Here is a 57,671-nt window from a genome sequence, read left to right as displayed (position 1 = left end):
GTCTGAAACGCCGCGTGGCCGGGTTCTTTTCGAGATAGCCCAGGGCCTGCAGCGTGAAGGCGAAACGCTGCGCGGCGCTCTTGTCCAGCCCTGTCTTCGCCGCGATCTCCGTCACCCCGACATCGCGCCGCTCATTGCCGACCGCTTCAAGCACGGCAAAGCCGCGCTCGAGCGAGGTCACGAAAAGCGAATTCGCCTGCGCCGGGGTCTCGCTCCCAATGGAGACAGAAGGATCCTTGCTGACCGCCAATTTGCCCCTCGTCGCGCTCAATCCGGGGAAAGGCTATGACGCAGCGCTATGGATTGCAATACAATTAAAAGTATCGCCTGGCGACACAAAACTTTGGCGGCGTCACTGTACAGGACCGATGCGGACCTCGCCTGCGTTCGATTGGAGGCGTCAATTCAGCGCCGGGCCGACAGGGGGCGCGCATCGATACGAGCTTTGAAGATCGGGCGCAGTGCATTGTTCCGGCCGCTCAACGATGCATGACCAAAAACCGGACGCTGCCGCTGTCGGCTGTGGGTCGCAAAACCGGCCGCTGGCTGAGCCGGAAAGCGCACGGGAGGCGCGCTCTCGATCCGACTGGACAAATAAACCGGCATTTCAGATAGGCAGTTGTTGCAGTTTTGTCTGAGTGGCGCGCCATTCACAGGCAAAGATTCGAACTGTCTTCGCTCAGCCCGCGTGACCGCTCAGCATGTGGTCAGCCAGGCTGTAGCAGTGGCTCGCCTGATAGGCGTTCCGGCCCCGGTTCATATGCGTCAGGTTGAACGCCCGGATGGCCTGCAACGAACGGCGTGTCGCGAGGAATCTACCGATCGAGGCGAGGCCGCGGATCTTGACGCCAAAAATGTCCTCGCCGCGGGGGAAGATAGAGCTGACGTCTTCCGGTCTCATCACGCAGCGCTCGAGGAGAGCGTCATCCACCTCGCCCTGGTCGAGCGAATGGTCCCTGGTGAAATCGGAAAGATGCACCAGGAATAGCGCGCGGATGCCCTCGCCATCCGCATAGAGCGAGAAAAGCTCCATCCAGCTCGCATTGACGCGAATGAGCGCCTTGCCCGGTGTCGATGGCAGACAGGAAACCGACCAGTAATGCCGCTCGGTCCGGCTCGGGATCGGGATGCAGTTGCGGCCGTATTGCCGGAGAATGTCCAGGACCTCTTGCGCCTGGGGCCGGCGCAGCAGTTTCTCGAACCGCGCGACGTATTTGAGGCGCAGCTCGAGCGACTGCGAGCGCTCATCGGCGTCGCGCAGGATCGTCTTGCCCTGCATCCAATCGCGCTGCTGCTGGAGATCCAGGAATCGGCGCAGACCGGTGGTGCTTGGGCGGCTGGTCGCGCTCACATCAGATACCATGTCGGCCAAGCCGGTTCGGATGGGTTATCGGCAATGCGATCATTAGACGGCTCGAATATCACGATGCTCTGAACCATAGGCCGTTCTCGGTTTCATCTGCATTGCGACGCCACCTTTTCATGGCAGGAGCAGCCGGCTGAAAACCAACGAAAATCAGAAAGCGCCCCAAGCGCCTATTCAGCTGGGCAGAGCACCAGATGACCGGGTGCGACTTCGGTGTATCGCGAGGGCTCGGCCACGTAACCGGCGGGATGGATGGGCGAGCTTAGCATCGGGGGGCCGGTCAGGCTGCGCGTCGCCCGTCGCGCCGGATCGGCGATCGGAACCGCCGACAGAAGGGCCTGGGTATAGGGGTGCTGCGGCCTCTCGAAGATGGCGGCGCGCGGGCCGATCTCGACGATCCGGCCCAGATACATCACCGCGACGCGATGGCTGATCCGTTCGACCACGGACATGTCGTGGCTGATGAACAGGCACGAAATTCCCAGATCCGCCTGCAGCTCCATCAGCAGGTTCAGCACCTGCGCCTGCACCGAGACATCCAGCGCCGATACCGCCTCATCGGCGATGATCAGCTTCGGATTGAGGGCAAGCGCACGGGCGATGGCGATGCGCTGGCGCTGGCCGCCCGAAAGCTCGTGCGGGTAAAGCTCGATGAAGCCGGCAGGCAGGCGCACGCGCTCGAACAGCTCTGCCACGCGCCGGTGCAGGGCCTGTCCCGATAGCCGCTCGTAGTTGAGCAGGGGCTCCGCCACCTGGTCGAACAGGCGCATCCGTGGGTCGAGGCTCGCATAGGGATCCTGGAAGATCATCTGCATCTTGCGGCGCAGCGCATGCATCCCCTGCGTCGACTGGGCCAGAACGTCCTGCCCGTCCAGCACCACCTCGCCCGACAAGGGCTGGATGAGACGCAGGATCGAGCGGCCGCAGGTCGACTTGCCGCAGCCGGACTCGCCGACGAGGCTGAGCGTCTGGCCGCGATCGATGGTGAAGCTGACATCCTCGACCGCGTGGACATTGGCGATGGTCCGGCGCAGAAGCCCCTTCTGGACGGGGAAGCGGGTGCACAGGTGGCGCACCGCGAGAAGCGGCGCAGCTTCCATCCCCTCAGTTGGCGCGATGGAGGAGGGGGCCGCGGCGCGAGTGGCGTCGCCGGTGGCGATGCCGCGCATCGGTGCCGGGCAGGTCGTGCCGCGCATCTCGCCCAGCCTGGGCACGGCGGCCAGCAGCGCGCGCGTATAAGGGTGTTGCGGGTTTGAGAAGATCGCCTCGACCGGACCGTCTTCGACCTTGTCGCCGCGATACATCACCACGACCCGGTCGGCCATCTGCGCGACCACGGCCATGTCGTGGGTGATGAACAGCACCGCCGTTCCGGTCTCGCGCTTCAACTTGTCGATCAAGGCGAGGATCTCGGCCTGGATCGTCACGTCGAGCGCGGTCGTCGGCTCATCGCAGATCAGCAGGCGTGGCTCGCAGGCCATCGCCATGGCGATCACGACGCGCTGGCGCATGCCGCCCGATAATTCGTGCGGATATTGCTTCAGGCGGCGCTCGGGCTCGCTGATCTGCATCTGCGTCAGCAGGTCGAGCGCGCGGGCGCGCGCCGCAGCCGTCGGGATGCGTCGATGCGTCAGGATCACCTCGACCAGCTGGCGCCCGATCGTGAAGACGGGATTGAGCGCCGTCATCGGCTCCTGGAAGACCATGCCGATCTGGTCGCCCCGGATCGCACGCATGGTTGCCTGATCGGTCCGGGCGAGGTCGATGACGCGCCCGTCGGCCTGCCGAAAGCGCAACTCCCCGCCGGCGATACAGCCGCCGCCGAATTCGACAAGCCGCATCAGCGACAGCGCCGAGACCGACTTGCCCGAACCGGATTCGCCGACCACGCAGACGCATTCCCCAGGCGCGATGTCGAAGCTGATGTCGCGCACGCCGAGGACAGGGCCGGCATCGGTCTCGAACGCGACGCGCAGGCCCGCGATCGAAACGAGGGGCGTCGGGCCGGATGCTTGCGGGGCATGGGACGTATCGAACATCAAACCTCCCCGGGACTGGCCCGGCCATCCTGTTGGCAGGCGACGCCGCAGCTGGAGCAGAGCATCCGGCGGGTGCGGACCTGTCTCGAAAAAAAGTACTATTTGTTACATATTGACTGCGGTGTGACGTGCTTGCAATATATTTTACATATTCCGGCGATCGCGACAGGTGCCTTCAAGATGGATCAGAACCTCATATGCGGCGCTGCCGGCGACTGCGCCCGCCGCATGCGCGGCTGAGGCCTTCCGGATGTTCCAATACACGCTGCGCCGGCTGCTGGTGGCGATCCCGACGCTCCTGCTGATCAGCCTGGTCATCTTCCTGCTTCTCGGCCTCGCGCCCGGCGATCCGATGGCGCAATTGCCGCTGACGATTCCGCCCGAGGTAAAGGAGAAGATGCGCCAGTCGCTCGGCCTCGGCGATCCCTTGATGCTGCGCTACCTGCTCTGGCTCAAGCAGTTCTTCTGGATCGAGCCGCTGCATGTCCTCGACACGGTCTTCGGCCTCAACCTGGCAGGCGACAGCCAGCGCGTGATGTCCTGGCAGTCGCGCGCGCCCGTTGCCGATATCATCGCGCTGCGCCTGCCGCAGACGCTGTGGGTCGTGGGCCTGGCTTATCTGGTGGGGATCGCGATTGCGCTGCCGATCGGCATCCTCTCGGCCTATCGGCAGCACAGTTGGTTCGACCAGCTTGGCACCTTCCTGTCGATGATCGGCTTCTCCGTGCCGACCTTCTTCACCGGGGTCGTGCTGATCGTGATCTTCTCGGTCGAGCTGCACTGGTTTCCCTCGCTCTACGACACGACGCTGAAGGTCACCGACTGGAACAGCTTCCTGATGCAATTGCGCCAGATGGTTCTGCCGGTGATGGTGCTGGCGCTCTACAATGCGAGCCAGATCAGCCGGTTCATGCGGGCCTCGATGCTCGACAATTTGCGGCAGGACTACGTCCGCACCGCCCGCGCCAACGGCCTGAGCGAAAGGGTCGTGGTGCTGGTCCATGTGCTCAGAAACTCGATGATCCCCGTGGTGACCGTCATCGCGATAGGCGTGCCGCAGATCTTCGGCGGCGCCATCATCACCGAGCAGGTCTTCAAGGTGAACGGGATCGGCGAGCTGCTGATCTCATCGATCCAGGCGAATGACGTGCCGATGGTGCAGACCCTGACCTTCATCTTCGCGGTGCTGATCGTGCTGTTCAACCTGGTCGCCGATATCCTGTACGGCGTTCTGGATCCGAGGATCCGCTATGACTGAGCGGGGATCCACTATGACCGAGGGTGTCGCGCCCGCTGCCCGCCGGCGTTCGAGCCAGGCGCGCGATGTCTGGCGCCGGTTCCGCCGCCATCGCGGTGCGGTGATCGGCGTGGTGATCCTGGGGGCGATTCTGCTGGCGGTCATCGCCGGCCCCTGGCTGTGGCAGCTCGACCCGACCGCCGTCGCGATGCGGATGCGCAGCAAGGGCCCGTCGCTGGAGCATCCGCTTGGCACCGACCAGCTCGGGCGCGACATGCTGGCGCGATTGATCGCTGGCGGGCGCGTCTCGCTGACGGTCGGGCTGACGGCGATGGGGCTGGCGCTGCTGCTGGGCACGCTGGTGGGCGTCTGTGCGGGGTTTTTGCGCGGGCTCGACGGGGTCCTGATGCGCCTGACCGATCTGTTCCTGGCGCTGCCGCTGTTGCCATTGCTCCTCGTCATGTCGATGCTGTTCCGCGAGCCGCTGTCGCAATGGCTCGGCGCCGAGACGGGGATATTCCTGCTGATCGTCACCTCCATCGGCGGAACCAGCTGGATGCACACGGCGCGCCTCGTGCGGGGCGAGGTTCTGAGCCTGAAGGAGCGCGAATTCATCCTTGCCGCCCGCTCGATCGGCACGCAGCGCGGCAAGATGATCCTGCGCCACATCCTGCCCAATGTGCTGTCGCCGATCCTGGTCTCGGCCACGCTCGGGATCGCGAGCGCGATCATGACCGAAAGCTCGCTGTCCTTCCTCGGGCTCGGCTTCCCGCCGGATTTCCCGACCTGGGGGCGGTTGCTTTACGACGCGGTCGATCAGATCCAGCTCTATCCGATGCGGGCGATCCTGCCCGGCATCGCGATCTCGCTGACGGTACTGTCGGTCAATTACATCGGCGACGGCTTGCGCGACGCGATGGATCCGCGGATTCGTGGGCGCTGAAAGAGCTTTTTGAAACTCCAGCCCTCATCCTGAGGAGCCGCGCAGCGGCGTCTCGAAGGATGCTCCAGATGGTTCCGGAGCCTCCTGGAGCATCCTTCGAGACGCGGGCTGCGCCCGCTCCTCAGGATGAGGGCTCGCGGAGTGGCCAACCGTCGCTGAGCCGGGCGGCGTCGAGGGGAGGGGCCTTCAGCCCTCCATTCGGTCGCGCAATTGGTTGAACGGGCCACGGCACAGCTGCACCATCCGCCCCAGCAGCGCGCGAGCGACGACCCGCGGCGGTTGCCGCTGGGGCCACCAGGCGAGCCCCGACGCGGGATCTTCAAGGGTACGCGCGAAGGCGCAGGCCAGGGCGGCCGAGGTCGGTACGCCCCGGCCGGACCAGCCGGAAAGCGCCCAGAGCCCGTCATCGAGGCGCTGGATCGAGGGCGTCTGGTCGAGGGCCATGCTGACGGTGCCGGTCCACATGAACTCCCAGCCCAGCCCCGCGAGCACAGGCCAGATGCGCGACAGGCGGCGGGTCATGAAGGCAGCCGTATAGGCGAAGCGGCTGCCGCGCCCGGGTTCCTGCAGGCCGCCGGTGATGATCCGCCCGGAGGCGTCGATGCGGAAGAACATCGGGTCGTGATGGGTGTCGCCGAAATTCATGCCCGACGGCATGACGCTGGCGCGTTCCTCGGCCGTCAGCGGGCGGCTTGCGACCGCGTAGCTCGTGAGCGGGAAGAAGCCCTGCGTCACCGCGCCGGGGATCGCGGCCGTGGAATAGGCGTCGGTCGTCAGGCCGACGGTCCTTGCGCGGACTTCGCCCTCGGGGGTGCGGACGCACCAGCGGCCGTCGCGGTGCGAGAAACCCGTCATCGGGCTGTCGGTGAAGACCTCGACCCCGAGCGAAAGCGCAAGCCGCGCCAGTTCGCGCGCATAACCGAGCGGATTGAGATGGCCGCCCTCGCGATGGACCCACCCGCCCAGGAAGGCGCGCGTGCCGGTCAGCGCGGCGACCTCCTCGGCGTCGAGATAGTGCTCGGTCTTGCCGTAGCCTGCGTATTTCGCCTGCGCCGCCCGGGTCGCAGCCAGCGTCCGGTCGTTATAGGCCGCGCTGAGCGTGCCCTTCTGCACCGCCTCGCAGCGCAGGCCGTGGCGCGCGATCCGATCGAAGACCCGGGCTCCGGCCTCGGCGAGGAGCCCGACGCCCTTTTCGGGCAGCGTCGCGGGATCGAGATAGCCAAACACCGGGATGCACTGGCCGTGATTTCGCCCGGATCCGCCAGCGCCGATCTCGCGCGCCTCGATCACCGCGACGCGGGCCCCGGCCTCGGCCAGTTCGATCGCGGTCAGCAGGCCGCCATAGCCGCCGCCGACCAGGACCATGTCGACCTCGCGCGTGCCGGCGAGGCGCCCGGTCACTGGCGCGGCGACGGCGGTCAACGCATAGGGCGGCTCGGTGGAAAACCGGGTCACGCGGCGACTCCATCGTCGATGGCGGCTGTCAGCGCCCCGGCCAGGCGGCTGGCCCAGCGCGCGCGGCCCGGCCCGGTCTCGAGAAGGTCGTTCGTCACCTCGAAACCGCAGGCCGGCAGGCCCGAGCCATAGCTGTGCCAGTCGACCGTGAAGACACCGTTTTGGCCGGAATAGGGCTGGTTGTCCCCCAGGACGAGGCCGTCTTCCTTGCCGAGATGATCAAGCAGGTGGCGCGACAGGGCGTCGTCGTCATGCCAGATCGTGCCGCCATCCCAGGGACGGTGCTGGCCCTGGAAAACGCGGGTGCAGCTGTGCAGCGCGAAGAGGAAGGGGCGCGGATGGCGCGCGGTCTGGCGCTCCCAGATCGCACCCAGCAGCTTGTGATAGGGCCAGAACACGGCCTCTTGCCGGACCTCTCTTTCGGCCGGGGACAAGGCGGCATTCGCTGGGATCGGCGCGCCTTCGAGCGCCGTGGCGATCGAGCGGGGATCATCGACCCAGCGGTTCACGTCGATCACGAGGCGGCTGACGTCGCAGAGCACGATCGGCACGTCGATCCGTGCAGCGAGCTCATGGGCGAGTTCCGCCACGCCCAGATCGCAGAAATAATGGCTGTCGCGCCAGGCCGGGGCGAGTCCGAGCTCGCCGAGCCCGGGCGGGACCGACCGGCCGGCATGATCGACCGCGATCACCCCGGGCAAGCGACCTTGCGGGTTCAGCACGATCGGCGGATTGGCATTCATGTGAAGTCCGAAATCACGGGAGGTCAGCTCTCCTTGGACGGCTCGGTCGCTCCGAGGTTGCGCAGCTCCTCGATCCGGGCGAGCCGGTCGCGGCTGGAATCGCGACAGCGCAGGCTGATGGCGGCGACGATCGCCTCGATCTGGGCGGTGACGACGACGCGCGAGCCGAAGGGCGAGGTCGAGGCGTCGGGCGAGGTCAGCACCGCATCGGCATGTTCCGCTATGGGCGAACGCCAGGTGTCGGTGAACAGGCAAAGGCGCGCGCCGCTTTGCCTTACGCCGCGCGCGAAGGTCAGAAGCTCGCTCTGGTAGCGGCGATAGTCGAAGATCACGAAGACGTCCTGCGGCCCCGCATCGACCAGCGTGTCATAGGCGAAACCCAGGGTGAGGGGGGTGAAGACGACGCCGGGCCGCAACTGGCCAAGCTGCGTCGCCAGCCGCTGCGCGAGGTTCTGGCTGTAGCGCCCGCCCAGCAGCTTGATCGTCGCCCGGGGGGACACCAGCAGGTCGACGATCGCATCGAATTCCGCCGGCATCGCCTGGGCGGCTGCGAGGTGCAGCGCCTCGGCCTGCATCAGCAGGGTGCGCTGGTAGATATGATGGGGTGCCTCAGCCGGTGCTTCCGAGCGGATATTGTTCAGCGGCGAGCCGAGCTGGCGCTCGACATCGGCGATCGCCGCGGCCTGGAAATCGGCGAAGCGCGAGAAGCCGATCTTGGTGAGGAAGCGCAGCACCGTCGGCGCGCTGACCGAGGCCTGCTTCGCCAGCACCTCGACCGTCGCAAGTGCGCGCGTCGGGTAGCCTTCGAGCAGAACCGAGGCGACCTTCCGCTCGGCCGTCGACCGGGCTTCGCTGCGAATCCTGTCGAAAAGGGGCGGTGCGGCCATTCCTGTATTCTTTATTACATATTGACTCAAATCAAGCCTCTTGCACAGTATGTTACAACAAGCAATGCGCGTCGGACTGTCCCTCGCTTGGGAGCCCAGCAGGCGAACGGGGCCGGCAACAGGAGAGAACGGAATGAGCATGGCCAAGTTGTTGACCAAGGCGAAGTTCTTGACCACGGCCGCGCTTGTGCTGTTGCCGTTCGCCGCGCAGGCGGAGCGGGGTTCGGACGGGGATCTGAAGATCTTCTACTGGCAGGCCGCGTCCACGCTGAACCCCTATCTGTCGGGGATCGGCAAGGAGGTCGATGCCGCGGCGCTGGTGGTCGAGCCTCTCGCGCGGTTCGATCCGCAGGGCACGCTGGTGCCGCTGCTGGCGGCAGAGATCCCGACGAAGGAGAATGGCGGCATCCTGGCCGACATGACGATGATCACCTGGAAGCTGCGTCCCGGCGTCAAATGGTCGGATGGCAGCGCCTTTTCCGCGAAGGACGTGGTCTTCACCTGGAAATACTGCACCGCCACGGGGGCAGGCTGCGCGGCCTCGAACGCCTTCGACGGGATCAAGGATGTGGTGGCCAAGGACGAGCTGACGATCGAGATCCGGTTCGCGCAGCCGACGCCCTATCCCTATGTGCCGTTCGTCAGCTCGACCACGCCGATCCTGCAGGAAGCGCAGTTCAAGGACTGCATGGGCGCCAAGATCGCCTCCTGCACCGCGCAGAATTTCGCGCCGATCGGCACCGGCCCCTACAGGGTCAAGGACTTCAAGCCGAACGACGTCGTCGTCTACGCGATGAACCCGGCCTATCGCGAAGCCGACAAGCCGCATTTCTCGGGCGTGACGATCAAGGGCGGGGGCGACGCGATGTCGGCCGCGCGGGCCGTCTTCGAGACGGGCGAAACCGATTACGCCTGGAACCTGCAGCTGGCGCCCGACGTCCTGGCGAAACTGACCTCGGCGGGCAAGGCGCGGCCGGTTACGGCCTTCGGCTCGATGGTCGAATACCTCTTCCTGAATCTGACCGATCCCGGAGCGGATCTGGGTGACAAGCGCTCGACCGTGGCGGGCGGCCCGAACAAGATCCTGAGCGACATCCGCGTGCGCAAGGCGCTGTCCCTTGCCATCGACCGGGCCGAAATCGCGGAGGTTCTCTATGGCGATCAGGGCAAAGCGACCTGCAATGTCGTGCCGGCGCCGGCGCAATATGTCTCGACGGCCAATGACGGCTGCCTGGCGCCCAATGCCGCAGCCGCCAAGGCCTTGCTGGACGAGGCGGGATGGAAGCCCGGCGCCGACGGCATCCGCGAGAAGGGCGGACAGAAGCTGAAGCTGTCCTTCCTGACCTCGACCAGCGGGGTGCGGCAGGACACCCAGGCCATGCTGAAGGAATATTGGAAGGGGCTCGGCGTCAGCGTCGATCTTCGCAATGTCAGCGGCTCGGTCTTTTTCGGCGGCGATGCCGGCAACCCGGATACGCGGCAGAAGTTCTACGCCGATGTCGAGATGTACACCGACAACTCGAAGGGCCTCGACCAGGAATCCTACCTGAACAAATGGACCTGCGCGGCGATCCCGTCCCCGGTCACGCAATGGCAGGGCAGCAACATGCCGCGCTATTGCTCGCAGGATTACGATGCCTTGTCGCAGGTGTTGCGGAAGACCGATGGGATCACCGCCCGGGCCGAGCTCGCGCGCAAGATGAACGATATGCTGGTGCAGTCCTACACGGTGATCCCGCTCGTGCATCGCGGCAATATCTCGGGCGCTGCCAAGTCGCTCAACGGGGTTTCGATGAACCCCTGGGACAGCGAATTGTGGGACGTGGCCGGCTGGTCGCGAGCCCGGTGAGGGGGCTGCCACCGCCATCCTGGGGACATCCGGGGGGATGTCCAATTGGATGTTTGGATATTGCGAGACGAACTCCGCAACGGCTGGCGCGCTTTCGAGCGAAGTGGGTGCCAGTTAGCGCGAAGAAGGCGCTTTATGACAGAGAGATAGAGCTGTTTGATGATCCAATTGGATCGGAAACGGCTCTAGCGTTGCGTCTTCAGGGCGTAAGAACGCCTTGGCCATCTCCAGAGTGAATGCTTCGACAACTGGAAGTTGTGCCTGGTCTGCAGCAAATTGACCGGTGTCTGTTGTTGTCGGAATTTGCCAAGGAACCTGCGTAAGCTTAATGTGAACTAGGTAGCTCTCATTCGACGTGATGGGAGCGTGCTTGATATCTTCCGATTGGGGAGGATGACATGGGACGCAAGTTCATCGACTGCCGCGAATTCCCGAGCGAGATGAAGTGCTCGGTCGCGATTACCGCCGATACCGAGAGCGAACTCCTGGAGGTGGCTGTGCAGCATGCTGTGGCCGTGCACGGGCATCAGGACACGCCCGAACTGCGGGACCAGATCAGAGGCGCCATCAAGGACGGCACGCCACCTGAAGTGGCGCCCCGTCGCGCCGCCTGATCGGCAAACCTGATCGGTCAGGATCGTCACCCTCGTCTTATCTGGCCTGCCGCCGGTTTCGTGGACAGGCAGCAGGCCATTTGAGATCATCCGGTTCTAGCGGGCATCCCCGCCTGCCTGCTGCTCCGAGGTGGTCGGGGGCAGGGCGGCGGTGATGATGATCTCGATCAGGTCGCCTTCGGGCATCACCGACTGCACGAAGGAGCGCACGGGTCCGTACCCGGCCGGCATCCAGCTCGACCAGGCTTCGTCGAAAGCCGGCTTGTTGTCGTGATCGGTCACCACGATCTCCGCCTTGACGATGCGCGTGCGGTCGAGGCCGGCATCCCTGAGATAGACCTCGATGACGCCCAGCGCGCCCAGCGTTTGCGCCTTGATATCGTGCCTGCGGTCAGGCGAGGTCGCAACCGCCCAGAGGAAGCCGCCGCCGCCCGGCAAATGGTAGACCGCCACGGCCGACTTGGTGGGAAGCGTCTTGTTGGGGATGCGGGTGATGTCCGTCGCGGTCATGTTTTGCTCTTGAGGCCGTCGATTATGGGCGCGTCTGAACATCGGCGCAGACGGAGCGGGACGCTAGCAATTTTCAGGGAGTCGTCCGAGCCGATTGCTGGCCTCAAGATCGGTCGCCGCGAGCGGTCAGCCCGCCCGTGATCGCCCTCACGCCGCGCTGCCGCCATGGCTGGTGGAGGCGAGAAAGGCCTGGAGGCGGGAATGCGCCGATGTGCCGGTGAGCTCGGCCGGCTTGCCGCGCTCAATCACCGCGCCGCCTTCCATGAACCAGATCTCGTCGGCGACCTCGCGCGCAAAACCCATCTCATGGGTGACGCAGATCATGGTCATGCCGCTGGTGGCGAGCTGCTTCATGGCGGCAAGGACTTCGCCGACCATTTCCGGATCGAGCGCCGAGGTCGGCTCGTCGAACAGCATGACCTGCGGATCCATGGCGAGCGAGCGGGCGATGGCGACGCGTTGGCGCTGGCCGCCCGAGAGCCGGCCCGGCATTTCGTCGGCCTTCTCGGCCAGCCCGACGCGGGCGAGTTCGGCCAGGCCCCGCTCGCGCGCTTCCGCCTTGCCCATCCCGCGCAGTTTGGTCAGGCCCAGCGTGATGTTGCCGATCGCGGAGAGATGCGGGAACAGGTTGTAGGCCTGGAAGACGAAGCCGACGCGCTGGCGTAAGCGATTGATGTCGACGCCGCGGGAGCCGACATCGGTGCCGTCGACCAGCACGCGCCCGCCCTGGATCGTCTCCAGCCGCGTCACCGTGCGGATCAGGGTCGATTTGCCGGAGCCGGAGGGGCCGACCAGCACCTTGACCTCGCCGCGGCCGACCTCGCCGGAGACGCCGGCGAGCGCCTGCATCGGCCCGAACCATTTATCGACATTCTCGAACCGGATCATGGTTTGCCTCATGCCGCGACGATGACGCCAGGCGCCCCGCCGCGCCCCGACGAGGTGCGCCGCTCGATGAAGCGGGCGAGCGAGGTCAAGGCGAAGCACAGCACGAAATAGGTCAGCGCCAGGATGCCATAGACCTCGAAGGGCTGGGTCAGCAGCACATTGTTCACCTGGCTCGCCGCGAAGGTCACCTCATGGGCGCTGATGACGTAGCCGAGCGAGGTTTCCTTGATGGTCGAGACGAACTGGCTGACCATGCTCGGCAGCATGTTGTGCAGCGCCTGCGGCAGCACGACCTTGAAGGTGGTCGGCCAGTAGCGCAGCCCGAGCGACTTGGCGGCCTCGACCTGGCCCGCCGGCAGGCCCTCGATGCCGGCGCGGATGATCTCGGAGAGATAGGCCGCCTCATAGACCACGAGCGCGATGACGAGCGTCTCGACCCCGCCGACCGCGCGCCCGATCACCAGCGGCGAGACGAAATAGGTCCAGAAGATGAACATGATCAGCGGCAGGCCGCGCACCGTATGCACGATCGCGGTGGCCGGCAGGCGCAGCCAGCGATAGGGGCTGAGCCGGGCGAGCGCCAGCGCGATGGCGAAGGGAAAGCACAGGGCAAGCGCGGTTGCCGCCATGAACAGCGTCATGGTCAGGCCGCCGAGCGGCCCGTGCGGGTACTGGCCGACGAGGAAGAGCAGCCAGTTGTTCTCGAGGATCTCCAGCATCAGCGCGTCTCGAGCTTGAGGCGGCGATCCGAATAGGAACCCAGCGCCATGATGCCGAAGGAGATCAGGAGATAGATCACGGTGGCGACCGCGAAGGCCTCGAAGGTCTTGAAGGTGTAGCTCTCGACCTCGCGCGTGCGGTAGGTCAGTTCACCGACGCCGATCGCCATGGCGAGGCTGGTGTTCTTGAACAGCAGCAGGGTCTGGTTGATCAAAGGCGGGATCGCGATCCGCATCGCCTGCGGCAGCACGACATAGCCCATGGCGCCGAGATAGCCGAAGCCGATCGAGCGCGCCGCCTCATATTGCGCCTTGGGGATCGAGCGGATGCCGCTGCGAATATCCTCGGCGATATAGGCTGCCGAGGCGAGCCCGAGCGCGATCGCCGCCAGCAGGAACTCGCCGTGATGGGCGTTGATCCATTGCCTGGCCGGGCGCGGCAGCAGCGAAGGGACGCCGAAATACCAGATGAGGATCTGCACCAGGAGCGGCACGTTGCGGTGATACTCGACATAGAGCGCAACGAACCAGCCGAGCGGCGGCAGCGGGATCATCCTTATCAGGGTCAGGATGATCCCCATCGCCATGGCAAGGCACCAGGCGACGCAGGTCAAGGCGAGCGTGGTGGCGACGCCGATCACGAACCAGTCGAGATACTGGCCGCTGAGCACGCCACGCAGGTCGAAGACATATCCCATCGCGCACCGCCCCCTGGCAGCTAGGCCTTGGAACCCATTTGGAAATTCGAGCCCTCATCCTGAGGAGCCGCGGCACGCGGCGTCTCGAAGGATGTTCCAGATGGTTCCGGAGACTCCTGGAGCATCCTTCGAGACGCGGGCTTACGCCCGCTCCTCAGGATGAGGGCTCAGGGAGCTTCCGAACGGTCTCTCAGGCCTTCAGCCCTTGATCTCTTCGATCGGGAAATCGCGCTTGATGTCGAAGGCGGTGCCGGCGCCCAGCCATTTCGAGAAGACCTTGTCGATCTCGCCGGAGCTGGCGAGCTTCGCCAGGACGCCGTTGACATGGTCCTTGAAGGCGGTTTCGCCGCGACGCAGGCCAAGCCCCCAGGGCTCGACGAAGAGCGACTTCTCGATCACCACCATCGGCGTCTTGGCCTGGCTCTGCTGGCGCAGCTTCACCAGGATCAGTTCGGAGGCGCAGAAGGCGTCGACCTTGTCCTGGACCAAGGCGAGATAGGCCGAGGAGGTGTCCTGGAAGGTCACCGTCTCCGCCGTCGGGATCAGCCGGCGCACGCCCTGCTCGGAGGAGGAGCCTTTCAGCGCCGTGACCTTCTTGCCGGCGAGCTTGTCCAGCGTGGTGATGCCCGATTCCTTGGTGACCATCAGCTTCTGCTGGCTGACGAAATAGGAATAGGAGAAGTCGATCTGCTGGGCGCGCTCGGGCGTATAGCCGAGATTGGCGGCGAGAATGTCGACGCGGCCTTGCGTCAGCTCGGGAATGCGGGCCTCCACCGCGATCGGCTTCAGTTCGAGCGTCACGCCGAGCGAATCCGCGACCTTCTGGCAGATGTCGACGTCGTAGCCGACGATCTGGCGAGTCTGCGGGTGCTGGAAGGAGAACGGCTCGGCCGTGCCGAGCGTGCCGCAGATCAGCTTTCCGCGCGCCTTGATCTCGGCGAGCTGGTCGGCCTTGGCCGCGGTCGTGGCGGTGCCGGCGAGAAGGACGGCAAGGCCCAGGATCGAAATCAGCTTCATAGTCTAGTCCCCTGTTCTTTTATGATCGTTGCAATGCGTCGCTGGCGCGCTTCATCCGCGCGCAGGCCTCCTCGATCGCGTCGAGAGATGTCGCGATCGACAGGCGCAGGTAGGGCGATAGCCCATAGGCCGAACCGTCGAGCATGGCGACGCCGGCCTCCTCCAGGAAATAAAGCGCGACATCGAGATCGCTCTTCAGTTCATGGCCCTCAGCCGTCCTCCTGCCGATCAGCCCGGCGCAGGACGGGTAGACATAGAAGGCGCCGTCGGGCGTGAGGCAGGTGATGCCGTCGATCGCATTGAGCAATTCGACCGCCCGGTCGCGGCGGGCCCGATAGGCGAGGCGGGCTTCACCGACGAAGCTCTGGTCGCCTTCGAGTGCGGCCGCAGCCGCTGCCATGCTCGGGGCCGCCGCCGCCGAGGTGGTCTGCGACTGGATGACGTTCATCGCCGTCACCAGCGGTTTCGGGCCGGCGCCATAGCCGATGCGGAAGCCGGTCATGGCGTAGGTCTTGGAGACGCCGTTGACCAGGAGCGTGCGCTCGCGCAGCCCGGGCGCAATCGCCACGGGGCAGACCGGGTCGCCGCCATCGAAGCGGATATGCTCGTAGATGTCGTCGGTCATCAGCGCCACCTGCGGATGGCGCAGCAGCACCTCGGTCAGCGCCGTCATCTCGGTGGCCGAGTAGAAGGCGCCTGTCGGGTTCGAGGGCGTGTTCAGCAGGAGCCAGCGCGTCTTTGGCGTGATCGCGGCCTCAAGCGCCTCCGGCGTCAGCTTGAAGCCGGAGTTTTCCCCGCAGGCCACGATCACCGGCGTGCCGTCGCAGGCGAGCACCATGTCGGGATAGGACACCCAATAGGGCGCGGGCACGATGACCTCGTCGCCTTCGCCCAATGTCGCCGCGAGCGCGTTGAAGATGATCTGCTTGGCGCCGCTGCCGACGACGATCTGGTCGAGCGGGTAGCTGACGCCGTTCTCGCGCTCGAACTTCGCGGCGATCGCCTTGCGCAGTCGCAGCGTGCCGTTGACCGGGGAATAGCGGGTCTCCCCGGCCGCCATCGCGGCGGTCGCCGCCTGCTGGATGTGGAGGGGCGTGTCGAAATCGGGCTCGCCGGTGGTGAGGTCGATGATGTCGCGGCCCTGCGCCCGCAACTCCTGGGCGCGCATCCGCGCGACCATGCTGGGCGAAGGCTTGATGCGCTGGACGCGCGCCGAGAGCGGGATGGCGGAGACGGTCATGACGCGGCCTTTTCGACGATCCCGGTATAGGGCTTGTCGAGGCGCCCCTCGGCGATGTCGGTGAGCGCGCCGGCTTCGCGCGCCTCCTGCGCGCGCACCAGCGCCAGCAATTCCGCGGCATCAGTGCGGTCGAAGGTCACGATGCCGTCGGCATCGCCGACCACGACATCGCCCGGCATCACCACCATGCCGTCGATCGCGACCGGCACGTTGATCTCGCCCGGCCCGGTCTTGTAGGGGCCACGATGGGTGACGCTGCGCGCATAGCAGGGGAAACCGGCCTCGACGAAGGCCGCGACATCGCGGATCGCACCGTCGATGACGAAGCCGGCGACGCCCATCGCCTTGGCGCGGCTCATCATGATCTCGCCGACCAGGGCCTGGATCTCGTCGCCGCCGCCATCGACGACCAGAACGTCGCCGGGGCGCAGGAATTCATAGGCCCTGTGCAGGGTCTGGTTGTCGCCGGGCCGCGTCTTCACCGTCACCGCGGTGCCGACCAGATGGCCCGCGCGATGATAGGGCTTGAGGCTCTTCGTGCCGTGCAGCCGGTTCATATTGTCGGAAATGACCGCGACGGCAGCGCCGCGAAAGGCATCGAGAATGGCGGCCGGAACGGCGGGGGCGCTCGGGTTGGTGCGGTGGCCGATCAGCGGCATGGTTTTGAGCCTGCGTCAGACAAATGGTTTCGACGACAACCAATATGTGATGTCGCATTAATGACAGAAAGCGAATATTATTCGCGAGAGCGATCGCTTTTCTTCATGAGGTAAGAGGCGGCGGTCACACGCGATTGCGAGGTCCCCATGCCGGCCAGCCTGAAGCAGCTCGAGGCATTCTATTGGACTGCGACGCTGGGCGGCTTCACCGAAGCGGCGCAGCGCCTCAACCTAGCTCAGTCCACGATCTCGAAACGGATCCTGGAGCTTGAAGCCGTCACCAACGGGCCGCTGTTCGACCGTGCGAGCCATGCCTTGCGGCTGACCCGGGCCGGCGAGGCGAGCCTGCCGATCGCGGCGCAGATGCTGGCGCTGGAGCTGCGCTTCCGTGAAGAGGCCAGCGGCCCGGCGAGCTTTTCGGGGCCCTTCCGCTTCGGCGCCACCGAGCTCGTCGCGCTGACCTGGCTGCCCAAGCTCGTCGTCGCGATGAAGCGCGCCTATCCGAACCTCGTACCGGTGCCGGAGGTGGCGGCGAGCATCGACCTGTTCGGCAAGCTGGCCGCGAATGAACTCGATCTCGTGATCGGGCTCGATCCGCCGCAGGCGCCCGATCTGACGGCGGTGCCGCTGCAGGCGGTCCAGCTCGAATGGGTCTCGGCGCCCGGCTTCGGCCCGGCCGAGGACTGCATCCCGCTGGGCGAGATGGCGAAATATCCGATCCTGAGCCAGACCCAGGGTTCCGGCCTGCAGCGGCTGGTGCTCGACTGGGCGGTGGCGAACGGCCTGCAGATCAACCGCGTCGTCCAGTGCAACAGCCTGAACGTGCTCGCCGGGCTCGCGGCCTCGGGGCTGGGCGTCACCTTCCTGACCGCAAGCTATTTCGCGCCCGAGATCAGGAGCGGTCTTCTGCGCGTGATCAGGACGGAGCCCGCGATTCCGCCGATCCGCTATTTCGCCGTGCATCGCGCCCGGGACCTGTCGCCGCTCGCAGCTCGCGTCGCCGCCATCGCGCAGGACTGCTGCGATTTCTCGGCGCGCAGCCTGCCGGAGCGGGAAAGTGCCTCGGCGGCCTGAGCCTGGCCGGGGCGGGCGGCTCTGAACCGGCTCGCCCCGATAAACCCGTCAGGCCATTGCACGCGCATCCTCGGGAGCCACGCGCGGCAGGTCGGTGAAGCGCGCCACGACATCCTCATAGGCGCGGTAGATATCGGCTGCGCCTTGCCCAGCCTCCACGGGCGGGCTCTTGATGACGTGGAAGATCTGGTGCTTGACGAAATAGCGCCAGGTCACCGGCACCTGCGCGAGGATGCGCGTGAGCGCCGCATAGCGCCCGCGCGTCCAGACCGTCTCGAAGGCGATGCGGCCCGGCCCGTAGCCAAACTCCGCGCTGTCGGCATCTCCCGCCATCTGCGCGCGGCGCCTGACGGTGGCGGCGTCATCGAGCGCAAGTTCCGGGCCGATGACGACGCCGTAGTCGAGGCGCGCCCGCTCCACCGAGACCAGCCCGCGCCTCACATCGGTCAGGACGTCGGCCACCGGGCGCTCCAGCGGCGAGCCGTAGCCGCCCGCGCCCGGCCCCTGGATCAGGATGATGTCGCCGGGGTCGCAAGGGACGATGTCCTGCGAGCCGAGATCGACGGCCTTGGATGTGCCGGGGTTCTTGATGAAGCGCGAGACGGCGCCCGAACGGCCGCCGACCAGCCCCCAGGCGGAGAAGACCGAGCGGTCGCGATTGCGCGCGGTCACCAGGGATTGCGGCGCGTCGAGCTGGAACTCCATCTCCAGCCCGGTGCCGCCGCGGCGACGGCCGGGGCCGCCGGAATCCGGCACCAGCCCGTAGCGGCGGATCTTGATCGGGATCTCCGCCTCGCTGATCTCGACGGGCGTGTTCTTCAGGAAGGAGAGGTTGGCGCCGCTGCCCTCGGCCCCGTCTCCGAAGGCGCTGCCGCCGGCGCCGCCGCCGACCGGGCCGATCGAGGCCATGATCGGCTGGCCGGATTTGGTGCTGGTCTTGACGTTCATGATGCTGACGGCGCTGCCCGGGGAGGCGGGCAGCCGCTCCGGCACGGCGCGGCAGAAGGCGCCGATGGTGACTGTCTGCGCCAGGTTGCAGAGCAGGCTGCGCATGCCCACGGCCGCCGGCTTGACCGCATTCACGACGGTGCCTTCGGGCAGGACGGCCCGCGTCGGGCGCATCAGCCCGGCATTCAGCATCATCGTCGGGTCCAGGCAGTAGAGCGCATAAACCGTGCCGACCGTCACCAGCGAATGGCGCTCCTTGCCGCCTGTGGGCATGTTGAGCGAGGAGGCGAGCTGGGGATCGCTGCCGGTGAAATCGACCGTCAGCGTATCGCCATGGACCTTGAGCGTGACTGCGACGCGCACGGGGTAGCCGCCCGTCTGGTCCTCGTCGGCATAGTCGGCGAAGAAATACTCGCCATCGGGAATCTGCGCGATCACGGCGCGCGCCTGGCTCTCGGCATAGTCAAGCAACTGGTCGAGCCCGGCGATGAAGTCCTCCTTGCCGAAGCGGTCGAGGATCTCGTGGATCTTGCGCTCGCCGACATTGATGCAGGCGATCTGGGCGTTGAGATCGCCCCAGTTCTGCTCGGGCAGGCGCACATTATGGGCGATGATGGCGAGCAGATCCTGGTTCAGCACGCCGCCGCGCATCAGGCGCATCGGCGGAATCCGCAGGCCCTCCTGCTGGATCTCGGTCAGGGTGCGCGAGAGCGTCGCCGGCACGGCGCCGCCGACATCGGTGTTGTGGATGTGGTTGCCGACGAAGGCGACGATCTCGCCGTCGCGGAAGACCGGCTTCCACATGTGCAGGTCGGGCGTATGGGTCGCGACATTGCCGGTATAGGGATCGCTGGTGACGTAGATATCGCCCTCCTCATAGTCGAAGAGCGAGATCACGCCGCCATAGTCCAGGCCGGTGTACCAGGTCGCCCCGAAGGTCTTGGGCGAGGCGACGGTCAAACCGTCCCGGGTCAGGACCTGGCAGGAAAAATCCTCGGTCTCCTTCACGAAGGTCGAATAGGCGGTACGCATCAGCGTCCAGCCCATGCTCTCGGCGGCGGCGGCGCAGTAATTGGCGAGAACCTGCAGCGTGGTGTTGTCGAGCTTCACGGTGCGATCTCCGAAACGATGCGAAGGTTGGCGTATTCGTCGACGCGCACGGTCAGGCCGGGCGGCACGATCGTGGTGCAGTCATCCTGGGTTATGACGGCGGGACCGGCGAAGCGCTGGCCGGGCTTGAGGTCGTTGCGGTTGAACACCGCGATCGAGCGATAGGCGCCGTCGAGCCAGGCCTCGGCATGGCTGAGCGGCGTCGCCGGTTCGGATACGGCCTCAACGCGGCGGAACTCCGGCTTGGTGGTCTTGCCCGAGATCACCAGGCGCAGCGAGATGACCTGGACGGCGGCGGTCGGATCGGCATGGCCATAGACGCGCTCATGCTCGGCATGGAAGGCGGCGGCAAGCGCTTTCGTGTCTCCAGCCGCGACGGCGGTGGAATCGAGCGGCGTGTCGATCTCGAAGGACTGGCCGCGATAGCGCATCTCGGCCGAATAGGTCAGCCGGTGCTCGCCGGCATAGCCCTGGTCGACATGCAGCCAGGCGAGCGCTTTTCCTTTCAAGGTCTCGAACTCGTCGCGGATGATCGCGCCGGTGGCCGGGGCGAGATCGGCATAGAGCGTCTTGATGAAGTCGCTCTTGATGTCGGCGATCAGGCCGCCGAGCGCCGAGAGCACGCCAGGGGTCGGCGGCACCACCGTCTCGCGCATGTTGAGTTCGCGAGCGAGGAAACAGCCCATCATCGGGCCGGCTCCGCCGAAGGCGAGGCAGGAGAAATCGCGCGGGTCGATCCCGAAACGCGAGACCAGCGCGCTGACATCCGAATACATCCCGGAGACGGCGATGCGGATGATCGCCTCCGCCGTCTCCTCGATGCTGCGGCCGAGCTTTTCGGCGAGCGCGCCGACAACCGCGCGGGCCTTGTCGCGGTCGATCGTCACGGCGGAATAGCCGATCTCCGAAAGCCCGACGAGGCCGAGCGCGGCAAAGGCGTCGGTGATCGTGGCGCGCGTGCCGCCGCGGCCATAGCAGGCCGGTCCAGGCCGTGAGCCGGCACTTTCGGGGCCGACCTTGAGCACGCCTTGCGCATCGACCCAGGCGATCGAGCCGCCGCCTTCGCCGATCGAGCTTACCGAGACGGACGGGATATGGATCTGGAACTCGCCGATCTGCTCGCCGACGCCATATTGCGGCTGGCCGTCGATGATGATCGCGACATCCGCCGAGGTGCCGCCGATGTCGAGGCTCATGCAGTGCTTGATGCCGCAGACCTCCGCGACATAGGCCGCGCCGATCACGCCCGAGGCCGTGCCGGACAGGATCATCTGCACGCACTCGCTCTTGCCCTGCTCGGCGGTCATCACGCCGCCATTCGACTTGGTCAGGCGCGGATCGACCGTGACGCCGGCATTCTTCAACGCTGCCTGCAGCGAGCCGAGATAATGCGCGACACGCGGCTGCACATAGGCGCCGATCGCCGCCGTGATGGTGCGCTCATATTCGCGGATGATCGGCCAGGTCTCGCTGGAGAGAAACACCGGGATCTCGGGCGCCAGGCGCTCGACGATTGCCTTGACGGCGCGCTCATGGCCGGCATTGCGGTAGGAGTGCAGCAGCGAGACGACGATGCCCTCCGCGCCAGCCGCCTGGGCGCCGGCCACGGCGCGGGCGATGCTCGCCTCGTCGAGCGCCGTTTCCTCGCTCCCGTCCGCCTTCATGCGGCCCACGACGCCGAAGACGCGGTCGCGCGGGATCAATGGCTCCGGCCGCTTCGAGAGCAGGTTGTACATGTTCGGGATCTTGAGGCGGGCGACCTCCAGCACATCCCGGAAATGCTCGGTGGTGAATAAGGCGAGCTTCAACCCCTTGCGCTGGATCACCGTGTTGATGCCCACGGTCGTGCCATGGGTGAAATAGGAGATGTCGCCGGGCTTGATGCCGTAGCGCTCGCCGACGAGCCTGACGCCTTCGAGCACCTCCGCGCCCGGCTCGTCTGGCCGCGAGAACACCTTCAGCGTCTTGAGGCTCTGCGTATTCTCGTCGAACAGCGCGAAATCCGTGAATGATCCGCCGATATCGACGCCGACCCGATAACCCATTGAAACCTCCAGAGCCTATCCCCCAGCTTCCACTGGCGGCGCGCAGGCGAATAGGATTTTTCGCGTGCGGCGATGGGATAGGGGGCGCGCGCCAGCCGCATGCCAGCGCGAAGGGGCAGCGCGGTCGGGGCTGGCCGGGAGCGGGCGCGGCGGAAACCGCACCGCACGCTCACCTTCAGAGGTCGACGAGAACCCAGAGCACCACGGCGTTGGTGGGGCCCTTCGAGGTCCAGGTGTGCTCGGTCGTGGCGTCGTAATAGACCGAGTCGCCCTTGTTCAGTTCCAGCGGCTCGTAGAGGCGGCTGTGCACGACCAGCGTGCCTTCCTGCACCATCACGAAGATCTCCGCCTCCGACTTGGCCCAGGCCGGGTACTCGTCGGGGGAGCGCGCCGTCACCGTGGTCAGGATCGGGGTGGCGCGCTTGTTCTTCAGGTCGGCGCAGAGCAGCACATTGTTGCAGGTGCCGGTCGTATGCCGGCTGCCCGCGCCGGCGCGGCTGATGCTGCGCCGGCCGCCGAAGGCGCCGACGCTGTTGTCCTGGTCGGTCAGCAGGGTGACGAGTTCGACGCCGAGCCCCTGCGCGATCCTCTGCATGGTCGAGATCGTCGGCGACAATTCGTTGCGTTCGATCTTCGAGAACGCCGATGCCGAGACACCGGTCAGCGCGCTGACCTCCTGGAGCGTCAGCCCCCGGCTCTTGCGCAGCTTCAGCAGGTGGGCGCCGATATCGACCGCGGATTTGATGTCGTCCCCGGCCCGGGCGGAATCGCGCTCGCCATACTCGGTCGCTTCGCGAACGGCATCGCCCCGTTCAGCCAGCGAGATTTCCGGCATGCTGCTTCTCCCTCAGCGATCCAGTGCAACCAGTGAGAGCACCTCTTAATCCGCAGCTTAGTCCAAGGGAAGCGCGCTGTCTGCCCGTTCTCGACATAAAATGTCGTATAAGACATTTTTCTATTTTCATGTTGACAGCCTCTGGATCGTCGATGAGGCTGCGTTTCCGACAGCGCGCCGGCAAAACTTCTTCGGGGCCGGCATGGCGCCGGTTCCGGATGCGAAGGCGGCAGAGCTAGGCGCAAGGATCAAGTCGGATGACACTCACGCAAGATCATTTGAGCGGCCTCTACACCGCGATCGTCACCCCGCTGACGCAGGACGGGGCCGTCGATATCAAGGGGTTGCAGGCGCTCGTTCGCTTCCAGCTCGCCGCCGGAGCCCAGGGCATCGTGCCGATCGGCGGCACCGGCGAGTATCCGGCCTTTTCCCGCAGCGAGCGCCGCGACATCGTCGCGGCCTGCGTCGAGGCGGCCGACGGCAAGCCGGTCATCCCCGGCGTGCTCTCGACCGGTTTCGAGGATGCGCTGGAAGCCGGCCGCGACTTCGCTGCCGCCGGTGCCGCCGCGGTGATGACAGTGACGCCCTATTACGCTCCGGGCACGCAAGAAGGCATGCGCGCCTATTTCCGCCGCTACCGGGATGCGCTCGATCTGCCTGTGATGCTCTATCAGATCCCGCGCCGCACCACGGTCGCGGCCTTCGCCGACACGGTCCAGGCCATGGCCGAGGACCGCTCGATCATCGGCATGAAATACTCCTCCTATGACATGCCGGACTTCATCCGCACGGTGAAATATGCCGGCGACAAGATCGCGATCCTGAGCGGCGAGGAGCCGCTCTTCGCCACCCATATCGCGCTAGGCGCCAAGGGCGGCGTCCTCGCATCCGCGACGATCTATCCGAAGATCTGGATCGAGATTTTCGAGCTCGCCCGGCAGGGCAAGCTCAAGGAGGCCCTCAAGCTTCAGGACAAGATCGATCCGGTCACCGACGCGATCTATATCGAGACCAATCCTGGCCCGCTGAAGACTTATATGGAGCTCGCCGGCATGCCTGTCGGCGGTGTGCGCCTGCCGCTGCTGGGCCCGAGCCCGGAGACGCTGGCGAAGCTGAAGGTCGCCGCGCAAGGCGCCAAAGCCATCAACCTCGCCTGATCCCGGAAGGACCCTGTCGTGCTCGAGCAGTTGCGCGCCATCGTCGGAGACAAGGGCCTGATCACCGATCCCGGTGAGATGGAGCCCTGGCTCACGGATTGGCGCCAGCGCCGGCGCGGGCAGGCGCTTTGCGTGGTGTCTCCGGCGACCACGGCCGAGGTTTCGGCCGTGGTTGCGCTCTGCGCTGCTGAGGGGCAACCGGTCTTCCCGGTCGGCGGCAATACCGGGCTGTGTTTCGGCGCGGTGCCGGAGAGCGACCGGCCGGGCAAGATCGGGGTCGTGCTCTCGCTGCGCCGATTGAACCGCATCCGCGCGCTCGACCAGGCGACCGGGATCGCCACCGTCGATGCCGGCGTCGTCCTCGGGGATCTCCATGAGGCGGCCGTGAGGGCAGGGCGCCAGTTCCCGCTGCATCTCGGCAGCGAAGGCAGCGCCCAGATCGGCGGCCTGATCTCGACCAATGCCGGCGGGACCGGCGTCGTGCGCTACGGGCCGATGCGAGATCTCGTCGCCGGGCTCGAGATCGTGCTGGCCGACGGGCGCGTGCTCACCGACCTCGCCGGGCTGCGCAAGGACAATACCGGCTACATGCTGCGCCATCTCTTCATCGGCGCGGAAGGCACGCTCGGCATCATCACCGGGGCGGCGCTCAGGCTCCACCCCCAGACGCCGAACACGGCCCATGCCTGGGTTTCGGTTGCCGATCCGGCGGCGGCGGTTTCGCTGCTGACGGCGCTGCAGGGCCGCGCCGGCTCCTATATCCAGGCTTTTGAGCTGGTCTCGGCCTCGCAGTTCGAGCTGGTGCGCCGGCATGAGGAGCGGGTGCGCATTCCCTTCGCCGAGATCCCGGCCTGGTCGCTGCTCATCGAGCTCGGCAGCGAGGACGCCACGACCGCGCTGAATGCGATCCTGGAAGAGGTGCTGGGCGCCGCCCTGGAGAGCGGCGGCATCATCGATGCGATCGTGGCGACGTCCGAACAGCAGGCCGCCGATTTCTGGCATGTCCGCCATTCCGTCTCGGAGGCGAACAAGAAGGAAGGCATCGGCATCGTCCATGACGTGGCGGTGCGTACCTCGGATGCGGCCGCCTTCATCGCGGCCGCCGACAAGGTCGCCGCCGAGCGCTTTCCGCAGGCGGTGACGCAGGTGGTCTGCCATCTCGGCGACGGCAATGTGCATTACATCCTGATGTTCCAGCGCGAATTCTGGAACAGCCTGGAGGATGAGGACGCCTTCGTGCTCGAGGTCGAGCGGGCGATCCATGATGCGGCCGCGGTCTTCGAGGGCACCTTCAGCGCCGAACACGGTGTCGGCCGCAAGCTCACCGAGGAGTTGGAGCGTCTCGCCGACCCGCTTCGCTACGAATTGATGGGGCGGGTCAAGGCGTTGTTCGATCCGCAGAATCTGATGAACCCCGGCGTCCTCCTCACGGCCAAGCCCATGTGAGGAAGCCGGGGGACGATCCGCTGTCGCCTTCGATGAGGGGGGCGCAGGACGGAAGGCCCGCCAACGCAAGCGGGTGCCTGCCTCATCGGTTACGAGGCTTGTTTTCAACAATCGGGAGAATCGACATGATTGCACGCAGGGATCTCGCCGGCCTGATCGGCGCCGGCGCCGTGGCAGCCACCGCGCTGTCGCTGGCATCCAGCAGCGCCAGCGCCCAAAGCGCGTCGCAAAACACCTTCGACCGAGTCATGGCCAAGAAGAAGCTGCGCCTCGGCGCGGTGACCTCCAGCGCCCCCTGGTTCATGAAGGACCCGGCGACGGGCAAATGGGCCGGCCATTTCTACACGATCGGCGCGGCGCTCGCGGCCGATATGGAGGTCGAGCTCGAACTCGTCGAGACGACCTGGGGCAACGCCGTCCTCGATCTCCAGGCCGATAAGATCGACATCATGTTCGGCCTCAACCCCACGCCAAAGCGGGCCATGGCGGTTGATTTCTCCGGTACTGTTTACGACAGCGCGCTGGTCGTCATCGCCAAGCCGGGGTTCGAGCCCAAGAGCTGGGCCGACATGAACAAGCCCGAGATCAAGATTTCAGTTGATGTCGGTTCGGCGCACGACCAGATCGCGTCGCGCCTGTGCCCAAAGGCGCAGATCACGCGCTTCAAGACCATCAGCGAGGCTATGCTGGCGCTGCGCAGCGGCCGTGTCGATGCGCAGTGCATCTTCTGGATGGGCGGCGTACGGGCCGTGAAGGCCGATGCCGCTCTCGGCAAGGTGATCGTGCCTCAGCCCTTCTTCGGCTCGACCTCGAATGCCGCGTTCCGTCGGGAACCGGACAAGACCTGGCGCGACTTCGTCAACACCTGGATCGTCTACGCGCGCGGCCTCGGGCTGGTTCGCGAAGCCGTCGTCTCCAGCCTCGAGCAGGTCGGCGTGATGCCGGACGATCTGCCCCCGGGCATCACGCTCTGAATGTCGCCCGGCTCCCCGCGGTTCGCGCGGGGAGCCGCAGGCCACCATTCTCGTGGAATGGCGCCGTATAGCGGGCCGAGAGCTGCGCCGTAGCAGGTTGGGCATGGGTTACTGAGCATGATGGGTTACACTTGGCACTTTGACGTCATCTGGGGCTATCGCTGGCTCTTCCTGACCGGGACAGCGGTGACAATCGGATTGACGATCGCGATCGTCGTGCTCGGCATGGCGGTCGGGCTTGTCGCCGGGATCGCCCAGATCTCGCGCTCGCCGGTGCTGCGCTGGCTGTCCTGGGCCTATATCGAGATGTTCCGGCTGACGCCGCTGCTCGTGCTGCTGCTGTGGTTCTACTACGCGCTGCCGATCCTGACCGGCATCAAGCTCGACGCGCTCACCGCCGCGGTCGTGACGCTCTCGCTCTATGGCGGTTCCTTTTACGCGGAGGTGATCCGGGGTGGCATCGTCTCGATCGAGCCCGGGCAGAGCGAGGCCGGGCTCGCGCTGGGCATGACGCCGGCCCGCGTGATGCGGCGCATCGTGCTGCCTCAGGCGATCAAGCGCATGATCCCGCCGCTGATGAACCAGTCGATCATCCAGTTCAAGAACACCTCGCTGGTCTCCGTGCTGGCGGTGCCCGATCTGCTCTATCAAGGTCAGGTCGCGGCAATGGACACCTATCGCGCGCTCGAGGTCTACACCGTCGTCGCCGCCATCTATGTCGTCGTGCTTCTGCCGCTGACGGCGATCGTCAAGCGGGCGGAAAAGCAGCTCGCTCACAGCAACTGAGGCCACGACGATGAACCCCAAGATCGAGGTCTCCGGCCTGCGCAAGAGCTTCGGCTCGCTCACGGTGCTGCGCGACATCAACCTCACCGTCGAGCCCGGCGCGGTGGTCGCGCTGATCGGCCCGTCGGGCTCCGGCAAATCGACCCTGCTGCGCTGCCTGAACCTGCTGGTGATCCCCGAAGGCGGCAAGATCCGGATCGGCGAGAGCAGCTTCTCCTTCGGCGACAGCTCGAAGCTGCCGGGCGTGCGCGAGCAGGCCCGCTTCCGCTCCAATACCGGCATGGTGTTCCAGCACTTCAACCTGTTCCCGCATATGAGCGTCCTCGAGAACGTCATGGAGGGACCGCTCTCGGTGAAGAACATGCCCAAAGCCGAGGCGCAGGCGCTGGCGCGCCGGCTGCTCGCCAAGGTCGGCCTGAGCGACAAGGTCGATGTCTTCCCCAACAAGCTTTCGGGCGGCCAGAAGCAGCGCGTCGCGATTGCCCGTGCGCTTGCCATGGAGCCGGAGGTGATGCTGTTCGACGAGGCGACCTCGGCGCTCGATCCCGAACTCGTCGGCGAGGTCCTGGGCGTGATGCGCGATCTCGCCGCCGAGGGCATGACCATGATCATCGTCACCCATGAGATGGGCTTCGCGCGCGAAGTCGCCGACCGCGTCATCTTCATGCGCGACGGCGTGATCGTCGAGGAAGGGCCGGCCCGCGAGGTCATCGAGAACCCGGTGCAGGACGCGACCCGCGCCTTCCTGAGCCATTTTCACAATCGCGGCTGAGCGGATCAGGGCGATGGCGCGCGAGGCTTCCCGGACCGTCGCCGTGATCGGCGCCGGCATCATCGGCCTCTGCGCGGCGCTGGAGATCCAGCGCTGTGGGCACAAGGTTGTTCTGATCGAGCCCGAGGAGCCGGGCGGCCGGCAGGCGGCCTCCTATGGCAACGGCACCTGGCTCAGCCCGGCTTCGATCATGCCGATCTCCGTGCCGGGCCTCTGGCGCAAGGTCCCGGGCTTCCTGCTCGATCCGACCGGCCCCTTCGTGATCCGCTGGCGTGATCTGCCCGGGCTCGCCGGCTGGCTCCTCCGCTTCGTCCTCGCCGGGCGCAACTGGGCGCAGATCGAGGCCTGCGTCGCGGCGCGCTACCCGCTCTGCAAGGACACGGTCACCGACCACGCCGCCTTGGCGCAGGAGGCCGGCGTGCCCCAGCTGATCCGCAGGGAGGGGCTGATCTTCGTCTATCGCGATCGCGCCGAGTTCCTGGCGGAAGCCCGCGAATGGGAGATGCGCAAGGCGCTTGGCGTGCGCTTCTCGCAGATCGAAGAGGATGAACTGCGCCGCCTCGTTCCGCAGCTCGGGGCGGCCTATCGCTTTGGGGCAAGACTCGACGATGGCGGCCAGGTCGCCGATCCCGGCGCCTATTGCCGGGCGCTCGCCGAACTGGCGCTGCATCGCGGGGCGACGCGCGTCACGGCCTGCGCCACAGGCTTCAGCATCACCGGTGGCCGCTTGCAAGCTGTGGAGACCGATCGTGGTCCCGTCGCCTGCGACCGCGCGGTGATTGCAGCCGGCATCGGTTCGCGCGACCTAGCCCGTGAGGCCGGCGACGCCGTGCCTTTGATCTCGGAGCGCGGCTATCACGTCGTGATCTCCGATCCGGGTGTGGAGCTCGGCGCCGGGCTGATGCCGTCCGACGGCAAGATGGGCGTGGTCTCCACGCCGCAGGGCCTGAGGCTCGCCGGGCAGGTCGAGCTTGCTTCGGTCTCGACGCCGCCGGACTGGCGCCGCGCCGATATCCTGCTCGGCTTCGCCCGCGCCATGTTTCCCGCACTCGCCGAGCGGTTCGAGCGCGCCGGGATCAACCGCTGGATGGGCCATCGCCCCTCGACGCCGGACGGGCTGCCCTGTATCGGGGCGGCCTCGGCCTGCCCGGATGTGGTCCACGCCTTCGGCCATGCCCATACCGGGCTGATCCAGGCTCCGGCCACGGCGAAGCTGGTCGCGGCGCTGATTGACGGGCAGGCCCCGCCTTTCGACGCGGCGCCTTATTCGGCAAAGAGGTTCGGCTGATGGGCAATGAGTTGCTTTATCTCTCGCGCGCCGATGTTCAGGCGCTTGCCATTGCGCCGTCGGAGGCGCGCGAGGCCGTATTGCAGGCCTTTCGCGACCACGCCGCCGGGCTGAACCAGAGCTTGCCGAAGAGCGCGCTCGGTCTCGGTCCCGGCCATGGTTTCCAGGCGATGACGGCGGCCTCCTCGGCGCAGTCCATCGCCACGCTGAAATGGGTGGCGATGGCGCCCGTACCGCCCAAAAGCCCGGTGCCTGGCATCAATGCGCTGATCTGCGTCAGCGATTATGCCAGCGGCGCGCCGATCGCGGTGCTCGATGGTGACGAGATCACGCTGATCCGCACCGCTGCCTTGTCGGCGGCTGCGGCATCCAGGCTCGCCCCGCCGGCGCCGCGCACGATCGGATTCGTTGGCTGCGGGCTGCAGGCGCACGCCCATCTCGCGGCCTTTCTCGATCTCTATCCGGGCCTGACCTCCGCCCTGCTGTTCAGCCGCAGCCGCGCCTCGGCCGAGAGCCTCGCCGAAGCCGCCTCCCTGCGGGGCCTCGTAGGGGAGGTGGTCGATGAGGCGGATCAGCTGCTCGCGCGAAGCGACATCGTGATCTCGATGGTGCCCGGCGCGCCGGGGCTGCAGCCCTTCCTCGATGCCAACAGGCTGAAGCCGGTCGCCTTCGCCTCGGCCGTCGATCTCGGCCGCAGCTGGCGTCCGGAAACGCTGCCTGCCTTCGACGTGCTCGCGACCGACAGCCTCGCCCAGTCGAGCGCACCCTATGATGTCGATGGTCAGCCTGTGACGACCGTCCGCTTCCAGCACAATCTCATCGAGCTCGCTGACGCGCCACATCCGACTGCTGCCGGGCGCCGTTCCTTCTTCTGCTTCCGCGGCTTCGCTCTGGCTGATCTCGCGCTTGCGCATCTGGTCGTCGCCAAGGCGCGCATTGCGGGCATCGGCGTAAAGTTGCCGCGATGACCAAGCCCGCCTTCGCTCATATCCTCAATGTCGAAGACGTGCGCAGGGCCGCCAGGCGCCGCCTGCCACGCGGCCTGTTCGAGTATATCGACCGCGGCAGCGAGGATGAGATCTCGATCTCCGGCAATCGGCGGCAGCTCGATGCGATCCGGCTCGCGCCCTCGGTGCTGGTCGACGTCTCCCAGCGTTCGCTTGAGGCGGAAATTCTCGGCCAAGCGCAGCCGCTTCCGCTGGTGATCGCGCCCACGGCCATGGCGGGGCTGGTCTGGCATGATGGCGAGATCGCGCTCGCCAAGGCCGCGGCGCGCGCCGGCATCCCTTTCTGCGTCTCCACCCAGTCGATCACCTCGGTCGAGCGCATCGCGGCGGAATCCGGTGCAAAGCTCTGGTTCCAGCTCTATGTCTGGAAGAACCGGCAGCGCACGCTGGCGCTGATCGACCGAGCCTGGGCGGCCGGGGCCGAGACGCTGGTGCTGACGGTCGACACCGCCGTCGGGCCCAACCGCGAATATAATCTGCGCAACGGCTTCGGCATTCCACTCAAGGCCTCGGTGCGCGCCGGCATCGACCTGATGCTGCATCCGCGTTGGACGGCGTCAGTGATGCTGCGTTCGCTGCTCGCCTCGGGCGTGCCGACCTATGCGCATTATCCCGACGAGTTCCGCACCCAGCTCGGGCGGAGCTCGCTCTCCGACGAGCTGAACCTCGCCGCCGACGTGACCTGGGAGGATGTCCGCCTGCTGCGCCAGCGCTGGAAGGGCAAGCTCATCCTCAAGGGCATCTTGCGCGTCGACGATGCGCTGACCGCGCTCTCCCATGGCGTCGATGCGATCGTGGTCTCGAACCATGGCGCCCGCAATCTCGACTGTGCGCCCGGCCCGACCGAGGTCCTGCCCGCCATCGTCGCGGCGATTGGGGGCCGCATGGAGATCCTCGCCGATAGCGGCGTGCGCCGTGGCGCCGACATCGCCCGTTTCCTGGCGCTGGGCGCAAGCGGCGTCCTGATCGGCCGTGCGACGCTCTACGGCGTCGCGATCGGGGGCAGTGATGGGGCAGGGCGCGTCCTCGATCTCCTGACCCATGAACTCAATGTGACGATGGGCATGCTCGGCGCGCGCAATCTGGCTGATCTGCGCCGCTGTTGAACCGAGCGCTCGCAAGGGGCGCCCCTCCTACAAGGCCGGTCCGGACCATCATTGCATACAAGACAGGGTTTTCCCCAGACGCTAGGAACGCACCGTAGCGCGAGGAAAACTATGATCTTTCTATACAAGTCCGAGGCTGTACGCGGCAATCACTGGAAGGCCGTCTTCGAGGAGCGCGAGCCCGACCTGCCGTTCCGGATCTGGCCGGATGTCGGCGACCCCGCGCTGGTCAAATACATGGCGGTCTGGCTGCCGCCCGACGACATCGCGACCGGCTATCCCAATCTCGAGGTGCTGTTCTCGGTCGGCGCCGGCGTCGACCAGTTGAACCTCGATCTGGTGCCGCCAAACGTCAAGGTCGTCAGGATGCTCGACCCGAGCGTGCCACAGATCATGGCCGAGTTCGTCACGACGGCGGTGCTGTCCCTGCATTGCGATGTCCTGACCCATATCGACCAGCAGCAGCGCGGGCTCTGGAACCCGCTGCCGTCCGCAACGGCGGGGAGCCGGCGCGTCGGCGTGCTCGGGCTTGGCCAGCTCGGCAGCCTGGCGTGCAAGAAGCTGGCTTATGCCGGCTTCAAGGTTGCCGGCTGGAGCCGGTCGCGGCATGAGATCGAAGGCATCGAGACCTTCTCCGGGGAAGGCGAGTTCGATGCCTTCCTCGGCCGCACCGATATCCTGGTCTGCCTCCTGCCATTGACGGCGCAGACCCAGGGCATCCTGAACGGCGAGCTCTTCGCCAAATTGCCGCGTGGCGCCATGCTGGTGAATGTCGGGCGCGGCGGGCATCTCGATCAGGACGCCTTGCTGGCGGCCCTGGATAGCGGGCAGTTGTCCGGCGCGGTGCTCGACGTCACCGATCCCGAACCGCTGCCGCCCGATCACCCGATGTGGACGCATCCGCGCATCCTGCTGACGCCGCATATCGCGAGCTCGGCACAGCCGGGCACCTCCGTTGAGGTCATCCTCAGGAATCTCGACCTGTTGCGAGCCGGCAAGGAGCCGATCGGCCTGATTGATCGGCAGCGCGGCTATTAGGGCGCGCTGGTGTTGGGCGGGCGAGCAGGAACCACACCGTCATCCCGGGCCAGCCGCGAAGCCGCGCAGGGATGCATCGAAGGGCGCCTGAGCGCTACGGTGGAGGCGTCCTGCGCACGCTTCAGGCGGCTGACCGAACGCCGTGCTCCGCTTCCCGCCGTGCTGTCGCATATTTTGCGACAGCCGCTTTCTCGCGCTGCAGCAGCGCCTTCTTGCGGTAGACGCCCCAGCGATATCCCGAGATCGAGCCGTCCTTCCTGAGGACACGGTGGCAGGGCAGCAGGATCGCGATCGGGTTGGCGGCGATCGCCTTGGTGACGTCCCGGGCATCGCGCGTGCCCAGCAGCGCGGCCAGGGCCCCATAATGGGTGGTCTCACCCATCGGGATATCCCGGAGCATCTGCCAGACATTGATCTCATAGGGCGTTCCGCGCAGATCGAGCGGGATGTCCGGGGCGAGGCCCGGCTGCTCGACCAATTGCGCCATCGTGCCAACGAGCTGGGCCAGGCCATTTTCGTCGTTGACGATCTCGGCGTCCGGGAAGCGTGCATGCAGCGCCTCCGCCAGGGCCGGGCGCTGATTGGCGAACTCGAAGGCGACCAGGCCCTTGGTCGAGACCGCGACCAGAACGTCGCCCAGGCTGCTTTCGCCCCAGGCAAAGCGGATGATGTCGCGCATGGCTTTCTCCTGTCGGGTCCGATTGCAGGCCCTGGAGATAGGGGCCAAAGGCAGCGTGCTCCACCCGATTCCTGCCCATGGGAGATGCCCTGGGGAGATGTCCATGCGGTGCGCGGGGCCGATGGTGGCCCCGGCGCCCGACATGCTAGGGAGGCCGGAAGGATGCCCGCATCCAGAATATCTTGATGAGGAATGGCGATGTTTGAAGCGCTCGCGATCGCGACGGACGACAAGGTGGAATTCTATCGCGAATTGTCGCAGCAGCTCGCGGCTCTGCTGGCGGGGGAGGGCGATGCGATCGCCAACGCCGCCAACACCTCGGCGCTGCTGTTCCAGATGCTGCTGGGCCTCAACTGGGCCGGCTTCTACATCATGCGCGAGGGCGAGCTCGTGCTCGGGCCGTTTCAGGGCAAGCCGGCCTGCGTGCGCATTCCGGTCGGGCGCGGCGTCTGCGGTGCTGCCGTCGAGCGCCGGCAGTCGATGCTGGTCGAGGATGTCCATGCCTTTCCCGGCCATATCGCCTGCGATGCGGCCTCCCGCTCCGAACTGGTCGTGCCCTTGCTCCGCGACGGCGAGGTGATCGGGGTGATCGACCTCGACAGTCCGCATCCGGCCCGGTTCGACGCGGCCGATCAGGCCGGCATCGAAGCCATCGCCGCGATCTATCTCGCGGCGAGCGCTCCGATCGCGCCCTGACATGGCGGCATGGGGCCATGCCTGAATCCGGGCCGATCCGGCCGTGACAACCATCCGGCATCCGCCTATCGTTATGACTGTCGGAACACAGCGCGAGGCGCGTGCGGACAGACCAGGGACCGATCCTCTCCTCTTCGGCTCAGGATCGAGCCGCGCGCCATCGTTTGGTCGTGAGGAACGCCAAGCTGTCGAGACCAGACCGACCGGTCGCCCGTCCCGCCCGCCAGCAATCATTGCCGGTGCGGGCGGTTCCGGGCGGTCGGAAATAGTCCCCTGCTGAGATCAGCCTTCGGAGAACGCATCATGTCGCACGCCTTGCAATTCTATATCGATGGTCAGTGGGTGGCGCCCTCGGGGAACAGGACGCTCGACGTGATCGACCCTTCGACGGAGGAGGCCTTCGCCACGATCGCGCTCGGCGAGCAAGCCGATGTCGACAAGGCGGTCGCTGCCGCCCGCGCCGCTTTCCCGGCTTTTGCTGCGACCTCGCGTGCCGAGCGCCTGGCGCTGATGCGCCGCCTGGCCGAGGCCTATAAGGCGCGCTATGCGGATATCGCCGACGCGCTCTCGCGCGAGATGGGCGCGCCGAAGGAGCTGGCTCACCGGGCCCAGGCCGGCATGGGCACCGCCCATCTGGCGAAGATGATCGAGACGCTGGAGACCTTCGAGTTCGAGGAGCTGCGCGGCACGACCCTGATCGCCAAGGAGCCGATCGGCGTCGTCGGCATGATCACGCCGTGGAACTGGCCGCTGAACCAGATCATGTGCAAGGTCGCGCCGGCGCTTGCAGCCGGCTGCACCATGGTGCTGAAGCCCAGCGAGATCGCCCCGATCAACGCCATCATCTTCGCCGAGGTCATGCATGAGGCTGGCGTGCCGAAGGGCGTGTTCAACCTCGTCAATGGCGACGGGCCGACGGTCGGCGAGGCGATCTCGCGCCATCCGGGCGTCGACATGGTCTCCTTCACCGGCTCGACCCGCGCCGGCATCCTCGTCGCCAAGGCGGCGGCCGATACGGTCAAGCGCGTGCATCAGGAGCTCGGCGGCAAGTCGGCCAACATCATCCTGGACGATGCCGACCTGCAGAAGTCGGTGAAGCTCGGCGTCGAAAGCGTCATGCGCAACTCCGGCCAGTCCTGCAATGCGCCGACCCGGATGTTCGTACCCGCGGCGCTGCATGATCAGGCAGTGGCGATCGCCAAGGCGACGGCCGAGCCGCTCAAGGTCGGCGCCCCCTCGACTGACGGCGTCTTCCTCGGGCCGGTGGTCAGCGAGGTCCAGTACAACAAGATCCAGAAGCTCATCGAAGCCGGCATCAAGGAAGGCGCCGATCTCGTCACCGGCGGCTCCGGCCGGCCGGAGGGGCTCAATCGCGGCTACTATGTTCGCCCGACCGTCTTCGCCAATGTCACCGACGAGATGGCGATCGCGCGCGAGGAGATCTTCGGCCCCGTGCTCTCGATCCTGCCCTATGGCAGCGAGGAAGAGGTGATCGAGCGGGCGAACGACACGCCTTACGGGCTGGCCTCCTATGTCCAGTCCGGCTCGCTCGATCGCGCCCGCAAGGTCGCGGCCAAGATGCGCAGCGGCAATGTCTACATCAACTATCCGGCCTGGGACGCAGGCGCGCCCTTCGGGGGCTACAAGCAGTCCGGCAATGGCCGCGAATATGCCGGCTTCGGCCTCGAGGAGTTCCTCGAGATCAAGGGTACGGTCGGCTACGAAGCGGCCTGAGAACGGTCATCCCGCGGCGGGGGCGTTTTCGCCCCCGTCGTAACGGGCCGGCGCGAAGGTTCATGCCTCCCAAGGTTCATGCCTCCCAAATCCCGCCCCCGCAACCACTCTACAGCGCGCTGTACTACGACCGCCTTCTCCCCGGTCCCGTGAAGTTTTCGGGTTGGTTCGGGGATGCTGAATGAGCGGCCGAATACCACAGACCGCTCAGCGCCCATCTCTGTAGTTCCCGGCGCTTGCCGCTTTTCCCGGGGGCGGACGCGCAAAGCGGCAACGGTTTAGCTCGAGATTATGCCGGGATCGGATCAGGTCCGGGCGCGACAACCTTCAAGCGAGCCGCTTCCTCGACCGTGAGCGCGTCGCTGGCGATCGCATTGAAAGAGCGCGCCGCTGCCCTCGTGCGCGCTTGCGCTTCAGGCTGTGCATCGGCGCCGACCAACCGAAAAGAGGCGGGCGACAGGGGCCCGAACCACAGCGCGCGTTCGAGCGCAGGCCATTCCGCCGGACGCGGTTCGACACCAGCATTGTTGGCAAAGAGGACAGCCAGCGCATGCATCGGAACATCGCGCGGACCGCCGCGGCGCGAGCGTGCGAGCGCGACGCCCTCTCGCACGGCCTCGACAGGCGGCGTCGGGCGCAGCCCAGCCCAGAGATAAGCGAGCCAGCGCGCCTGCAGTTCGAGCACGGGAAAATAGGGGCCGATCAGCGAATAGAGCCCGACGAAGCCCAGCCCGTCGAGGTCTGGATGGATGGTATGGTCGTGCAGGTCCAACCCCTGGCCGTCGAGACCGAGCTTCGCTACGATCTCGTCGCTCAGGAAAGGCAGCGAGAGCCTGTAGCCTGTGCCCAGAATGATGCCATCGAGGCTGTCGCTCGACCCGTCAGCGAAGCGCACGGCGCGGCCGTCGATCGCCTTGATCCACGGTCGTGGACCGATCCGCCCTTCCGCCACGAGGGCCAGGTAGTTTTGCGATTGCGTCAGGCCCGCCGCGAAGATGTTGTCGTCGGGTTTCGGCGCCCCGAATTGCTCGGGGCTGCCGCAGGTCGACAAGACCATCTGCTTCATTCCCGCCGCAACCGCTTCGGGGGGAAGCATCATGCCCGCCTGTGCGGCAAAGCGGGTGAAGGCGACATGATCCGTGGGGATGCCGGCGAGGAGCTTTTGCAGCACGTATCGCTGTCGGCGCATCGCAACCGAGACGATCGCGCCGGAAGCCGCCAACTCGCTGGCGATCTCCAGCGCGCTGATCGAGCAGCCGGCGACCAACACCGAGCGGCCGCGATACGGCTCTGGACCCTTGTACCGGGAACTGTGGATGACGCCAGCGGATCCGGCGAAGCCCTCCAGCCCGGCGATCGCAGGCGCGTCGGGCGTCCTGCAATATCCCGTCGCGATGACGACGTGAGGATAGATCTCCGCCGATACGCTGTCGCCATGACGCGTGCGAACTGTCCAACCCTCGCCCGGCGCGCGTTCGACTGCCTCGACCGTCGTCGACCGGCGAATTGTCTGGCCGTCGAGATCCGCCAGCTCGGCGTAGCGCTTCAGGTACGCCTGCATGTCGGTCTGGCTCGGGTAGACATTCGTCCCCTCCGCGTGGTCGAGATCGCTGAAGGCCGTCAGGATCCGGCTTGTGTTGGTGCGCATGCCGGGCCAGACCGCGCTTGATGGCGAGGCGGCATTCCACTGACCGCCGATCTCCGACGAGGCCTCGAAGACAACAGGAAGGAAGCCGTGCTTCTTCAGATATCGGGCCGAGACAAGGCCGGCCGGACCGGCGCCGATGACGGCGACCGCCTTCTCGGGCATGCGGATGGGGTCGAGGGAGGCGGTCATGGCGGGGTCCTCTGCTCTGGAAGCTGAACCATACGCCTCCTTGCAACCCGCCGATCCTAAATGCTTCCTAAGCGGGTGTTTGCTGTTCCTAAAACATTGCTAAGCTCGAAGCATGGACAGGTTGGCCCGATAGTGATCGACGCGGAACTCGCGAGCTTCATGGAAAGCGCCGTGATGATCATCGTCGGCACGTGCGACGACGTCCTCAGGCCGCAGGTCGGCCGGGCCGTGGGCGCCATCGTCGACCGGGCGACAAGCAGCGTCGACCTGATCGTTTCAGAATGGCAATGGCCGGAGACCATTGCCAACGTTCGTTGGAACGGTCGGCTTGCCGTGACCTTCGCCCGGCCGTCCGACTATGTCTCCTACCAGGTCAAGGGTCGCGCTATGGTCGTCCCGGCGTTGGCCGCCCACCGCGCCTGCGCGGTGCGCTATGTTGAGGCGATGACCGCGACCCTGGTCGGGAACGGACTCGATGCTAGGGTCACGGCGCCCTGGCTCGTGGACCGCGAGCCCGCAGCGCTGCGTCTGGCGGCCGAGATGATCTTCATCCAGACACCGGGCGACATGGCCGGCCAGAGGCTGGAACCGTCGCGATGACGATCCGCTTGCGCGACCTCGGCGCTTGCTTCGAGGGCGTCATTCCGTCGATCCTCGCGACCGCCTCGGCGGACGGCGTTCCGAACATCTCCTACCTCTCGCACGTCGAATTCGTCGACGACGCGCATGTGGCGCTGTCGAACCAGTTCTTCTCAAAGACAGCCGCAAATCTACATGCCAACAACCAGGCCACCCTCTTGCTCGTCGACCCGCGTGACGGCGACCAATACAGGCTGAATGTCACCTTCGACCGGTCGCTCGACGGTGGCACGCTGTTCGACGCCATGGCGGCCCAGCTTCGCGCTAGCAGCGCGCAAATCGGTATGCACGGCGTCATGCGGCTACGCGGCGTCGATCTTTATCGCGTGGATCGGGTGGAGGCCGTCCAGTCTCCGACGATCGCCACGGCCATCCGACCGTCCACAGCGGACCGGCATCTCGCCGCGGCCGCCACGCTCGCCGTCAGGATCGCCGAAGCGAGCGACATAGCGACGATCATCGACGCAGTCCTCGATGGCGTGCGGGAAGGCTTCGGCTTTTCCAACACGATGCTGTTGCTGAAGGAGCCATCGGGTGCGCGTCTGGTGACTGTGGGCAGCCGCGGCTATGCCTGGAGCGGCATCGGCTCGGAAGTGGCGGTCGGCGAGGCGGTGATCGGGACGGCTGCCGCCGAGCGATGCGCCGTTCGGATCAGCGACATGAGCCGGATCCGGCGCTTCGGCTCGGCAATCCGCCCCACCTCCGCAGACGAGAACCGCACCCGCACGATCGCGCTGCCGGGACTGGCTGATGCGATGAGCCAAGTGGCGCTGCCGATGATCGCTGGAGGAAGCTTGCGGGGCGTGCTGTTTCTGGAAAGCGCGGAGCGACTTGCGTTTTCAAAGGATGTCGAAGCCGCGCTGTCGATCGTCGCGAATCAGGCGGCAGCGGCCCTCTCGCTTGCGGATAGTCTTGGAAACGAGCCGTCGCTCGTCACATCGGAAGGCAACGGCGCATTGGCGGGGCGGCCCTTCAACATCGTTCATCATACGTTCGACGATAGCGTGTTCATCGACAACGAATACGTGATCAAGGGCGTGCCCGGCCGCCTGCTTGTCCATCTGCTTCGGTTACATCTGCGGGAGGGACGCGCGGACTTCACCAACCGCGAGATGCGGCTCTCCGACGAACTGCGCCTGCCTGATCTCAAGGACAACCTGGAGACCCGACTGCTCCTGCTCCGACGGCGGCTCGAGGAAAAGGCTGCGCCGCTCCGTTTGCTTCAGACAGGCCGCGGGAAGCTGAGACTGCAACTCGCCGGACCCGCCGTCTTGACCGTCGCCAAGGGAAAGAGCTCCTCGAGCAGGTAGCGCGATGAAGGTTCGGAGCAGCAGCGTAAAGTGTCGTGCGCGTTTGGGGTCGAAGGCTGTATTTAACCTTGCTCTGGACCGTCCGCTTTCCTTCCCGATCGCTCTAAAGCTGCTGTTCGCCTTCGGCCAACGCCAGACATCGGCGGGTTGGGAGCGGCTATGCTGCTAGCTTTGGTATAGCTCTCTCGATCAATCGCAAGAATCGGGTGTTGCGAGCCCGCGATTTGAACCAGGGTCTGATGTCTGCACCTGCAATGACGGGTCGCCGGATCAGAATCATAATGGCGATGGTGAGATCAGCTTGGACGCCATTCGATCATCCATCCATTTCCCTCCAAATGTGATTTCTAGTTCGATCTTGAGTGTCGTAGTGCAATTTCCAATTCCATCGCAGCATTGGAAATTGCGGACCAGCACCTGATGCTGAATCATAGTGCTCCAGCGGAAACGTAGTTCTCAGTTTCATCTACGCTGGCGCTCGGGCGCAACGAGACGTTCCTCTACGGGCCGCTGCGCCTGTTCACGGGCGTCGAGGGGCTCTCCGGCCTCGTCTTCATCGGCTGGACCTCGGCCTTCACCTATTGGTGCATGACCCAGTTCTGGAACGACCATTGAGGCGTGGCAACGGTGAACGGCCTCGGGTCCATTACGCGGTGTCAGCCCCTAAGCGAAGGCCTTTTCGATCGTCTCGACGATGACCTTGATCGATTTGTCGTGCCGGGTGATCGGCGGGATCTGCCGATCCAGCCCCAGGAGCTGATAGACCGCCATCTGCGCCGCCCGGATCGAATATTCCACGGTGAAGACCACGTCGTCGGGAATTTCGACGAACTGGCTGATGAAGCCCAGGTTCTTCGAATTTTTAGGCACCGGAAGCGGCCGGTCGCCCTTGGCGCGGGGCATGAACATGCTGGTGATGTAGGGCAGGTTGCAGGGGATGCAGGCTGCGCCCTCGAAGACGCCGGGATCGAAATTGAGATGCCCGCATAGTTCGCGCAGGATTTCGGCGCCGCCGCATGCGGACATCGGCTTCGGCACGAAATTGCCGACCCGGTCCGGATGGAGCGCATAGCCCCAGAACACCTGCAGATTGGCCGGCTGATCGATGAAATGCGGCTGGCGGTAGAGTACCACCGACATCAGCCAGTTCGAATCCTTGAACGTCACGAGGCCGCCGGTGCCGGCTCGGTTGCCTGAGAACCGCTCCATCTTGTCGAAGAAGACAGGGGTGCTGCAGGTGACTGTGAAGGATTCCCAATAGGATTCAGGAATCGAGCTGTTGAAGACGGCGGGATTGCCGAATTCCGGCCGGCCGGCTGCGATCTTTTCCCAAAGCTCCCAGCCATGGCTGTCGGCCTTGGTCAAACGCTTCGGCGGACTGGTCATCGTACCCAGGCTGGTGGCGTCGGTCATCGAACCGTTCTGGAAGAACACCAGATCGCCGTCCTTCAGCGTCAGCGCTTCCAGCTTGCCGTCACGGTTCAGAGAGAGGCCGGCGACGCGCAGCTTGCCGGCCTCGTCGATCAGATCCATGTCGGTGACACGCACGCCGTTCTCGAAGCGGACGCCCTTTTGCCGAAGCCACTCCAGCAATGGGCGCACGATTGCGTCGAACTGGTTGTAGACGGTCCGCTTGACGCCACCCAGCGTTTCGATGCGCGGGAACTCGTTCATGAAGCGATGCAGATAGCGCTTCAGCTCCGCGGCGCTGTGCCAAGTCTGGAAGGCGAAAGTGGTCTGCCACATGTACCAGAAATTCGTCCGGAAGAATGGCGGCGAGAGCCAGTCGGTGATGCGGCTTGCGCCGAGTTCCTCCTCCGACGCCTCGGCAAGCCTGACCAGTTCGATGCGGTCCTGCATGGTGAAGCCCATGGTCGAAACATCGATCTTGAAGCAGTTGTGATCGACGAGGCGCGCCTGCGAATGCGCCATTTGCGCCTCGTTGAAGGCGACGGTTTCCTCGTAGACGGTCTTGCTGGGATCATCGATCGACGGGATGCCCTTCAGCAGGCCCCAGGTGCACTCGTAGTGATCCGTGGTCAGCATGCGGCCGCCGCGCAGGGAATAAGCGTGGTCCGCCAGCCTGGCGCCATCGAGGCTGCCGCCAACCAGCGGCAACTCTTCATAGATGGTGACGTCGCCGCCGCTGACGCCGCCGTCACGGATCAGGAAGGCAGCGCCCGCAAGCGATCCAATGCCGCCGCCGATGAAATAAGCTTTCATGACAACCTCGGTTCAGAGTGCTGGTGGTGATGAAAATCCCGTCCTGAAACCGCCCGGGCTCGGCGTTCCCCCGAACCTTGCCAGTATCGGTAGCCGGCTTCACGACAAATATCTCACCGCAGGATCACAGAGCTGCTCTTGAATGACAAGTCGCTTTTCTTGAATAAAAAGTCTTGGCGCGATGTGTGGCATGCTTGAATGGCAATAGGATAGACATGGTCCCTCCAGCGTTCACGCCCAGTACATTGGTTTTTACCTATTGTGCATGACCGGGTTCCGGAACGACCATTGAGGCGTGGCGGCAAACCCGCCTCAGGGCCCGTCGACCCAGGTCAGGCCCTTGTAGTTGAAGCCCTCCACGAGGGTTGGCTTGACGATCTCGAAATAGGGCGAGATGTCGAAGTCGCCGGGCGCGTAGAGGCTGTGGTGCCGGATATGCAGGAGTTCCTGACGGCGCCAGCTGCTGATGCCGCGCTTGACCGCTGCACCCTGCTCGATGCGCGGCAGGATGGGGTAGCCGATGCGCCCGAACGCCTCGGCGAGCAGGGTCGAGCAGATCGCCCGGGTCGGCTCTCCCGATCCCAGCGCGATCATGCGCCGCCGCCAGCGCGAGGGGATGGGCGGCGTCGGCAGCAGATAGCGGGCAAGGTCCACGATGTTGCGCATGTCGTAGCGAATGCCGAGGCGCGAGATCATGAAGTTGATCAGTTCGTCGCGATCGCTCTCGATCAACCCGACGGGCCGGCAGATGCGGGTGTGAAAGCGTGCCAGGCTCGAGAGTGGCGCGGATCTGCAACCCGCATCGAGGACGACTTCGATCAGGCTGTGGCGCTCGCTGCCGTCATCGGGCGCCCCAAGCACATCGCCGACATAAAGCGCGGCATGCGACCAGGTCGACTGCGTCAGGTATTTGACCGCCGTCGCGATCATGCTGGAGCCGGCGACCAGCACGACATCGCCCGGCCGCAGCGTGCGCCGCAGCGCGTCAGGATCCGACGGGATGAAAAGCTCCTGGCCGGGCGTCTCGCGCAGCAGCAGGCGGGCCAGCCTGTGTCCGAGCCAATCGAGAGCCGTATTGGATTGCCTCATCGCAGTGTCGCCTCGCGTCATGCGCCCCGTGACAGCCTTCGTCCGGCCACGCCGGTCGCATTGAGCTAAGGCGTTTTCGACCGAAATGGATACCGGTCCGCGTGAAGAAAACGCGTTAAAACAATGATCTAAAGCAATTTCTGATCAAGCCGGAAAGGAAATTGCTCTAGCCCTCTATGGGACCGCACCATCCCGGCAGATAATTCGCCTCCTGGCTCCTTGCGAGGTCGAGCGCCTTGACCACCGCCGCTTCGAATGCGCTCACGACGCGCTTGCGCGGGATGCGCCGCCGCAGGAAGTCGGCCCACAGGAACTCGGAGAACGGCGTCACCTCCTTGGCGAAGCCGCCGGCGCGCCGGAGCTCTCCGGCGAGCGAGCGGTAGGGGTCGTCCTTGAGGTCGGCGACCCGCTTGGGAATGTCATCGACGCTGCGACGCACGCCTTCAGCGTCGTAGGGATGGGTCCAGGCGCGATGCTCGCAGACCGTCCAGAAGCTCTGCCTGGTCAGGCTCGACAGATCCGACACCACATTGACGAGCACCTCCTCGACGCCTTCCTCGTCAAGCGCACGCGCCAGGTGATGATGGTCGAGGATGTAGAAGCGGTCCTTGGGGCCCTTGAGCACCGGGATCATGTGCCTGCCCAGGAATTCCTGCGCATGCACGCCGTGCTTTTCGCGCCAGAGCCGGCGCTTGGCCTCGACCTCGCGCAGGCCGACCGTCATCTGGGTCGGCCGGAGCTCGCTGATCCGCACGGGGTGAAGAATGGGCTCTCGCGTCGTCATCAGGGTCACCTCGCATCGGCGCGGCGGATTTCGGTGTGCATGGACGATCGGGAGGAGATCGGCCGGTCTTGACGTATTCCATGGTGGCGCATGGATAAGACGGGAAATGAATAGGACGGGAAAAAGCCACATCTGTGGCTAGGTTGACCCGTGCCGAGTCGGCTGGAGGCAAGCGCTGGCAATGTGGCTAGCCGCACAGCGTGTGCCCGACTGGCGTATCGTCGCAGTGGAGATCGGAACAGTGACGTTGCGTCGATGAACCAGAAGCCTGTGTTCCCGAAGCTGCCCCCCGACAGCGAGGTGCCTGCGGCTCCCGTGCGGAGATCGCGCCTGCGCTCGCCCGTCATCTGGCTGCTCCTCCTGCTCGTTGCCGGCGGCGCGCTCTGGTGGAGCCGGCGACAAGCCGCCGAGCCACCGTCGCCGGCGCGCGGCGGCCGCACGGCCGTGCCGATGTCGATCGTGCCGGAAATCGTCAGGAAGGGCGATATCGCAATCAATCTCGACGCGCTGGGAACCGTCACCTCGCTGGCGACCGTCACGGTCCGCTCGCAGATCAGCGGGCAACTGGTCCGGATCGATTTCAAGGAAGGCCAGGACGTCAAGAAGGGCGATCTGCTCGCCGAGATCGACACACGCCCCTATGAAGCGGTCCTGGCGCAGATGAAGGGGCAATTGGCGCGCGACGAAGCCCTGCTCAAGGGCGCGCAGGTCGATCTGACGCGCTATCAGGGCCTGTCCGCCCAGAACGCCGTGTCCCGCCAGACGCTCGATACCCAGACCGCACTGGTCGCCCAGTACGAGGGAACGGTGGCCGCCGACCGCGCCCAGGTCAACGCGGCCGAGGTCAACCTGCAATATTGCCGGATCGTCGCGCCGGCGGATGGCCGCGTCGGCCTGCGCCAGGTCGATCAGGGCAACTACGTCACCCCCGGGGACACCAACGGTCTGGTGGTGATCACGCAACTGGCGCCGATCAGCGTCCTCTTCACGATGCCGGAGGACAATCTGCAGGCGATCTCTGCGCGCTTGAGGAGCGGCGCGACGCTGCCGGTCACGGCTTTCGACCGCGCCGGCGCCAAGAGGATCGCCGAGGGCGTCCTGCAGACCTTCGACAGCCAGATCGATTCCACTACGGGAACGATCAAGCTGCGTGCGCAGTTCGGGAACGAGGCGAGGACGCTCTATCCGAACCAGTTCGTGAATATCCGCCTGCTGGTCGACACGCATAAGGACGTCACGCTGATGCCGACGGCCGGCGTGCAGCGCGGGGTGCCCGGAACCTTCGTCTATCTCGTCAATGCCGACGCCACTGTCTCCGTCCGCAAGGTCGAGCTCGGGGTCAGCGATGGCGAGCATGTCGAGGTCCGCTCGGGGCTGAACCCGGGCGACGCCATCGTCATCGACGGCGCCGACAAGCTGCGCGACGGCGCGAAGATCAGTGTGCGCTCGGAAAGCGGCGCGGGCCCGGCGCAGCCGGAACAACCGGCAGGCGGCAGGCGGCGGCAGAACGGCGGCCGCCAGCCATGAGCCCGTCGCGGCCCTTTATCCTGCGGCCGGTCGCGACCACATTGCTGATGGTCGCGATCATGCTGTCGGGCATCCTGGCTTTCCGCTTCCTGCCGGTCGCGGCCTTGCCCGAAGTCGACTACCCGACCATACAGGTCCAGACCTTCTATCCGGGCGCGAGCCCCGATGTGATGACCTCTTCGGTGACGGCGCCGCTCGAGGTCCAGTTCGGCCAGATGCCGAACCTCAACCAGATGAGCTCGGTCAGCTCCGGTGGCGCATCCGTCATCACCTTGCAGTTCGGGCTCAAGATCACGCTCGACGTCGCGGAGCAGGAGGTCCAGGCCGCGATCAACGCCGCCGGGAACCTGTTGCCCTCGGACCTGCCGGCGCCGCCGATCTACGCCAAGGTCAACCCGGCCGATGCGCCGATCCTGACCCTGGGGCTGACCTCGGCGACCATGCCGCTGACGCAGGTGCAGGATTTCGCCGATACGCGGCTGGCGCAGAAGATCTCCCAGCTTCCGGGGGTCGGGCTGGTCAGCATCAGCGGGGGGCAGCGACCGGCGGTGCGCATCCGCGCCGACATCCGCAAGCTCGCCGCCTATGGCCTGAACATCGACGATCTGCGCAGCACGCTCGGCAACGCCAATGTCAACACGCCCAAGGGCAGCTTCGACGGCCCCTTGCGCGCCTCGACGATCAACGCCAACGACCAGATCCGCACCGCCAATGGCTACAGGTCGCTGATCGTCGCCTACAAGAACGGGGCGGCCGTCCGGCTCAGCGACATCGGCGAGGTCGCCGACGGTTCGGAAAACGACAAGCTCGGCGCCTGGATGAATGCGGCGCCGGCCATCATCCTGAATATCCAGCGGCAGCCCGGCGCCAATGTCATCTCGGTCGTGGAGGGCATCAAGGCACTCCTGCCGCAGCTCAAGGCGTCGCTGCCGGCCGCAATCGACATGGCCGTGCTCACCGACCGCACGGTCACCATCCGCGCCTCGGTGCGGGATGTGGAATACGAATTGACGCTGGCGGTGGTTCTCGTCGTGCTGGTGATCTTCGTCTTCCTGCGCAGCACGCGCGCGACGCTGATCCCGAGCCTGTCGGTTCCGCTGTCGCTCGTCGGCACGCTGGGCGTGATGTATCTGAGCGGCTTCAGCCTCAACAACCTGACCCTGATGGCGCTGACCATCTCGACCGGCTTCGTCGTCGACGACGCCATCGTCGTGATCGAGAACATCTCCCGCTATATCGAGGAGGGCGACACGCCGCTTCACGCCGCCTTGCGCGGTTCGGAGCAGATCGGCTTCACCATCATCTCGCTGACGGTGTCGCTGATCGCCGTGCTGATCCCGCTGCTGTTCATGGGCGATGTCGTCGGCCGGTTGTTCCGGGAGTTCGCGATCACGCTTGCCGTGACGATCCTGATCTCCGCCGTGGTCTCGCTGACCCTGGTGCCGATGGCCTGCGCGAAGCTGCTGAAGGCGGCGACCGAGACGCATGAGAACGGCTTCCAGCGCTGGAGCCGCGAAGCCTTCGACGGCATCATCGCGGTCTATGCCCGCATGCTGAACTGGGTGCTCGATCGCCAGACCCTGGTGCTGCTGGTCGCCCTGGCGACCTTCGGGCTGACGGGCCTGCTCTATGTGGTCATCCCGAAAGGCTTCTTCCCGCTGCAGGATACAGGCGTCATCCAGGCGATCTCGGAGGCGCCGCAGTCAGTGTCCTATGCCGCGATGGCCAAGCGGCAGCAGGCGCTGGCGAGCGAGATCCTGAAGGATCGCGATGTCGAGAGCCTGTCCTCCTTCATCGGCGTGGACGGAACCAACAGCACGCTCAACAGCGGCCGCATCCTGATCAATCTCAAGCCGCATGAGGAGCGGACCTCCACCATCGCCGCGGTGATGCGGCGCCTGCAGGAGCGCACGGCCTCCCTTCCGGGCATCACGCTCTACATGCAGCCGGTGCAGGACCTGACCGTCGAGGGCACCGTCAGCCGGATGCAGTATCAATTCATCCTGCAGGATGCGAGCGCTGACCAGCTCGCCGAATGGACGCCCAAGCTGGTCGACAAGCTGAAGGAGCTTCCGCAACTGGCCGATGTCGCGAGCGACATCTCGGCCCGCGGGCTCGCCGTCTTCGTCGATATCGACCGCGACCAGGCGGCGCGCTTCGGCATCACGCCGGCGACGATCGACAACGCGCTCTACGACTCCTTCGGACAGCGCATCGTCTCGACGATCTTTACCAACTCCAACCAGTACCGCGTCATCCTCGAGGCCGATCCGCAACTCCAGAAGTCGCTGCGCTCGCTCTCGGCGATCCATCTGCCGTCCTCTGTCGGCGGAGGGCCGGTGCCGCTCGACGTGGTCGCGAGAATCCGCGAAGGCACGGCGCCGCTCCAGGTCTCGCATCTCGGCCAGTTCCCGTCCGCTACCGTTTCGTTCAACCTGGCGCCGGGCGCCTCGCTCGGCGAGGCCGTGACCGCGATCAAGCAGGCGCAGGCCGAGATCGGCCTGCCCGAAAGCGTAGTCAGCACCTTCCAGGGCGCGGCCCAGGCCTTCCAGTCCTCGCTCTCGAACCAGATCTGGCTGATCCTGGCGGCGATCGTGACGGTCTATATCGTGCTGGGCGTCCTCTATGAGAGCTTCATCCATCCGTTGACGATCCTCTCGACCTTGCCATCGGCGGGCATCGGCGCGCTCCTGGCGCTGATGGCGGCCGGGCAGGAGCTCACGATCGTCGCGATCATCGGCATCATCCTCCTGATCGGCATCGTGAAGAAGAATGCGATCATGATGATCGACTTCGCGCTCGACGTCGAGCGGAACGAGGGCAAGACGCCGCGCGAGGCGATCTACCAGGCCTGCCTGCTGCGCTTCCGGCCGATCCTGATGACCACGATGGCGGCGGTGCTGGGCGCGCTGCCGCTGATGCTGGGAACCGGCGCCGGCTCGGAGCTCCGGCATCCGCTCGGCATCTCCATTGTCGGCGGCCTGCTGGTCAGCCAGGTCCTGACCCTGTTCACGACGCCGGTGATCTATCTCTGGTTCGACCGCCTCGCGGTGCGATTTGCCGGGCGCGAGCCCGGCATCAGCCCGGCACGAGAGACGAGCTAGGCGATGAGCCTGTCCAGCGTCTTCATCCGCCGCCCCGTCGCCACGACGCTGCTGACCTTCTGGCTGGCCGCGGCGGGCGCGGTCGCGTTCTTCCAACTGCCGGTCTCGCCGCTGCCGGAGGTCGACTTTCCGACGATCTCGGTGCAGGCCTCATTGCCCGGCGGCAGTCCGCAGGATGTCGCGACGACGGTCGCCAGCCCGCTCGAGCGCCATCTCGGGCAGATCGCCGACGTCTCGGAGATGACCTCGTCGAGCAGCGTCGGATCGGCGCGCATCACCCTGCAATTCGGACTCAATCGCGACATCAACGGCGCGGCGCGCGACGTGCAGGCCGCGATCAATGCCGCCCGCGCCGACCTCCCGACCAGCCTGAGGGCCAATCCGACCTATCGCAAGGTCAATCCCGCCGACGCCCCGATCCTCATCCTCACCCTGACCTCGGACACGCTGACGCGCGGGGCGCTCTACGACGCCGCATCGACCGTGCTGGCGCAGAAATTGTCGCAGGTCGAAGGCATCGGCGAGGCCGTCGTCGGCGGCGGTTCGCTGCCGGCCGTGCGCGTCGAGCTCATCCCCCAGGCGCTCTACAAATACGGCATCGGCCTGGAGGATGTCCGAGCCGCGATCGCCAGCGCCAATGCCCATAGCCCGAAGGGCGCGATCGATGTCGGCGACCGGCGCTATCAGATCTACGCCAGCGATCAGGCGGAGAAGGCGGCGCAGTACAGATCGCTGACGATCGCCTATCGCAACGGTGCCCCGGTGCGCCTCTCCGATGTCGGCGAGGTGGTGGATTCCGTCGAGAACCTGCGCAATTCGGGCCTCGCCAACGGCAAGCCCAGCGTTCTCGTCATCCTGTTCAGGCAGCCGAACGCGAACATCATCGGCGTGGTCGACCGCGTGAAGGCGCTGCTGCCGACCTTGCGCGCCTCCGTCTCGCCAGCGATCGACATCGAGCCGGCCGTCGATCGATCGACGACGATCCGCGCCTCGCTGCACGACGTCGAGCGAACGCTGGTGATCGCGATCCTGCTCGTCATCGCGGTGGTCTTCCTCTTCCTGCGGGACTGGCGCGCGACGCTGGTTCCGATCGTGGCCGTCTCGGTGTCGCTGATCGCGACATTCGCGGCGATGTATCTGATGGGCTACAGCCTCAACAACCTGTCGCTGATGGCGCTCACGGTCGCGACCGGCTTCGTCGTCGACGACTGCATCGTCGTGCTGGAGAACATCACGCGCCATATCGAGGACGGCATGGAGCCACGCGAGGCCGCCCTCAAGGGCGCCCAGGAGGTCGGCTTCACCGTCCTGTCGATGAGCCTGTCGCTCGTTGCCGTCTTCATCCCCATCCTGCTGATGGGCGGCATCGTCGGACGCCTGTTCCGCGAATTCGCGATGACGACCTCGCTGGCGATCATGATCTCGCTGGCGATCTCGCTGGCGACGACGCCGATGATGTGCGCGGTCTTGCTCCGCAAGCAGACTGGCGAGCGCCATGGGCGGCTCTATCGCGGCAGCGAGCGGGTCTTCGAATGGATGCTCGACGGTTACCGGAGCAGCCTCTCCCTGGCGCTGCGCCATCCCCGCGCGATCATGCTGGTCTTCGCCTCGATCCTGGGCCTGAACGTCTATCTCTACGACACCATCCCGAAAGGCTTCTTTCCGCAGCAGGACACCGGGCGGATCGTCGGCGCGATCCAGGCCGACCAGAGCATCTCCTTCCAGCTCATGCAGCAGAAGCTGGCGCAGTTCATCTCCATCGTCCGGCAGGATCCGGCAGTCGACACCACCGTGGGCTTCACCGGCGGCGGGCAGACCAATTCCGGCAATGTCTTCATGTCGCTGAAGCCCATGGCCGAGCGCAAGATTTCGGCGGACCGGGTGATCGCGCGTCTGCGGCGGGAGCTCTCGGCGGTGCCCGGAGCGACCCTGTTCCTGCAGGCCGTGCAGGACATCCGCGTCGGCGGTCGCGCCGGCAATGCGCAATATCAATACACGCTGCAGGGCTCGACCCTCGAAGAGCTCTATGAATGGGCTCCGAAGATCACGGCCGCGCTGCAGGGGCAGCCCAACCTGGCCGACGTCAACAGCGACCAGCAGAACAAGGGGCTCCAATCCAACCTGGTGGTCGACCGCGACACGGCCGCCCGCCTGGGCATCTCGATGAGCCAGATCAACAACACGCTCTATGACGCCTTCGGCCAGCGCCAGGTCTCGACGATCTTCGTCGCGCGCAACCAGTATCATGTGATCATGGAGGTCGCGCCGCGCTTCTGGCAGAATCCGGAGACGCTGAAGACCGTCTATATCAGCACCTCGGGCGGATCGGTCGGCGGTTCGCTGGCGACCAATGCCGTCTCGGGAACGGTGGCAGCGGCGGGGCAGGCGGCATCAGTGAACTCGGCCAGCGCCAATGCCGCGCGCAACCTTGCGACCAATTCCATCGGCCAGACCGGGCGCGGCACCGCCTCGAGCGGGTCGGCCGTCAGCACCTCCAGCGAAACCATGGTGCCGCTATCGACGCTGGCGCGGTTCGAGCAGGGCTCGACCCCCCTGTCGGTCAACCATCAGGGCCTGTTCGTCGCCAGCACCATTTCGTTCAACCTGCCGCCGGACGTCCCGCTGAGCGCGGCGGTCGAGACGATCGAGGCGACGATGAACCGCATCGGCGTGCCCGCCACGATCCGCGGCAGCTTCCAGGGCACGGCCCGGGCCTTCCAGGCCTCGCTGAGCAACCAGCCCTACCTCATCCTCGCCGCCCTGATCACGATCTATCTGGTGCTTGGCGTGCTCTATGAGAGCTATGTCCACCCGCTGACGATACTCTCGACCTTGCCGTCGGCGGGCGTGGGCGCTTTGCTCGCATTGATGGCGTTCAACACGGAGTTCAGCATCATGGCGCTGATCGGCGTCATCCTGCTGATCGGCATCGTCAAGAAGAACGCGATCATGATGATCGACTTCGCGCTCGACGCGCAGCGTACGCGCGGCCTGTCCGCCTTTGACGCGATCCATGAGGCGTGCCTGCTGCGCTTTCGGCCGATCATGATGACGACCATTGCGGCGATGCTCGGCGCCTTGCCGCTCGCGATCGGCCTGGGGGAGGGCAGCGAGCTCAGGCAGCCGCTGGGCATCGCGATCGTCGGCGGTCTCATCCTGAGCCAGGTCCTGACGCTCTATACGACGCCGGTGATCTATCTATACGCCGACAGGTTCCGCGCCTGGTGCGAGCGCGTGAAAAACGGCGGCAAAACGCCGGCTTCACCTGGCGCGGCCTCATGAGTGGCGCTTCCTTCCAGGCATGGCAAGATTCTCAGGGACAACAAGACTTGCAAGCGCGGCAGGAGGGCAGCTTGCGGCCGGCCAGATGCTATAGGAAGTCGATGATCGAACCCGAACCTTGCAGCCGTGAGCGGCATTCTGGTGCGGCGGATGCAAGTGCGGGCGAGGTGCGGAATGCGTGATGGTGTTGCGTTCGGGCCGGCTGCTTCCGTTCCGAAGATCGGCGTCATGCCCGGCCTCAAGCCGCTCGCCGCGCTCGTCCTGATCGGCATGGGATTGTCCGGCTGCATTCTCGGGACCGAGCGACCCGACGCCAATCTCGAGGTGCCGGCCAGCTATCGCGCCGGGCCGCGCGCGCCCGACAGCGCCGTGCCGGCGCTCGATTGGTGGCGCGGCTTTCGCTCGAGCGAACTGACGCGCCTGATCGAGACTGCGCAGGCCGCCAATCTCGATATCGCCGTGGCCGTGGCCCAGATCCTCCAGGCCGACGCGCAGGCCGGCATCGCGGGCGCTCCCTTGCTGCCCACGCTGACGGGGACAGGGACCGCCGAGCGCCTGCGCTCGGCAACGTCGTCGAGCAGCAGCGCAGGCTCGCGCTCGACCTCGCAGTTCAACGCCGGCCTCACGGCAAGCTACATGATCGATTTCTGGGGCAAGAACCGCGCGACGCTCTATGCGGCTGAGGAGAGTGCGACCGCGGCGCGCTATAACCGCGACGTGGTGGCGCTCACCGCGACCGCGACCGTCGCCAATACCTATTTCGAGCTTCTGACGGCGCAGGACCGCCTGCGCATCGCGCGCCGCAACGCGGCCTCGGCCGAGCGCATCCTCGCCCTGATCAGGCAGCAATTCACAGCGGGAACGGCATCCCAGCTCGAAGTGTCGCAGCAGGAGACGCTGGTCGCGACCCAGCGGGCCTCGATTCCGCCGCTGGAAACCACCTTGCGCCAGAACAGCGCCACGCTTGCCTTGCTGGTCGCCCGGGCGCCTGCGAAGTTCACGGTGAATGGCGGAAGCCTCGCCAGGCTCGCGGTTCCGCGCGTCACGCCGGGCATTCCCTCGGAGCTCTTGCGGCAGCGGCCCGATGTCATGCAGGCGGAAGCGCAGCTCGCGGCCTCGAATTTCAGCGTCGAGTCGGCGCGCGCCGCCTTCTTCCCGCAGATCCAGCTGACGGCCGACACCGGCTTCCAGAGCAAGGCGCTGTCGTCGCTGTTTGGACCCGGCGCGTGGTACTACACCCTCGCGGCGGGCCTGACCCAGCCGATCCTCGACGGCAATCTGTTGAAGAGCCAGCTGGAGCAGGCGCAAGGGGCCCAGCTCGAAAACCTGCAGGCCTACCGCAAGGCGGTCCTGTCGGCCTTCACCGATGTCGAGAAGGCCCTCATTGCGCTTCAGCAGACGAGCTTGCAGGAGCGTTTGCAGGGCGAGGTCGTCGCCAGTTCGCGCCGGGCCTTCGAGGTGGCGGAAACCCAGCTGCGCGGCGGCACCGTCAACCTCGTCAGCGTGCTTCAGGTCCAGCAGACCTTCTTCACTGCCGAGGACACCCTGGCGCAGGTCCGCCTGACGCGCTTCCAGGCGGCGACGAGCCTGTTCCAGGCCCTGGGCGGCGGCTGGACGCTGGCCCCAAGGACTGCGGAACCGAGGCGGTTCTGAACGCCACGGCTTCAAGTGGGGCCACGCGCGACGCGCCTGGCCGGCATGTTATGATCCACATATGAGCCGCCGGCGGAAGTGATTGTCCCGGAACACGTTTTCGCCGCGCTCGACGAAGTGAATGGCCGGCGGCGCAGCCTATCTCTCAGGATCAGGAACGCAGAGACGGCGCGGCTTCTGTCGGAGATGGCGATAGCGGCCGGGATCGCGCACAGGCATTGCCTTTCTGGAGGTTGCGTCATGCGCAGTTTCATCACTGTCGCGGGCTTTGCTGCATTGTCCTTCATGGCGCCGGCGCAAGCCAGCGCGCCCTGGGAAGCGGCCTGCGCCGACAAGATGCCCGCGGGCATTCCCGGACAAGGCTGGACCAACATCGCCGATGACTGCACGCGGCTGGTGTTCTGCCAGAAGATGGATAACCAGGGCACGGCCGATCTCGGGCAGATGGGTTGCTTCGGCTTCACGCCCGAACAGACCAGCCCGAGCAGGCATAGCCACGGCTGAATTCTACCTCGCGGCCTAGGTAGAGCTTTGCTCGAAAGACTGAGTCCCGGCTATTTGCAGGCGCAATGCTCAAAACTCCTGGAATCAAGCCTGTTTTTGGAATCGAGCATGTTTTGCGCATTTGGACGGTTCCGTCTGAGTGCGACATGGTCGAACCCGCATTTTGTGCCAAGTGCTTTCCGTTCGGCCCTCTCATGCGCATGCCGCATATCGAATTGCGCGCATTGCCTCGTCATGAATGTTGACAATGCGCGCTCCGGTTGTGTTTTATAGACAAGACCGGAGGGATAGTCGTGTTTCGTATAATTTTATCGGATGCGCTGAAGCGTATTATCGCGGAATTATATTGATACGCTGCAAGCGATGCTCAGCGTCGGCAAAATCAGAAATAATTCCCTCCATTTTAAGTTTGTAGGACCGCTATATTTAGCGGGCTTTGTTTTGTCGACGTCAGCCGTGCCGGAGCCAAGCATGCTTGTTCGCAATCTGATGGGACGTTGGCTGGCCGGCCCGCTGCGCAGCGGCGCCAGAGGCTTGCGCAATCTCCTGCTCGGCGCGGCACTGATCGCGGCCGGATGCGTGCTGAACGGGCCCTCGTCTCACGCCGAATACTGGCTGGCCGGGCTGCCGGGCGGCGGCAGCATTACCGGTAGCGATGGCTGTGCGACGGCTAGTGCGCAGGCCCAGGCCATTCATGGCGCAAATGCTCGATACTTCACTGGATGCACTTATACTGCGGTGGGGGCCGCCAACGCCAATTTCTATCAGAACTGGGACCCGATCAACGGATACACTGGCGGTCGAGGCGGCAGCGCCGTTTTAATGTGCGATTCGCCGGAGGTGAAGATCGATGGGAGCTGCAAGCGGCCGGTTGTCGAGAACGAGAACGAATGTCGCGGCAATCCGATTGAGAGCCTGAGCGGCTTCAAGAAGGAGAGGACGGTCGATTTCGCGTTCGACTCCGGGGATGATTTCAAGATCGAGCGGTTTTATTCCCAAAACGGCATCGCTCGCGTGATGTCGTCGTTCAACGGTAAACTGGGCAACGGCTGGCGCACCAGCTTCGACGCGGTTATGAATTTCGATTTCGATGCGAGAATTTACATTACTCTACCGTCTGGGCAAGATCTGGTTTTTTATTCACAAGGAAGCATCTGGCTTCCAGCTTATCTGAATTCGACGGGAACTGGATTTTCTGCCGGCCGCAAGGGCGTGCATGAGACCTTGGTCAAGGTTGGAACGACCTTCGAGCTCACAATGACGGACGGCACGGTTTATGTTTTTCATTCCAGCAACAAGCGCCTTCTGAATATCCGCAAGCTTGGCGGGCATGTTCAGACGCTGGTCTATGACGGCAACGGCGTTAACACGGGCGTGACGGATAATCGCGGCCGGGCGATGAGTTTCGTCTATGATGGTCAGGCGCATCTCAGCGAGGTGAAGGTCAACGGCGTAACGGTAGTCAAGTACGAGTATCTGGCTCGCACGGACACGGCTGTACTGGCGCCGTATTATCCCGCGGGCGTGCCCGATGACGTGGCGAAGGGCACGGCGGTTCTGGAGAAGGTGATCTTCCCGCAGCAGAACAACGAGACGATCACCTATCATTATGAGGATACGAACAATAAATTCGCACTGACCGGCGTGACGGACGAGCGCGGCATTCGCTACGCGACCTGGGGCTATGATGCGCAGGGGCGCGCGACCTCCAGCGTCCATGCCGGCGGCGTCGACCAGTACAGCTTCAGCTATGGCTCGGGCACGACCACGGTCACCAACCCGTTTGGCAAGCAGGAGGTGATCACCTATGCGACCACGAGCCAGGGCAACAAGCTGGTGTCCTCGCTCGCCGGGCAGCCCTCGACCAACTGCCCCTTGTCGAACACGACCCGCAGCTATGATGCGAACGACTTCATGGCCTCCGTGACGGATGCCGAAGGGCGGGTGACGACCTATGTCAACGACACGATCGGCCAGCCGACCTCGATCACACGGGGCTCGGGAACCACTTCCGCGGCGACCTCGACCATCACCTGGAACGCGACCTGGCGCGTGCCCTCGCAGGTCGTCGATCCCGGCCTGACCACGGACTATGTCTGGAATACGTCGGGTCAATTGACCTCGCGGACCTTGACGGACACGACGACGCAGACGGTGCCCTATGCGACCGGCGGGCAGACGCGGGTCTGGGCGTACACTTACGGGACGGCGGGCTTGCTCGCTTCGGTGGACGGGCCGCTGGCGGGAACGGGCGATACGGTCTCCTACACCTACGACGCGCAAGGCTTCGTCCAGACGGTCACAAACGAGCTTGGCCAGGTCACGACGGTCGACACGGTCAATGACCGGGGCCAGCCGACGCTGGTGACCGATGCCAATGGGGTGAAGACGGCGCTGAGCTATGACGGGCGCGGTCGTCTCCTGACGGTCACAGCCGATTCGACCGGCTCCGCGGCGGTCACGACGATGACCTATGACGGCGTCGGCCAGATCACCAAGATCACGCAGGCCGATGGCAGCTGGCAGTCCTTCAGCTATGACGATGCGCGCCGGCTGACGACGGTGACGAACAATATCGGCGAGACCACCAACTATGTCCGCGACGCGATGGGCGGGGCGACTTCGATCACGCGCAAGAAGGCCGATGCGAGCACGAGCTTCGCGCGCACGCAGAGCTTCGACGAGCTTGGCCGGCTCTTGCGCGCGATCGGCGCGGGCAGCAGCACCTGGCAGTTCGGCTATGACCGGACGGACAACCTGGTCGCGGTGACCGATCCGCGCTCGAACCTGTACAATTACGGCTTTGACGCCCTGAACCGATTGATCAGCGAGACCGATGAGGAGAGCCAGAAGGTCGAGGTGACGCGCAACGGCGTCGACGTCATCACCTCCTACAAGGATGCGCGCAACGTCACCACGGCCTATGTGCGCAACGGTTTTGGCGAGGTGATCCAGGCAGCCTCGCCCGATAGCGGCACGGTGGTCTACCAGCGCGACGCGCGCGGCCTGATCACGCAGAAGACCGATGGCCGCGGCGTGGTGATGAACCAGGCTTTCGACAATGCCGGGCGCATCACCGCACGCTCCTACCCCTCGGCGACGGGGCTGAACGTGACCTGGAGCTATGACGACGTCGCCAGTGGCAACAAGGGCAAGGGCCGCTTGACCGGGATGAGCGATGCGTCGGGCACGACAGCCTGGGTCTATGACGCGCGTGGCAATGTCACCTCGGAAACCCGGGTCATCGCCGGCAAGAGCTATGTCGTCGCTTACGCCTACAACCTCGCCGACAAGGTGACGCAGATCACCTATCCGTCGGGCCGCATCGTCGATGTCGCCCGGGATGCGACGGGCCGGGTCGGCGGCGTCACGACGAAGCAAAACGCAGCGGCGGCAAGCGCGGTGCTGGCGTCCGGTGTGGCCTACCAGCCTTTTGGCGACCTGCAGTCGCTGAGCTATGGCAACGGCTTGAGCCTCTGGCGCACCTTCACCGCTGACGACCAGCTCAACCAGTTGCTGGTCGAGAACACGGTGACCGGCGTCGCGACCATCAAGCGCTTCCATGACCGCACCGATAATGGCCTGAACCTGACCAGCATCGCGACCTATGACGACGTCTCGCCGCCGCCGAGCCAGAGCTTCTGGTACTCGCCGGCGCGGCGCCTGCAGAACGCGACGGGCGTCTGGGGCGAGCTGACCTATTATTACGGCCCTGGCGGCAACCGGACACATGAGATCCTGACGCAAGGCGCCACCACGACGACGAAGGTGACGAGCTTTGAGGCGACCTCGAACCGGATCACGCAAGTTGCGACGGATGGGACGGTGACACGGACATTCGGCCATGACGGGGCGGGCAATATCGTCACCGACACGCAAGGCGCGTCGGCCTGGAGCTTCACGCACAACGCGGCGGGGCGTCTGTCGCAGGCGAGCGTGGGTGGGACGCTGAAGGGCGCCTATACCTATGATGGGCTGGAGCGGCTGGCGATCCGGGCTGTGACCAACACGACCCCGTCGGGCACGACGCATCTGATCTACGACACCGCCGGCCATCTCCTGGCGGAGGCGAACGCGGCGTCGGGCGCGACGATCCAGGAATATGTCTGGCTCGAGGTCGACGACCTCGGCTCCGACACCGGCCCGACGCAGCGTCCCGC

46 protein-coding genes (1 of these 46 running past the window's edge) are annotated in these 57,671 nt (G+C 65.6%); 25 read left to right on the top strand and 21 right to left on the bottom strand.

Annotated elements, in window-relative coordinates; all coding sequences use genetic code 11:
• From CYD53_RS26325 to CYD53_RS26315, 3 genes are all read right to left on the bottom strand, one after another.
• Nucleotides 1-181, bottom strand: partial view of an IclR family transcriptional regulator gene (locus tag CYD53_RS26325; RefSeq protein ID WP_210202437.1) — the start only. The gene continues 563 nt to the left of window position 1, outside the view; 181 of the gene's 744 nt are visible here — the first part of the coding sequence; its start codon is at nt 179-181; its stop codon lies beyond the left edge, outside the window.
• Nucleotides 182-679: 498 nt separating this feature from the next.
• Nucleotides 680-1,363 (bottom strand): hypothetical protein, encoded by a 684-nt coding sequence (locus tag CYD53_RS26320; RefSeq protein ID WP_103721075.1) that lies wholly within the window; start codon nt 1,361-1,363, stop codon nt 680-682.
• Between the two features lie 173 nt (nt 1,364-1,536).
• Nucleotides 1,537-3,405 carry an ABC transporter ATP-binding protein gene (locus CYD53_RS26315; protein WP_103721054.1) on the bottom strand — a complete coding sequence of 623 codons (1,869 nt, stop codon included), beginning with the start codon at nt 3,403-3,405 and terminating at the stop codon, nt 1,537-1,539.
• Here CYD53_RS26315 and CYD53_RS30050 point away from each other — a divergent pair.
• The 3 genes from CYD53_RS30050 to CYD53_RS26305 are packed head-to-tail and all read left to right on the top strand — an operon-like array spanning nt 3,388 to nt 5,585.
• Complete coding sequence (locus CYD53_RS30050) at nt 3,388-3,645, top strand: hypothetical protein (protein WP_146056013.1); 258 nt, start codon at nt 3,388-3,390, stop codon at nt 3,643-3,645. The genes CYD53_RS26315 and CYD53_RS30050 overlap by 18 nt on opposite strands.
• Before the next feature lie 10 nt (nt 3,646-3,655).
• Nucleotides 3,656-4,663 carry an ABC transporter permease gene (locus CYD53_RS26310; RefSeq protein ID WP_103721053.1) on the top strand — a complete coding sequence of 336 codons (1,008 nt, stop codon included), beginning with the start codon at nt 3,656-3,658 and terminating at the stop codon, nt 4,661-4,663.
• A 13-nt stretch (nt 4,664-4,676) separates the two neighbouring features.
• Nucleotides 4,677-5,585 carry an ABC transporter permease gene (locus CYD53_RS26305; protein ID WP_103721052.1) on the top strand — a complete coding sequence of 303 codons (909 nt, stop codon included), beginning with the start codon at nt 4,677-4,679 and terminating at the stop codon, nt 5,583-5,585.
• 186 nt (nt 5,586-5,771) lie between these two features.
• On the opposite strand, the gene CYD53_RS26300 is transcribed toward CYD53_RS26305, so the two are convergent.
• From CYD53_RS26300 to CYD53_RS26290, 3 genes are read right to left on the bottom strand one after another with little or no spacing between them, the layout of a single operon-like run.
• Nucleotides 5,772-7,040: an NAD(P)/FAD-dependent oxidoreductase gene (locus CYD53_RS26300; protein ID WP_210202436.1), complete on the bottom strand. Its 1,269-nt coding sequence runs from the start codon at nt 7,038-7,040 to the stop codon at nt 5,772-5,774.
• Nucleotides 7,037-7,783: an N-formylglutamate amidohydrolase gene (locus tag CYD53_RS26295; RefSeq protein ID WP_103721051.1), complete on the bottom strand. Its 747-nt coding sequence runs from the start codon at nt 7,781-7,783 to the stop codon at nt 7,037-7,039. The genes CYD53_RS26300 and CYD53_RS26295 overlap by 4 nt, the downstream gene beginning before the upstream one ends.
• Before the next feature lie 23 nt (nt 7,784-7,806).
• Nucleotides 7,807-8,670 (bottom strand): MurR/RpiR family transcriptional regulator, encoded by an 864-nt coding sequence (locus CYD53_RS26290; RefSeq protein ID WP_103721050.1) that lies wholly within the window; start codon nt 8,668-8,670, stop codon nt 7,807-7,809.
• Nucleotides 8,671-8,803: 133 nt separating this feature from the next.
• Here CYD53_RS26290 and CYD53_RS26285 point away from each other — a divergent pair, with 133 nt between their 5' ends.
• Nucleotides 8,804-10,519, top strand: coding sequence for a peptide ABC transporter substrate-binding protein (locus CYD53_RS26285; RefSeq protein ID WP_245928444.1), 1,716 nt, complete (start codon nt 8,804-8,806; stop codon nt 10,517-10,519).
• A gap of 398 nt (nt 10,520-10,917) precedes the next feature.
• Nucleotides 10,918-11,133 carry a DUF1059 domain-containing protein gene (locus tag CYD53_RS26280; RefSeq protein WP_103721049.1) on the top strand — a complete coding sequence of 72 codons (216 nt, stop codon included), beginning with the start codon at nt 10,918-10,920 and terminating at the stop codon, nt 11,131-11,133.
• 96 nt (nt 11,134-11,229) lie between these two features.
• Here CYD53_RS26280 and CYD53_RS26275 read toward each other — a convergent pair whose 3' ends face one another.
• The 7 genes from CYD53_RS26275 to CYD53_RS26245 all read right to left on the bottom strand — a co-directional run bounded on the left by CYD53_RS26275 (nt 11,230) and on the right by CYD53_RS26245 (nt 16,864).
• On the bottom strand, nt 11,230-11,643 hold the full coding sequence (locus CYD53_RS26275) for a Rid family hydrolase (RefSeq protein ID WP_103721048.1): 414 nt from the start codon (nt 11,641-11,643) through the stop codon (nt 11,230-11,232).
• Between the two features lie 147 nt (nt 11,644-11,790).
• Complete coding sequence (locus CYD53_RS26270) at nt 11,791-12,531, bottom strand: amino acid ABC transporter ATP-binding protein (RefSeq protein ID WP_103721047.1); 741 nt, start codon at nt 12,529-12,531, stop codon at nt 11,791-11,793.
• Nucleotides 12,532-12,539: 8 nt separating this feature from the next.
• Entirely contained in the window at nt 12,540-13,250 is a 711-nt protein-coding gene (locus CYD53_RS26265; protein ID WP_103721046.1) for an amino acid ABC transporter permease, read from the bottom strand.
• Nucleotides 13,250-13,948 (bottom strand): amino acid ABC transporter permease, encoded by a 699-nt coding sequence (locus tag CYD53_RS26260; protein ID WP_092164765.1) that lies wholly within the window; start codon nt 13,946-13,948, stop codon nt 13,250-13,252. Before CYD53_RS26260 ends, CYD53_RS26265 begins: the two co-directional genes overlap by 1 nt.
• Before the next feature lie 198 nt (nt 13,949-14,146).
• Nucleotides 14,147-14,965, bottom strand: a complete 819-nt coding sequence (locus CYD53_RS26255; RefSeq protein WP_103721045.1) for an ABC transporter substrate-binding protein — start codon at nt 14,963-14,965, stop codon at nt 14,147-14,149.
• A gap of 19 nt (nt 14,966-14,984) precedes the next feature.
• Complete coding sequence (locus CYD53_RS26250; RefSeq protein WP_103721044.1) at nt 14,985-16,205, bottom strand: aspartate transaminase; 1,221 nt, start codon at nt 16,203-16,205, stop codon at nt 14,985-14,987.
• Nucleotides 16,202-16,864: an RraA family protein gene (locus CYD53_RS26245; protein WP_103721043.1), complete on the bottom strand. Its 663-nt coding sequence runs from the start codon at nt 16,862-16,864 to the stop codon at nt 16,202-16,204. The genes CYD53_RS26250 and CYD53_RS26245 overlap by 4 nt, the downstream gene beginning before the upstream one ends.
• Nucleotides 16,865-17,011: 147 nt before the next feature.
• On the opposite strand from CYD53_RS26245, the gene CYD53_RS26240 reads away from it, so the two are divergent.
• A complete protein-coding gene (locus CYD53_RS26240; RefSeq protein ID WP_103721042.1) occupies nt 17,012-17,938 on the top strand; it encodes a LysR family transcriptional regulator in 927 nt (308 codons plus the stop codon).
• Nucleotides 17,939-17,986: 48 nt separating this feature from the next.
• Here the strand turns inward: CYD53_RS26240 and CYD53_RS26235 are convergent, their stop codons facing one another.
• From CYD53_RS26235 to CYD53_RS26225, 3 genes are all read right to left on the bottom strand, one after another.
• A complete protein-coding gene (locus CYD53_RS26235; RefSeq protein ID WP_103721041.1) occupies nt 17,987-19,996 on the bottom strand; it encodes a hydantoinase B/oxoprolinase family protein in 2,010 nt (669 codons plus the stop codon).
• Nucleotides 19,993-22,041 (bottom strand): hydantoinase/oxoprolinase family protein, encoded by a 2,049-nt coding sequence (locus CYD53_RS26230; protein WP_103721040.1) that lies wholly within the window; start codon nt 22,039-22,041, stop codon nt 19,993-19,995. The genes CYD53_RS26235 and CYD53_RS26230 overlap by 4 nt, the downstream gene beginning before the upstream one ends.
• Nucleotides 22,042-22,216: 175 nt before the next feature.
• Nucleotides 22,217-22,876: a helix-turn-helix domain-containing protein gene (locus CYD53_RS26225; protein WP_103721039.1), complete on the bottom strand. Its 660-nt coding sequence runs from the start codon at nt 22,874-22,876 to the stop codon at nt 22,217-22,219.
• Between the two features lie 257 nt (nt 22,877-23,133).
• On the opposite strand from CYD53_RS26225, the gene dapA reads away from it, so the two are divergent.
• From dapA to CYD53_RS26180, 9 genes are all read left to right on the top strand, one after another.
• Complete coding sequence (dapA, locus tag CYD53_RS26220) at nt 23,134-24,033, top strand: 4-hydroxy-tetrahydrodipicolinate synthase (RefSeq protein ID WP_103721038.1); 900 nt, start codon at nt 23,134-23,136, stop codon at nt 24,031-24,033.
• A gap of 18 nt (nt 24,034-24,051) precedes the next feature.
• On the top strand, nt 24,052-25,479 hold the full coding sequence (locus CYD53_RS26215; RefSeq protein ID WP_103721037.1) for an FAD-binding oxidoreductase: 1,428 nt from the start codon (nt 24,052-24,054) through the stop codon (nt 25,477-25,479).
• A gap of 125 nt (nt 25,480-25,604) precedes the next feature.
• Nucleotides 25,605-26,453 carry a transporter substrate-binding domain-containing protein gene (locus CYD53_RS26210; protein WP_069691204.1) on the top strand — a complete coding sequence of 283 codons (849 nt, stop codon included), beginning with the start codon at nt 25,605-25,607 and terminating at the stop codon, nt 26,451-26,453.
• A 120-nt stretch (nt 26,454-26,573) separates the two neighbouring features.
• Nucleotides 26,574-27,239: an amino acid ABC transporter permease gene (locus CYD53_RS26205; protein ID WP_103721036.1), complete on the top strand. Its 666-nt coding sequence runs from the start codon at nt 26,574-26,576 to the stop codon at nt 27,237-27,239.
• Nucleotides 27,240-27,249: 10 nt separating this feature from the next.
• Complete coding sequence (locus CYD53_RS26200; RefSeq protein ID WP_103721035.1) at nt 27,250-28,011, top strand: amino acid ABC transporter ATP-binding protein; 762 nt, start codon at nt 27,250-27,252, stop codon at nt 28,009-28,011.
• A gap of 13 nt (nt 28,012-28,024) precedes the next feature.
• The gene (locus tag CYD53_RS26195; protein ID WP_103721034.1) at nt 28,025-29,299 is read left to right on the top strand and encodes an NAD(P)/FAD-dependent oxidoreductase; all 1,275 of its coding nucleotides are present in this window, start codon (nt 28,025-28,027) and stop codon (nt 29,297-29,299) included.
• Nucleotides 29,299-30,267: a hypothetical protein gene (locus CYD53_RS26190; protein WP_103721033.1), complete on the top strand. Its 969-nt coding sequence runs from the start codon at nt 29,299-29,301 to the stop codon at nt 30,265-30,267. The genes CYD53_RS26195 and CYD53_RS26190 overlap by 1 nt, the downstream gene beginning before the upstream one ends.
• Nucleotides 30,264-31,412: an alpha-hydroxy acid oxidase gene (locus tag CYD53_RS26185; protein WP_103721032.1), complete on the top strand. Its 1,149-nt coding sequence runs from the start codon at nt 30,264-30,266 to the stop codon at nt 31,410-31,412. Before CYD53_RS26190 ends, CYD53_RS26185 begins: the two co-directional genes overlap by 4 nt.
• 111 nt (nt 31,413-31,523) lie before the next feature.
• On the top strand, nt 31,524-32,450 hold the full coding sequence (locus CYD53_RS26180; RefSeq protein WP_103721031.1) for a 2-hydroxyacid dehydrogenase: 927 nt from the start codon (nt 31,524-31,526) through the stop codon (nt 32,448-32,450).
• Between the two features lie 121 nt (nt 32,451-32,571).
• On the opposite strand, the gene CYD53_RS26175 is transcribed toward CYD53_RS26180, so the two are convergent.
• Nucleotides 32,572-33,129 carry a methylated-DNA--[protein]-cysteine S-methyltransferase gene (locus tag CYD53_RS26175; protein WP_103721030.1) on the bottom strand — a complete coding sequence of 186 codons (558 nt, stop codon included), beginning with the start codon at nt 33,127-33,129 and terminating at the stop codon, nt 32,572-32,574.
• A gap of 198 nt (nt 33,130-33,327) precedes the next feature.
• Between CYD53_RS26175 and CYD53_RS26170 the strand changes: the two genes are divergently transcribed.
• Entirely contained in the window at nt 33,328-33,825 is a 498-nt protein-coding gene (locus CYD53_RS26170) for a GAF domain-containing protein (RefSeq protein WP_103721072.1), read from the top strand.
• A 303-nt stretch (nt 33,826-34,128) separates the two neighbouring features.
• Nucleotides 34,129-35,559, top strand: a complete 1,431-nt coding sequence (locus CYD53_RS26165; protein WP_103721029.1) for an aldehyde dehydrogenase family protein — start codon at nt 34,129-34,131, stop codon at nt 35,557-35,559.
• A 289-nt stretch (nt 35,560-35,848) separates the two neighbouring features.
• Here CYD53_RS26165 and CYD53_RS26160 read toward each other — a convergent pair whose 3' ends face one another.
• Nucleotides 35,849-37,396, bottom strand: a complete 1,548-nt coding sequence (locus tag CYD53_RS26160; protein WP_103721028.1) for a flavin-containing monooxygenase — start codon at nt 37,394-37,396, stop codon at nt 35,849-35,851.
• A gap of 132 nt (nt 37,397-37,528) precedes the next feature.
• On the opposite strand from CYD53_RS26160, the gene CYD53_RS26155 reads away from it, so the two are divergent.
• Entirely contained in the window at nt 37,529-37,996 is a 468-nt protein-coding gene (locus tag CYD53_RS26155; protein ID WP_103721027.1) for a pyridoxamine 5'-phosphate oxidase family protein, read from the top strand.
• Nucleotides 37,993-39,345 carry a pyridoxamine 5'-phosphate oxidase family protein gene (locus CYD53_RS26150; RefSeq protein WP_103721026.1) on the top strand — a complete coding sequence of 451 codons (1,353 nt, stop codon included), beginning with the start codon at nt 37,993-37,995 and terminating at the stop codon, nt 39,343-39,345. Before CYD53_RS26155 ends, CYD53_RS26150 begins: the two co-directional genes overlap by 4 nt.
• A gap of 663 nt (nt 39,346-40,008) precedes the next feature.
• Here CYD53_RS26150 and CYD53_RS26145 read toward each other — a convergent pair.
• The 3 genes from CYD53_RS26145 to CYD53_RS26135 all read right to left on the bottom strand — a co-directional run bounded on the left by CYD53_RS26145 (nt 40,009) and on the right by CYD53_RS26135 (nt 43,441).
• Entirely contained in the window at nt 40,009-41,568 is a 1,560-nt protein-coding gene (locus CYD53_RS26145) for an oleate hydratase (RefSeq protein WP_103721025.1), read from the bottom strand.
• A 312-nt stretch (nt 41,569-41,880) separates the two neighbouring features.
• Nucleotides 41,881-42,657, bottom strand: coding sequence for a C40 family peptidase (locus CYD53_RS26140; protein ID WP_103721024.1), 777 nt, complete (start codon nt 42,655-42,657; stop codon nt 41,881-41,883).
• A gap of 166 nt (nt 42,658-42,823) precedes the next feature.
• Nucleotides 42,824-43,441: a ParB-like protein gene (locus CYD53_RS26135; protein ID WP_103721023.1), complete on the bottom strand. Its 618-nt coding sequence runs from the start codon at nt 43,439-43,441 to the stop codon at nt 42,824-42,826.
• Between the two features lie 255 nt (nt 43,442-43,696).
• On the opposite strand from CYD53_RS26135, the gene CYD53_RS26130 reads away from it, so the two are divergent.
• The 6 genes from CYD53_RS26130 to CYD53_RS26105 all read left to right on the top strand — a co-directional run.
• On the top strand, nt 43,697-44,968 hold the full coding sequence (locus tag CYD53_RS26130) for an MdtA/MuxA family multidrug efflux RND transporter periplasmic adaptor subunit (RefSeq protein ID WP_103721022.1): 1,272 nt from the start codon (nt 43,697-43,699) through the stop codon (nt 44,966-44,968).
• On the top strand, nt 44,965-48,072 hold the full coding sequence (locus CYD53_RS26125) for an MdtB/MuxB family multidrug efflux RND transporter permease subunit (RefSeq protein ID WP_103721021.1): 3,108 nt from the start codon (nt 44,965-44,967) through the stop codon (nt 48,070-48,072). Before CYD53_RS26130 ends, CYD53_RS26125 begins: the two co-directional genes overlap by 4 nt.
• A 3-nt stretch (nt 48,073-48,075) precedes the next feature.
• Entirely contained in the window at nt 48,076-51,354 is a 3,279-nt protein-coding gene (locus tag CYD53_RS26120; RefSeq protein ID WP_103721020.1) for an efflux RND transporter permease subunit, read from the top strand.
• A 228-nt stretch (nt 51,355-51,582) separates the two neighbouring features.
• Complete coding sequence (locus CYD53_RS26115) at nt 51,583-53,007, top strand: efflux transporter outer membrane subunit (RefSeq protein ID WP_103721071.1); 1,425 nt, start codon at nt 51,583-51,585, stop codon at nt 53,005-53,007.
• 240 nt (nt 53,008-53,247) lie between these two features.
• Nucleotides 53,248-53,511: a hypothetical protein gene (locus tag CYD53_RS26110; RefSeq protein ID WP_103721019.1), complete on the top strand. Its 264-nt coding sequence runs from the start codon at nt 53,248-53,250 to the stop codon at nt 53,509-53,511.
• Nucleotides 53,512-53,982: 471 nt separating this feature from the next.
• Nucleotides 53,983-57,671 (top strand): DUF6531 domain-containing protein (locus CYD53_RS26105; protein ID WP_181012037.1); only part of this gene is annotated, 3,689 nt, incomplete at its 3' end.

The sequence above is a fragment of the Allobosea psychrotolerans genome (genome assembly GCF_002917105.1).
GTDB lineage: Bacteria > Pseudomonadota > Alphaproteobacteria > Rhizobiales > Beijerinckiaceae > Allobosea > Allobosea psychrotolerans.
This window is presented reverse-complemented; position numbering and strand designations above follow the sequence as displayed.

Coding starts and splice junctions, on each gene's coding strand:
- CYD53_RS26265 (WP_103721046.1), bottom strand. CDS start 13,250: ATGCTGGAGATCCTCGAGAACAACTGGCTGCTCTTCCTCGTCGGCCAG.
- CYD53_RS26240 (WP_103721042.1), top strand. CDS start 17,012: ATGCCGGCCAGCCTGAAGCAGCTCGAGGCATTCTATTGGACTGCGACG.
- CYD53_RS26185 (WP_103721032.1), top strand. CDS start 30,264: ATGACCAAGCCCGCCTTCGCTCATATCCTCAATGTCGAAGACGTGCGC.
- CYD53_RS26305 (WP_103721052.1), top strand. CDS start 4,677: ATGACCGAGGGTGTCGCGCCCGCTGCCCGCCGGCGTTCGAGCCAGGCG.
- CYD53_RS26210 (WP_069691204.1), top strand. CDS start 25,605: ATGATTGCACGCAGGGATCTCGCCGGCCTGATCGGCGCCGGCGCCGTG.
- CYD53_RS26205 (WP_103721036.1), top strand. CDS start 26,574: ATGGGTTACACTTGGCACTTTGACGTCATCTGGGGCTATCGCTGGCTC.
- CYD53_RS26140 (WP_103721024.1), bottom strand. CDS start 42,657: ATGAGGCAATCCAATACGGCTCTCGATTGGCTCGGACACAGGCTGGCC.
- CYD53_RS26200 (WP_103721035.1), top strand. CDS start 27,250: ATGAACCCCAAGATCGAGGTCTCCGGCCTGCGCAAGAGCTTCGGCTCG.
- CYD53_RS26245 (WP_103721043.1), bottom strand. CDS start 16,864: ATGCCGCTGATCGGCCACCGCACCAACCCGAGCGCCCCCGCCGTTCCG.
- CYD53_RS26160 (WP_103721028.1), bottom strand. CDS start 37,396: ATGACCGCCTCCCTCGACCCCATCCGCATGCCCGAGAAGGCGGTCGCC.
- CYD53_RS30050 (WP_146056013.1), top strand. CDS start 3,388: ATGGGACGTATCGAACATCAAACCTCCCCGGGACTGGCCCGGCCATCC.
- CYD53_RS26285 (WP_245928444.1), top strand. CDS start 8,804: ATGAGCATGGCCAAGTTGTTGACCAAGGCGAAGTTCTTGACCACGGCC.
- CYD53_RS26315 (WP_103721054.1), bottom strand. CDS start 3,405: ATGTTCGATACGTCCCATGCCCCGCAAGCATCCGGCCCGACGCCCCTC.
- CYD53_RS26260 (WP_092164765.1), bottom strand. CDS start 13,948: ATGGGATATGTCTTCGACCTGCGTGGCGTGCTCAGCGGCCAGTATCTC.
- CYD53_RS26120 (WP_103721020.1), top strand. CDS start 48,076: ATGAGCCTGTCCAGCGTCTTCATCCGCCGCCCCGTCGCCACGACGCTG.
- CYD53_RS26150 (WP_103721026.1), top strand. CDS start 37,993: ATGACGATCCGCTTGCGCGACCTCGGCGCTTGCTTCGAGGGCGTCATT.
- CYD53_RS26255 (WP_103721045.1), bottom strand. CDS start 14,965: ATGAAGCTGATTTCGATCCTGGGCCTTGCCGTCCTTCTCGCCGGCACC.
- CYD53_RS26135 (WP_103721023.1), bottom strand. CDS start 43,441: ATGACGACGCGAGAGCCCATTCTTCACCCCGTGCGGATCAGCGAGCTC.
- CYD53_RS26175 (WP_103721030.1), bottom strand. CDS start 33,129: ATGCGCGACATCATCCGCTTTGCCTGGGGCGAAAGCAGCCTGGGCGAC.
- CYD53_RS26165 (WP_103721029.1), top strand. CDS start 34,129: ATGTCGCACGCCTTGCAATTCTATATCGATGGTCAGTGGGTGGCGCCC.
- CYD53_RS26275 (WP_103721048.1), bottom strand. CDS start 11,643: ATGACCGCGACGGACATCACCCGCATCCCCAACAAGACGCTTCCCACC.
- dapA (WP_103721038.1), top strand. CDS start 23,134: ATGACACTCACGCAAGATCATTTGAGCGGCCTCTACACCGCGATCGTC.
- CYD53_RS26230 (WP_103721040.1), bottom strand. CDS start 22,041: ATGGGTTATCGGGTCGGCGTCGATATCGGCGGATCATTCACGGATTTC.
- CYD53_RS26190 (WP_103721033.1), top strand. CDS start 29,299: ATGGGCAATGAGTTGCTTTATCTCTCGCGCGCCGATGTTCAGGCGCTT.
- CYD53_RS26320 (WP_103721075.1), bottom strand. CDS start 1,363: ATGGTATCTGATGTGAGCGCGACCAGCCGCCCAAGCACCACCGGTCTG.
- CYD53_RS26250 (WP_103721044.1), bottom strand. CDS start 16,205: ATGACCGTCTCCGCCATCCCGCTCTCGGCGCGCGTCCAGCGCATCAAG.
- CYD53_RS26310 (WP_103721053.1), top strand. CDS start 3,656: ATGTTCCAATACACGCTGCGCCGGCTGCTGGTGGCGATCCCGACGCTC.
- CYD53_RS26130 (WP_103721022.1), top strand. CDS start 43,697: ATGAACCAGAAGCCTGTGTTCCCGAAGCTGCCCCCCGACAGCGAGGTG.
- CYD53_RS26225 (WP_103721039.1), bottom strand. CDS start 22,876: ATGCCGGAAATCTCGCTGGCTGAACGGGGCGATGCCGTTCGCGAAGCG.
- CYD53_RS26195 (WP_103721034.1), top strand. CDS start 28,025: ATGGCGCGCGAGGCTTCCCGGACCGTCGCCGTGATCGGCGCCGGCATC.
- CYD53_RS26115 (WP_103721071.1), top strand. CDS start 51,583: ATGCCCGGCCTCAAGCCGCTCGCCGCGCTCGTCCTGATCGGCATGGGA.
- CYD53_RS26170 (WP_103721072.1), top strand. CDS start 33,328: ATGTTTGAAGCGCTCGCGATCGCGACGGACGACAAGGTGGAATTCTAT.
- CYD53_RS26145 (WP_103721025.1), bottom strand. CDS start 41,568: ATGAAAGCTTATTTCATCGGCGGCGGCATTGGATCGCTTGCGGGCGCT.
- CYD53_RS26125 (WP_103721021.1), top strand. CDS start 44,965: ATGAGCCCGTCGCGGCCCTTTATCCTGCGGCCGGTCGCGACCACATTG.
- CYD53_RS26280 (WP_103721049.1), top strand. CDS start 10,918: ATGGGACGCAAGTTCATCGACTGCCGCGAATTCCCGAGCGAGATGAAG.
- CYD53_RS26295 (WP_103721051.1), bottom strand. CDS start 7,783: ATGAATGCCAATCCGCCGATCGTGCTGAACCCGCAAGGTCGCTTGCCC.
- CYD53_RS26180 (WP_103721031.1), top strand. CDS start 31,524: ATGATCTTTCTATACAAGTCCGAGGCTGTACGCGGCAATCACTGGAAG.
- CYD53_RS26110 (WP_103721019.1), top strand. CDS start 53,248: ATGCGCAGTTTCATCACTGTCGCGGGCTTTGCTGCATTGTCCTTCATG.
- CYD53_RS26270 (WP_103721047.1), bottom strand. CDS start 12,531: ATGATCCGGTTCGAGAATGTCGATAAATGGTTCGGGCCGATGCAGGCG.
- CYD53_RS26290 (WP_103721050.1), bottom strand. CDS start 8,670: ATGGCCGCACCGCCCCTTTTCGACAGGATTCGCAGCGAAGCCCGGTCG.